This window comes from Zetaproteobacteria bacterium, from assembly GCA_003696765.1.
GTDB lineage: Bacteria > Pseudomonadota > Zetaproteobacteria > Mariprofundales > J009 > RFFX01.
The window spans coordinates 1-48,575 of the sequence record RFFX01000074.1 but is presented as its reverse complement, the minus strand read 5'-3'; the positions used below and the strand labels follow the sequence as shown (position 1 = coordinate 48,575).

The window sequence follows — 48,575 nt, the reverse complement described above, 5'->3', positions numbered from 1 at the left end:
GCTGGCCTTGCCGGCCGCCCGGTGGAGCATGGCCCGTCGGGCGCGCCGCATGGCCGCCGCATCGTCCAGATCGGCCCAGAATGCCTCGCCGATATCCAGGGCACGAGCCTTGCCCTCCCGCGCCAGCAGGCGCACCGCATCACTCACCGAACCGTCACTGGCTGACAGCGCCGCAAAGGCGCCCGGCGTGCAGGCAAAGGCTCCGGTATCCCAGCCATCGAAGCGTTCCAGTCCCTTGCCGATGGCCGTAATGCGCTCGCCATCCAACTGCACGCGCGTGACGTCATCCTTATCCACCAGCGGATTATTCAGGCGCCGATCCACGGCCAGCACGAGACCATCCTGTGGCATGGGCGCCTTGATCAGGCGTTGAAGCAGCGCCGGATCGAACAGATGATCGCACATCACCATCAGAAACGGCTCCTGCAGCAGCTCCCGCGCCGCCAGAGCCGAAGCGCCATTGCCCCGCTCCCACTCCGGTGCGCGCGCAATCGCCACCTCAAGATGGGCCTCGCGTCCATAGCGCCGCGCGGCCTCAGCGATGCGGTCGGCCTCGTGACCGACCGCCACCACCACGCGATCGATGCCGGCGCGCGCCAGCGTGCGCATGCTTCGCGCCAACAACGGCAAGCCCAGAAATGGAACCAGGGGCTTGGGCAGCCCCTGGTCTCGCATGCGCTCGCCGCGCCCGGCGGCCAGGATCAGTGCGCTATGCACCGACGGCGATCCCCTCGGTCCGAACCTGTTCGTCGTTCGCCGCATTCACCGCCGTCGGCCGCGCGGGCCGCCCCTCGATGAAGGCCTCGGTCATGCGCCAGGCCTCGTCGTCGGGGTGCTGCACCGGCGGATGCTTCATGAAGAAGGCGCTGGGCGCCTCGATGTATCCAGCCAGCCCCCGATCCATGGCCAGCTTGCAGCAGCGGATCGCGTCGACGGAGACACCGGCTGAGTTGGGCGAATCCTCGACTGAGAGCCGCATCTCCAGATGCATCGGCACATCGCCGAAGAGGCGACCCTCCATCCGGATGAAGGCGACCTTGTTGTCCTTCTGGAAGGGGACGTAGTCGCTGGGGCCGACGTGGATCTCCTCCCACTCGAGGCGGTCGGGCAACACCGCCTGCACGGCCTCGGTCTTGGATTCCTTCTTCGAGGCCAGTCGCGAGCGGTTGAGCATGTTGAGAAAATCGGTGTTGCCGCCCGTGTTGAGCTGGTAGGTGCGATCCACCGGCACGCCGCGCTTCTTGAACAGATCGGCGAGCGTCCGGTGCGTGATGGTGGCGCCCACCTGAGCCTTGATGTCGTCGCCCACGATCGGCAGGCCGGCCTGCTTGAAGCGGGCGGCCCACTCGGGGTCGGAGGCGATGAAGACCGGAATGCAGTTCACAAAGCCGCAGCCCGCCGCCAGCGCCGCCTCGGCGTACCAGCGTGTCGCCTCCTCGCTGCCCACCGGCAGGTAGTTGACCACGATCTCGGCGCCGGACTCCTTCAGCGCCCGCACGACCTCCTCCTGGGTCGGCTCGGGGTGATCGGCCTTCACGAAGGTGACGTTCTCCGGATAGTCCTTCATGTGCTCGGAGAAGCCGTCCAGCACCTTGCCCATGCGCACGGTCACGCCCGATTTCGGCAGGTTCGGGCAAAAGACCGTAGTGCAGTTCGGCTTGGCGAAGATGGCCTCGTTCACATCCTTGCCCACCTTGCGGGCGTCGATGTCGAAGGCGGCCACGACCTCCAGATCGTGCGGTGCATAACCGCCGATCTCCCAATGCATCAGGCCCAGGGCCCGATCCTTCTTCTCCGGGCCGTAGTAGTGGATCCCCTGGATCAGAGAGCTGGCGCAGTTGCCTGCGCCTACGATGGCAAGACGCAGCTTGTTACGCACGCAGATACCTCCTTTTGCACGGATTTCGGGTGACAACGGCCGGACGCCTGTTCCGCGGGTAGGGAGGCATGTGCTGCCTGGAGGAGGATGTGCCTGCGCGATGCGCGGCGTCTCCGGTTGGATTCGCCCATGCCATCGCAGCGGATCGTCGGCGCTGGGCCGAAGGGTTGCCCCGGCAACCGTCCATGATGCATAGGGTTGCCCTCCGGCCCGTTCAAGGGGGAGAGAGGGCCGGGCCCGCGCCGGCCCCACGGCGCCGCTAGTGGTACTCGATGGCGACGATTTCGTATTCGCGCGCGCCGCCTGGCGCACGCACCTGCACCACATCCCCCACCTCCCGGCCGATCAGGGCGCGGGCGATGGGCGATGTGATCGAGATCTTGTTCTCCTTGATATCCGCCTCGTCCACGCCGACGATCTGGTAGGTGTGTTCACACTCCTGCTCCGGATCGAAGAGGGTCACCGTGGCGCCGAAGACGACGCTCTCCGATTCGATGGTCGCAGGGTCGATGATCCGGGCGCGGGCCAGCTTGTCCTCCAACATGGCGATGCGCCCCTCGTTCAGGCTCTGCTCCTCCTTGGCGGCGTGGTACTCTGCGTTTTCCGACAGGTCGCCATGGGCGCGGGCCTCCTCGATGGCGGCGATGATGCGCCGCCGCTTCTCCCCCTTGCGATACTCCAGCTCTTTGCGCAGCGCCTCGGCCCCGCGGAGGGTCATCGGTTCCTGTTGCATCCTGACTCCTCTCCATATCTGATGGTTTCGCAAGAAACCATCATCGCGACCATGGAGGATCGCGCAAATCCGGAGGTTGCAGACGCAACCGACGGATTTGTAAAGGGATCGAAGACCGTACTCTTCGATCCCCGTCAAGCAAAAAGTCCACGGACGGACTTTTTGCGATGGAATCATATCTCGATCCTGCGAGTAATGTCGGTTTCCGCAAGAGCGCGGCCATGGATGGCCGCGCGCTTCGATCGCCGGGAAGCCAAAACGCCCATGGAGGGACGTTTTGCGATGTGATCGAGTACGATGCGCGAAGGCTACGGAGTAACCGATGGCTGCGCCACGGCGCTTCCTTGCTGCAGCAGCCGGCGCACCGGGGCGAAGCTCGTGCGATGGATGGGTGAGACGCCCAGCCGTTGCAGCGCCTCGAGGTGGGCGCGGGTGGGGTACCCTTTGTGGCCGGCCAGCCCATAGCCCGGATGGCGTCGATCGAGCCGTTGCATCAGCCGGTCGCGCACCTCCTTGGCGAGGATCGAGGCGGCGGCGATCTGCTGGATTCGGGCATCGCCGCCGACCACCGCCTCGGCGGGGATGGGCAAGGGTGGCAGGTGGTTGCCGTCGATCCATACCCGTTCCGGAGCGATCGGCAAGGCGGCGACGGCGCGCTGCATGGCCAGCAGCGACGCCTGCAGGATGTTGATCCGGTCGATCTCCTCGGGGGTGGCCATGGCCACCGCCCGGGCGAGGGCGTGACGGCGCAGGTGGTGGTAGAGCGCCCGCCGGCGCTTCGCCGACAGCTTCTTGGAGTCGCGGTAGCAGCCGAGCATCGGGTCATCCTGGCGCAGGATGACGGCGGCGGCGACCACCGGCCCGGCCAGCGGGCCGCGGCCGACCTCGTCCACGCCGGCGATCCCCTCGATCCCGTGCTCCCTCTTCACGTCGCAACGCCCCCGCGCATGGGCCGATGCTGTCGCCTGCGGAGGCTTTCGCCTAGTCTGCGCCGCCGCACGAGGGTCCATGGAGGGGCTTCTTGCGATGGAGTTCCGATGTCCGATGCCATCCATCTTCCTGAACGGATCTTCCGCGAGTACGACATCCGCGGCATCGCCGGGAAGGAGATCGACGCCCGCTTCGCCCGCCGTCTGGGCAACGCCTTTGCCCGCATGCTCCCGCCGGGAGGCGGGCCGGTGGTGGTCGGGCGGGATGTGCGCCATAGTGGTGTCGATTATCAGCGGGCGGTGATCGAGGGGCTCACCGCCGCCGGTCGCGACGTGTTGGATATCGGCATGGTTCCCACCCCTCTGGCCTACTTTACCGTCTTCACGCAAAAGAGCGCCGGTTGCATCATGGTTACCGCCAGCCACAACCCGGCGGAGTACAACGGCTTCAAGATGATGATCGGCAGGGAGAGCATGCACGGCGCCCGCATTCAGGAGTTGATGGAGTTGATGCGCCAGCCGCCGGAAGTGGCTGCCGACCCCGGTCGGGTCACAGAGCGGGAGATGGTTCGCGATTACCACGATTTCGTTACCGGCGACGTCCGTCTGGCGCGGCCGTTGACCGTGGTGGTCGATGCCGGCAACGGCCCGGCCGGGGTGGTGGCAGCCCCCATCTACCGCGCGCTGGGATGCCGGGTAATTGAGCTCTACTGCGAGCCGGACGGCGACTTCCCCAACCACCATCCCGATCCGACGGTGGCGGAGAACATGGTCGATCTGCAGGCGCGGGTGCGGCGGGAGCGGGCCGATCTGGGCATCGCCTTCGACGGCGACGGTGATCGTATCGGCGTGGTCGACGAACGGGGGGAGATCATCTACGGCGATATGTTGCTGCTGTTGCTGGCGCGCGGGGTGCTCAAGGCCCATCCCGGGGCGGCGATCATCTCCGAGGTCAAGTGTTCGCAACGGATGTACGACGACATCGCCGCCCACGGTGGTCGGGGGATCATGTGGCGCACCGGCCACTCTCCGATCAAGGCCAAGATGAAGGAGAGCGGCGCGAAGCTCGCCGGGGAGATGAGCGGCCACATCTTCTTCGCCGACCGCTATTTCGGCTTCGACGACGCCATCTACGCCGGTGCACGCGTGCTGGAGATGGTGGCGGCGCGACCGGGGCCGATCTCGGCGATGCTCGATGGCATCCCTCCGGCGGTGACCACTCCGGAGATCCGGGTGGAGTGCCCCGATGCACGCAAGTTCGCGCTGGTGGAGGAGGCCAAGGCCCATTTTGCCGCGCTCGGCTACGAGATCATCGATGTTGACGGGATGCGCATCAAGTTTGCCGACGGCTGGGGGCTGGTCCGCGCCTCCAACACCCAGCCGGCGCTGGTGCTGCGCTTCGAGGCGCCGGACGAGGCGCGGCTGGCCGAAATGCGCCGGTTGATCGAGGGGTGGCTGGAAGCACGGTTGTGACGGTAGCGGCAGGCGCAAGCGTGGACGGCCGGCGGGCTCCCCGGCGGTGAACCCCGCGCAGGTCGGGGTGGTGCTGGTCCACCTCGGCACACCCGAGGCGCCGACCGCCGCGGCGGTGCGGCGCTATCTGGCTGACTTTCTCAGCGATCGACGGGTGGTCGATCGGCCCCGCTGGTGGTGGCTGCCGCTGCTCTACGGCGTGATCCTGCCACTGCGCGCGCGCCGTTCCGCCGCTGCCTATCGGCGCATCTGGTGGAAGGAGGGCTCGCCGCTGATGGCCATCGCCGGGCGGCAGGCGGCGGCGTTGCAGCAGAGGCTCGGCGACGCCTTCCGCGTGGCGCTGGCCATGCGCTACGGGGCGCCGACCGTGGCCGGGGCGGTCGATGCGTTGTGGCGGGAGGGCTGTCGCAGCATGGTGGTGCTGCCGGCCTATCCGCAATACTCCGCCACCACCACCGCATCGGTGCACGATGCCTGGGCGGCGGCGCTGGCCGCGCGGCGCGACATTCCCGCCTACCGCTTTGTGCGCGACTACCACGACCATCCGCAATACATCGCCGCGCTGGCCGGCTCGGTGCGGCGGCACTGGCGGCGGCACGGGCGCGGCGAACGTCTGCTCTTCTCCTTCCACGGCATTCCCGAACGCTACGCCGATGCCGGCGACCCCTACCCGGAGGAGTGCCGCCGCACGGCGCGGCTGCTGGCCGCCGCGCTGGAGCTGGCTGAGGATGAGTGGCTGCTGACCTTCCAGTCGCGTTTCGGGCGGGAGCCCTGGATTGGCCCCTACACCGACGAGACGCTGCGCCGCCTGGGCGGGGAGGGATGCGGTACGGTCGATGTCATCTGCCCCGGCTTTGCCGCCGACTGCCTGGAGACGCTCGATGAGATCGCCTGCGAGAACGCGGCGCGCTTCGCCGGCGCCGGCGGTGGGGCGCTGCGCTATATCCCCGCGCTCAACGATGACCCGGAGCAGATCGAGCTCTGGGCCGATCTGGTCACCGGCGGGGAGGGTTTGCCTAGTCGCGAGTAGGGTGATAGGATTCCCCTTGGCGCGGTTGACGCCGCAATCTTCGAGAGAACGAGGTACGAGCAATGAATATCGACCAGCATCTGAAAGTCGCCCAGTGGCACATGGAGCAGGCGCGTCTGCATGCGCTCAACCCGGATCACAAGTGCGGCTGTCCGCCCAACGAGCATGATCAGAAGGCGATCGACGCCGTCGAGTCCGGACATATCGAGGAGGAGCACAGCTGCTCGGTGTAGCCCCCGGCGCGGCCGTTGCGTCCGTGGAGAGGGATCCGCCGGCAACGGGGGATCCCTTTTGTTTTCGGGAGGTGGCGTGAGGCGGCCGGAGGCGCTCCCCCTGCCGGCGGAGGCCGAGGGGCTGCTGCGGCGGCAGGCGATGCTCAAGGGGTGGTCGCATCGGACGCTGGCCGCCTACAGCCGTGATCTGGCGGCGTTCGCCGCATTCCTGCGGGAGTTCGACGGACGCCAGACGCTGTTCAACGCCGAGCGTGAGGTGGTGTTGCGCTATCTGATGCGGTTGACCACCGAGGGAAAGCGGCGCGCCACCATCGCCCGCCGGCGCAGCGCGCTGTCGGTCTGGTTTCGCCTGCTGCAGCAGGAGGGGGTGCGGACGGAGAATCCGGTACGCAACCTGCCGCGCATGCGCCCCGAACGAAGCCTTCCGGTGACGATCGGCGAGCGGGCGGTGGAGGCGCTGCTTGAGGCCCCCGATGGCGGAACCCCCATCGGGGTGCGCGATCGCTGCATGCTGGAGCTGGCCTACGCCTCGGGGCTTCGGGTGTCGGAACTGGTCGCGCTCAGGCTGGAGCAGGTCGATCGCCGGCGGATGCTGTTGCGCATCGTCGGCAAGGGGGACAAGGAGCGGCTGGTCCCCTTCGGCCGGCGCGCGGCCGGATGGCTGGATCGCTGGCTTGAGGTGCGCCCCTCCGGCGGCGATCTCCTCTTCCCCGGTCGCGGCGGCAGGGCGATGACGCGGCAGAACTTCTGGAAGCGGATCCGCCGCTATGCGCTGCAGGCGGGGATCGATCCCCCGCCGTCACCGCACGGGCTGCGCCACGCCTTCGCCACCCATCTGCTCGACCACGGCGCCGATCTGCGCGCGGTGCAGCAGATGCTCGGCCATGCCAACATCACCACCACCGAGATCTATACCCACGTCGCCCGGGAGCGGCTCGGCCGGCTGGTGGAGCAGGTCCATCCGCTGGGAGGGGAGTCCTCCGCGCGGTAGCACTCCCTCCGCCCTCCGTCGGTAGGGTCCGTCGGGGCTGGACGCGGCGATGCCGCATCGGCTAGGCTTGCTCTTGGAGAAGGGGGCGCCCCCTCCCGGCGGTCGATGGAGGCTGTCTCGCGCCGGGGCGGGGCGTTTGCTTCCATCTTTCCGCCACACAACCCCATCATCGCAGGTTCCAGGTGACACTCTTCAGCTACGAGGCGATCGACGCCGCCGGCAAGCGTCGGCGGGGCGAGGTCGACGCCGACTCCGAGCGGGCGGCGCGCAAGGTGTTGCGCGCCCGTGGGCTGGTGCCCCGCCTGATCACCCCCGCCGCCCCATCCCGCAGCAGGGAGCGGCGCGTCGGCGGGCGAAGCGCCGTGCTCGACGGCGACGAGCTCACCGCCTTTCTGCAGCAGTTGGCCACGCTGAGCGAAGCGGGGATGCCGTTGGCCGAAGCCCTGGGGTCGATCGCCGAGGGGATGGAGCGGCGCATGGCGCGCCGGACGGTCGCCGCCATCCGGCAGCATGTGGTCGAGGGGGGATCGCTGGCCGAGGCGATGGCCGCACAGCAGATGGACGATATCGTCTGCAACATGGTGGCCGCCGGCGAGGAGACTGGTCAGCTGGAGGCGGTCGCCTCCCGGCTGGCCGAGCTGCTCGAACGGCGGCAGCAGATGCGTCAGGAGCTGCTATCGGCCACCCTCTACCCGGCGATCATCCTGGGCTTCGGTCTCGTGGTGATGCTCTTCCTGCTCGCCGTCGTCGTGCCGCAGATCGTCGCGGTCTTCGCCCGCACCGGTGCGCACTTGCCGCTGATCACCCGGATGATGATCGCCGCCTCCTCCTTCCTGCGCGATCACGGCCTGCTGCTGCTCGCGATTGCGGCGGGGCTGCCCTTGCTCTACCACTGGTCGATGCGCCACCCCGCCCTCCGGCGGCGGCGCGACCGGCTGCTGTTGCGGTTGCCCGGGGTGCGTGCCCTGATCGGCAAGATCGAGACGGCGCGTTACTGCCGCACGTTGGGCATGCTGCTCGCCGGTGGCGTGCCGGCGCTGGCGGCGATGCAGATCGCCACCGAGAGCGTGACGCTCCTGCCGCTGCGCCGGGTGACCGAATCGGCGCGGGAGGCCTTGCGCGAGGGGAGCTCCCTGGCCGATGCGCTGGCCGACGGCGGCTACGTGCCCCATCTCGCATTGCGCATGATCGCCGTGGGCGAGCAGAGCGGGCGGCTCGATGCCATGCTGATCAAGGTGGCCGACACCTTCGAGCGGGAGAGCTCGCGCGTCATCAAGCGGCTGATCACCGTGCTCGAGCCGGCGCTGGTGTTGCTGATGGCGGTCGGGGTCGGATCACTGGCCATGGCCATTCTCCTGCCGATCGTCGAGATGAATCAGCTGGTGCGCTGAGCCCCTGCGCCGCGGCATCCGCATCGCAGGGCGTCGAAGGCGGCGCGGTCGGGTTGTTACCGCCGCTGTGGCGTCGTGCGAAAGGCGAACGGATCGATCCGGTAACGCCGCAACAGCTTGCGCAGGGTGTTGCGGTTGATCCCCAGCATGTTCGCCGCCTGTACCTGGTTGCCACTGGCGATGCCGAGCACGAGCCGGAGCAGCGCCGGCTCCACCTGGTCGAGCAACACCCGGTGCAGGTCGGTCGGGGTTTCGGTGCCCAGGAGGTCGATGTACTGCTGCATGCAGCGGGTGACCGCCTGATCGAGCCGCTCTGCGTCGTCCTGTTCGTGGCGTGCGCCGCCCAGGGCCAGCGCCACGTCGTTGGGGGTGATCGCCGGCCCCGGGGTGAGCACCGCCAGCCGGCGCATCACGTTCTTCAGCTCGCGGACGTTGCCCTCCCATCGGTAGCGGGTCAGCGCCTCGATCGCGCCGTCGGTCAGGATCGGCGCATCGAGCCGCAGTTCGGCCGATGCCTCCTGCAGGAAGTGTTCGGCGAGCAGCGGGATGTCGTCGCGCCGCTCGCGCAGCGGCGGGATGCGCACCGGAATCACGTTGAGTCGGTAGTAGAGATCCCGACGGAAGCGGCCCTGCTCGATCTTCGCCGGCAGATTGCAGTGGGTGGCGGCGAGCAGGCGCACATCCACCGGCCGCTCGCGTCCGCCGCCGACGCGCTGGATGGTGCCGCTCTCCAGCACGCGCAGCAGCTTGGCCTGCAGCGGTAGGGGCATGTCCCCGATCTCGTCGAGGAACAGCGTGCCGCCGTCGGCCTGTTCGAACAGCCCGGCACGGGCGCGGTCGGCGCCGGTGAAGGCCCCCTTCTCGTGGCCGAAGAGCTCCGATTCGAGCAGATCGGCCGGGATGGCGGCGGTGTTGATCGCCACGAAGGGGTGTCTGCTGCGGCCGCTCTCCTCGTGCAGGACGCGGGCGACGATCTCCTTGCCGGTACCCGACTCGCCGGTGATCAGCACGGTCAGGTCGGAGGCGGCGACCCGCCCCAGCGTGCGGAAGAGCTGCTGCATCGCCGGACTTCTGCCGACGATCATCTCGTTGCGGGCGGTGGAGCGGGGTGCGCCGGCCTCTCTGGGGCGGCCGGCGTCCGCATCGTCCCTCCCCCTGGAGACCACCCGGCGGGCCAGGGCGCGCACCTCGTCGAGATCGAACGGCTTGGGCAGATACTCCATCGCCCCCGAGCGGTAGGAGGCGACGGCGTGGTCGAAGGTGGTCTGGGCGGTGAGCAGCACCACCGGTACGGCGCCGAAGCGGCCGGCGGAGAGCGCCTCCATCCCGTTGCCGTCGGGCAGGTACATGTCGAGAAAGAGCAGTTGCGGCGTGCCGGATTCGACCAGCGCCACCCCCTCCTGCAGCGTCTCCGCCGAGGCGACGACGAAGCCTTCGTCGCGCAGGGTCCGCTCCAGCACCCAGCGGATGCCGGGATCGTCGTCGATCACCACGATCTCTACGCGCATCGCTCCGGGTTGTGCGTGCGTCGGATCGGAAGGTGGAGGATGAAGCGGGTGTGGTGGCGGTCGTCGGCCAGCCGGATGTGGCCGCCGTGCTCCTGCAGCACCCGCTGGACGATGGCCAGCCCCAGCCCGCTGCCGCCATCCTTGCCGGTGACGAAGGGATCGAAGAGTTGGGGGCGGATGGCCTCGGGGATGGGGTCGCCGTCGCTGCGGAAGCAGATCTGCAGGACCGGCCCCTTGTGGCCGGGCAGGGTGCCGCCCTGCGCCACCCGGGTCTCGATCTCGATGGTGCGGGCGTGCGCCTCCAGCGCGTTGCGCCACAGGTTCTCCAGCGCCTGACGCAGCCGCGCGCCGTGGGCGGATAGCTCCGGCAGGCTGGGGTCGAGCACCAGCCGGAGCTCGACCCCTTCGGGCACGGGGCGGCAGACGTCGTGGATCAGGGCGTGGATGTTGACCGACTCCATCGAGAGCGCGGCGCGTGGAGCCAGCTGGAGGAAGGCGTCGATCCGCTCCCGGATGCGGTCGAACTCCGCCAGCAGCCGGGCGCACCCCTCCTCGATCGCGGCATGGGTCTGCCGTTCGGCCATCCACTGGGCGGTGCCCCGCAGCGCGGCCAGCGGGTTCTTCACTTCGTGGGCCAACTCCAGCGCGATGCGGGCCACCGCCTCGGCCGTGGCGTAGCGTCGCTGCAGCAGTTGCGCCTCGCTGCGCCGTGCCTCCGGCACCATCACCAGCAGCGCGCCGCCTATGCCGTCGGGGCCGGCGTGCAGCGCCCAGGGGGCGCCGTCCCCGCGGTGCACGATGCCGGCGTGGGAGACCCGTTCCGTCGCCGCCGCCCGGGCCAACAGGGTGTGGAGCTCCCCGGCCGGACCGAAGAGGGCGTCGAGCCGCCGGCCGCGGAGCCTCTGGCGTGAGCAGCGAAGCTCCTCCTCCGCCCGTTCGTTGCAGTCACGGATGCGGCCGCATCCGTCGACCGAGAGGAGCGGCAGCGGGATCAGATCGGGGGCGAAGAGGCCCCCGTCCGTCGGCAGGGGGTGCGTCAGCCTTTCCCCGGAATCAGCGTGCGTTCCCTGCACAGGTAGGTGACGATCCGCTCCACCGATTCCTCCACGCTCATGGTTGCGGTGTCGATGACGAGCTCGGGCCGCTCCGGCGGCTCGTAGGGGGAGGAGATGCCGGTGAAGTCGCGGATCTCGCCGGCGCGGGCGCGGCGGTAGAGCCCTTTGATGTCGCGGGATTCGCACACCTCCAGCGGGCTGTCGCAGTAGATCTCGATGAAGTCGTCGCCGAGCAGCCGGCGCGCCTGCCGCCGGTCGCTGCGGAAAGGGGAGATGAAGGCGGAGAAGACCACCAGCCCGGCATCGACGAAGAGCCGTCCTACCTCGCTGATCCGGCGGATGTTCTCCCGCCGGGCCACCGCCGAGAAGCCGAGGTCGCCGCAGAGGCCGTGGCGGACGTTGTCGCCGTCGAGCACGTAGGTGTGCAGCCCCATCTCGTGCAACCGCCGTTCGGTGGCGTGGGCCAGCGTCGACTTGCCCGAGCCGGAGAGGCCGGTCAGCCAGAGCATCATCCCGCGATGGCCGTTGCGCGCCTCCCGGTCGGCGCGGGTCACCTCCGGCTGGTGCCAGACGACGTTGCTGCTGATCTTGTTCATGGTGTCAATCGCAAGAGGTCCATCCATGGACTTTTTGCCTGGTGGGGGCGATCGAGGAGCACGTCCGTCCATGACCGCGATGGGGCGTTGCGCCGGATGCTAGCGGCGGATGACCACCCGCTCCCCGAGCCGGCAACGGTCGAACAGCCGGATGATGTCGGCGTTGCGCATGCGGATGCAGCCGTGCGAGCAGGCGGTGCCGATCGCCGCCTCGTCGGCGGTGCCGTGAATGTAGATGAAGCGCGCCCGCGTATCGACCGCGCCGCGGCGGTTGACCCCGGTCTCTTCCCCCTCCAGCCAGAGGATGCGGCTGAGGATCCAGTCGGCGCGCGGGTCGTGGCGGGTCGGGTCGAAGATGCCGACCGGTCGCCGCCCCCGGAAGATGGTCCCCGCCGGCATGCCGGCGCCGATGCGGGCGTAGATGCGGTGGCGGCCGAGCGGGGTCTGCCCGCTGCCGCGCCGGTTGCCGGCACCGGCGGCGGCGGTGGAGACCGGATAGCGGTGGCGCACGCCGCACCAGTGGTGGATCAGCAGCTGACCGGAAAGGAGCACCTCGATCACAGCAGCGCCGCCCAGCCATCGACCAGCCGGCGGCAGAGGGCATGGGCGGCGGGGAGATACGTTGGGCTCTCGCGCCGGACGCGGGCGATCCCCTCCGCCCCCAGCCATGCGCGCTCGTTCTCCCCGTGGTCGATCCACGTCTCGATCAACGCCGCATCGATCTCGAGATGGAACTGCAGGCCGTACTGCCCCCGCCCCAGACGGAAGGCCTGCCGGGCCACCGCCTCGCCGCGGGCGAGCAGCACCGCCTGCTCCGGCAGGGTGAAGCTCTCGCCATGCCACTGGAACACCATCGTCTTCGGTTGCAGGTGCATGAAGAGGGGATCGTCGGCCGCCGCCTCGGCAGGGTTGAGCGGGTACCAGCCGAGCTCACGCTGCTCCGCCAGGATGATGGCGCCGCCGGCCGCCTTGGCGCTCAACTGCGCGCCGAGGCAGACGCCGAAGAGCGGCACACCCTGCGCGATGGCCTGCGTAAGCAGCGCCAGTTGCCCCCGGATGGCCGGGGTGTCGTCACGGGCCGATGCCGGACCGCCCATGATGACGATGCCGGCATAGTCGCCGCACGTCGCAGGCGGCGGCTGCCTGCTCAGCAGATGGGTGACACAGCGGAACCCCGCCGCCTGCAGCCGCTCATCGATCAGCGCCGCCGGCTCATGCGCAACCTGCTGCAGCAGCAGGATCGGGCGACGGCTCACCGGGCCAGAGGAATCAGCGGCAGGGCGCGGAAGATGTCGCCGTAGAGGCGGTAGAAGACGCGGCCGCAGTGGATCACCGCCGCCTGGTCCTGTCCATCATCGAGTCGGTTCATCAGCTTCTCGAAGAAGCCGACGTGGCCGACATCGAGCGCGCCGTGCGAGGTGAGGTAGGTGAAGGCGCCGTCCGGCAGGCCTGTGGCCGCCTGGATCGCCGCCGCCGCTTTGCTCGCCAGGGCGATGCTGGTCCCTTCGAGCACCAGCACCATGCCGAAGAAGCCGACCGGATTGCGTCGGGCGATGGTGTCGTAGGCGTAGGCGACCATCACCTCGGTCTCGATCAGCGGCGGGGCGGTGCGCGCCGCCTCGCGGTCGCCGCCGGCCGCCTCGATGTCGTTGAGGATCCACTCCTCGTGGCCTGTCTCCTCCTCGATGTACTCCCCGATCGCCCTCCGCAGCCACTCCAGCCGCTCCGGCAGGCGACCGCCGCAGCTCATCAGCAGCGGCACGGTGTGTTTGACATGGTGGTAGGCCTGACCGAGAAAGGCGCGGTAGCTCTCCAGCCCCAGTTCCCCGGCCGCTCCGCGAACGATGAAGGGGATGGCCAGCAGCTCGTTGCGTGCATCCTCGGTCTCGGCGAGCAGTCGTTGGTAGAACGTCATGAGTGATCGAATCGCAAAAAGTCCCTCCGTGGACGTTTTGCTCGACGGCGATCGAAGAGCGCGCTCGTCGATCGCCTTGCAAATCCGTCGGTTGCAAGAGCAACCTCCGGATTTGCGCGACCCTCCATGGTCGCGATGATGCTTTCTTGCGAAACCATCATGGGTGGTGTGCCCCCTGGCGAAAGCATGCGTCAAGTGCCTCGCGATAGCGGTGGCCGATCTGGTCGCGCAGCGGCGCCCCCGTCGGCGAGGCCAGTCCGTTGGCCGGGGTGAAGGGGGCATCGGCCAGCACAAAGGTATGCACCCGGGCGTAGTCGGGCAAGCGGCTGTTGGCCCGCGCCACCGCCGCCTCCACCCCGGCCGGATCGCGGGGGACGATCACCGCCACGTTGCACGGCTGCCCCTCGCCGAACAGCGCCGCCTGGGCGATGGCCGGCTCGATGGTCAGCTCCCGCTCGACCCACTCCGGGGCGATGTTGCGGCCGAAGGCGGTGATGTAGATCTGCTTCTTGCGCCCGTGCAGGTGGAGGAATCCTTCGTCGTCCAGGCTGGCCAGATCGCCGGTGGGCCAGAAGCCATCGGCATCGCACGAGGCGCCGTCCTGCTGCAGATAGCCCTCCATCAGCGCGCCGGCCACCCACAACTCGCCGTCGTCGGCGATACGCAGCCGCACATGGGCCAGCGGCCGGCCGACGCTGCCGATCCGGTTGGCGGCGGGGGTGTTGACCGCCACCACGCTGGCCGCCTCGGAGAGGCCGTAGCCCTCGTAGACCGGCAGGCCGAGGGCAGCGGCGCGTTCGAGCAGCGTTGGTGAGACCGGCGCGCCGCCGACGGCGGCGAAGCGCAGCCGGGTCGGCCGCATTCCTGCCTCGGTGCAGCCGACCAGCCCGAGCAGCATCTGCGGCACCATGATGCAGCTGGTCGCCGCAAAGCGGATCAGCGCCTCGCCCATCCGCCGCGCATCCAGCCCGGAGCTCCCCTCCATGCCGACGGCGGCGGCTCCCGGTTGGATCACGGTGGCACCGGCGAGAAGCGGCACATAGATGCCGCCGATGTTCTCCAGCAGGGTGGCATAGGGGAGCAGCGCCAGGTGGCGGTCGGCCGGTGAGGCGGCACTGGCCTGCACCAGCGATCGGGCGACGGTGAGGATGGCCCGGTTGCGCAGGCAGACACCCTTGGGGGTGCCGGTGGAGCCGGAGGTGAAGGTGATCTTGTCGAAGTGGCGGGCGCTGCGCCGCGCCGGGGCACTGAGCCGAAAGGCGACCAGGGGGGCGCACAGGCCATCACGATGCGCCGCCTCCTCATAGGGCAGCTGTGCAGCATCGAGCAGCGCGCGCAGCCCCTCGGGCCGGTCGGTGACCACACACTCCACCGCCGCGCTGGTCAGCAGGTGGTGCACCTGCCCGGCGCTGAAGAAGGGAGGGATGGGGACGACGGCCATCCCCTGCTCGATCAGCGCCAGGTCGAGCAGGGTGCAGTCGGGGGTGGTGTCGCACAGCAGCGCCACGCAGCGGGCCGCCCCCCACAGCGGACGCAGCGCGCGGGCGCGGGCCATCAGCTCGCCGTAGCGGACCACGCAGCGCCCGCCGGTGCGATCGATTCCCTCCAGCGCCGGATGGTCGGGCCGGCTGCGGCGCCACGCCTCGATCCGTTGCAGCAGCGGATCGGCCATGGGCGTCACACCAGCGCCATATCGCGCCGACGCCACCAGCGGCCGATGTGGTAGCCGACCAGCAGCGAGCTGCGCAGCTCGCCACTCAACGGCGTCTGGAGCGAATCGAGCGTGCGGAAGCCGTCGCGGATCCGGCCGCAGAGCACCTTGGGGCTGTTCTCGTAGTAGCGGCCCCACGCCCGCCGCTCCTCCGGCGGCAGGCGCTCCGGATCGGCCGTGGCCAGCGTGATCGGCTCCATCCCCAGCCGGGAGAAGGCGTTGGCCAGCCGGCTGACGGCGGTGAAGACCACCCAGTGGAAGCCGTAGCCGGTAAGAAAGCCGGTCAGGGCGACGATAGCGTGGCGACCGCCGCCGGGATCGTTCTCGGCCAGGTTGCCGATCTCGACGATCGTGCGGCGCTCCACCTGCTCGCCGTAGGCGGCGCCGATCGCCTCCTCCACCGGTCGATCGAGGTAGTACTCGACGAAGAGTCGCTGCCGCCCCTGGTCGGTCTGTGCCGGCCGCAGCCCGGCCACCGCGTGGAGCGCGCCGCTGCCATCCTCACGGATACGCAGCAGGCAGGGCATGAAGCTGTGGACGTCGGCCTGGTAGCACTCGGCGAAGCGCCGGTGGATGAACGCCTCGACCGCGCCTCGGGCGTGGTGGTCGCGCGGGATGATGTCGATCACGTCCGTATGGTGTCGGGCGGTCCGGGAAACAGGCGCGGACGGCTGCCGGCGTCAGAACTTCTGACGCAGCATCTCCTCGTAGTCGGAGAGCGACTGATCGAAGGCCGGTCGATCGAAGAGGCGGTCCATGTAGCGGCAGAGGTGGGGCCACTGGCTCATGTCCAGGGTGTGGGCGGTGGTGCGCAGCCGGTAGAGCGCCGGCGCCAGGGTGATGTCGGCCAGGGTGTACTGGTCGGCGACGAACCAGGTGGCGCGGGCGAAGTGCTGGTCGAGCGTCTTGAGGTAGGCGCGGATCTTCTTCATCGGCTCCGACTTCTTCTTCACCCGCTCCCAGTTGAAGTAGAGCGGGTAGATCTCCTGCTCGATATGGAGCACCGCCAGCCGCATCTTGGCCCGCGCGGCGGGCGACCCCGGCTTGAGCGGCGGATGGGGATAACGCTCGTCGAGGTATTCGTTGATGATCGTCGGCTCGAAGAAGACGTCGTCGCGATCGACCACCGTCGGCAGCTTGCCGTAGGGGTTCAGCTTGAGGAACTCCTCCGGCAGGTTGTCCGGATCGTCCAGCTCGATGGTGGTGACCGGCAGCTCCTTCTCCGCCAGCACCAGACGGGTTTTGTGCGAATCCGCGCAGCGGGGGTTGGAGTAGAGGGTGATCAAGGCGTCGCTGCCTCCGGAAGGATCGATGGATCGGACGGGGCCGGTCCGCAAAAGGGGGCGCATTGTAGCGTTTATGGCGGAAAAATCAACGGCGGGGCCGGATGGTTGGATGCGGCGCGGAGATGGCCTATGGTGCGCCCCCCGGTTTGTGGTGCCGCTTGCGCAGGAAGTCGGCGTTGCGGCCGCAACGGAGGAACCCGATCCTGACCCGCGGTGGACGGGGCGCGCGTGAGCGATCGCCCTATCGGGGTGGCGGGCCGGCGCGCCGCCGACGACGGGTGGGGCGGCAGGGGGAAGCATGCCGTGACGCAACAGCGCATACGCAAGGTGGTCCTCGCCTACTCCGGCGGGCTGGATACCTCGATCATCCTCAAGTGGCTGCAGGAGCACTACCGGTGCGAGGTGGTCACCTTCACCGCCGACATCGGACAGGGGGAGGAGGTGGAGGAGGCGCGGGCCAAGGCGGTGGCCTGCAACGCCAGTGCCGTCTACATCGAGGATCTGACCGAGGAGTTCGCCCGCGACTACATCTTCCCCATGTTTCGCGCCAACGCCGTCTACGAGGGCGAATACCTGCTCGGTACCTCGATCGCCCGGCCGTTGATCGCCCGGCGGATGGTCGAGATCGCCCGGATCGAGGGGGCCGACGCCGTGGCCCACGGTGCGACCGGCAAGGGGAACGATCAGGTCCGCTTCGAACTCGGCTTCTACGCTTGCCAGCCCGACATCCGGGTGATCGCCCCCTGGCGCGAGTGGGATCTGCGCTCACGCGAGCAGATGATCGAGTTCGCCGCCAGGCACGACATCCCCATCGAGCGCAAGCGGGAGGGGAGTAGATCCCCCTATTCGATGGATGCCAACCTGCTGCACATCTCCTACGAGGGCTACGATCTGGAAGATCCGTGGAATCCGCCGCCGGAGTCGATGTGGCGCTGGACCTGTGCGCCGGAGGATGCGCCCGACGAGCCGGAGTTCGTCGAGCTTGAGTACCGGCGCGGAGATATCGTGGCGGTCAACGGCGAGGCCATGGCCCCGGCGGAGGTGGTGCGTACGCTCAATCGCCTGGGGAGCAGGCACGGCATCGGCCGCATCGACATCGTCGAGAACCGCTTCGTCGGCATGAAGTCACGCGGCTGTTACGAAACCCCGGGGGGAACCATCATGCTCAAGGCCCACCGGGCGATCGAGTCGATCACCCTCGATCGGGAGGCGGCGCATCTCAAGGACGAGCTGATGCCGCGCTACGCCAAGCTGATCTACAACGGCTACTGGTTCTCCCCCGAGCGGCAGATGCTGCAGCGGTTGATTGATGCATCGCAGGAGGGGGTGCAGGGTTGCGTCCGGCTCAAGCTCTACAAGGGCAACGTGATGGTGGTCGGCCGCCGCTCCGACCGCTCGCTGTTTGATGAGCGGCTCTGCACCTTCGGGGACGACCGCGGCGCCTACGACCAACGCGATGCCGGGGGGTTCATCAAGCTCAACGCCTTGCGGCTGCGACTGGCCGGGATTTCCGGTCGGGGAGATGGCGGGGCGCGGCTGCGGGGGGATGGATGTTGAAGGCACTCGGATACAACACCTTCACCAAGGTGCTGCACCTGGCGCTGGTGCTGGTGGTGATCCTCCAGCTGGCCCTGGCGGCGAACATGGAGCATCCGGAGCCGGGCACCCATCCTTCGGCGTGGAGGCTGGAGCTGTTCGAGTGGCATGAGGCGGTCGGGCTGCTGCTGTTGCTGTTGGTGGTGGTCCACCTGGTCCACACCCTGCGCGACGCCGGGGACGAGAGTGCGTGGCACATCCTCTTCCCCTGGCTGCGGCAGGAGGGGCGTGACCAGCTGATCGAGGAGCTGAAGATGGTGCCGGGTTGGCTGCGCCACGGGCCGCCGCCGCAGGATGTGGGGATCGCGCTGCCCGGAACGGTCCATGGCGCGGGGCTGTTGCTGCTGCTGGCCATGGGGCTGAGCGGGCTGATCATCTTCTTCGGCATGGGCGAGGATGGATCGCACCCGGAGTGGGTCCATGCGGTGATGGAGATCCACGCCGATGCGCTCGGCACGCTGCTGTGGATCTTCCTCATCGGCCATGCGGGTATGGCCTTCTGGCACGAATGGTTGGGCCACAAGTCGAAGAACCGGATCTTCTGGTAGCATGATCCCGACGCGAGCCGATCGCGTCGAAGGGGGCGCGTCCGGACGCGCCCGACGAAGGCCTTCTGAGGAGGTGTCTGTCCATGTCCCATCGTGTTCTGGTGCCCTTCACCGAGGGGTTTGAAGAGATCGAATGCCTGAGCGTGGTCGACGTGTTGCGCCGCGCCGGGGTGTCGGTGACGCTGGCCAGCCTCGACGGACGGTCGGTGACCGGCCGCTCGCAGGTGACGGTCGAAGCCGACGCCGCGCTCGACGACCTGCTGGAGGAGGAGTGGTCGATGGTGGTGCTGCCCGGCGGGCTGCCCAACGCCTTCATTCTGCGTGACGATGCACGGGTGCGCGACCTGGTTCGGCGGACCAGCGCGGCCGGGCGTGAAGTCGCGGCGATCTGTGCCGCGCCGCTGGCCCTGGCCGCCTACGGCGTGGTCGGCGACAGGCGGGTCACCTCCTACCCCGGCACCGGCGATGCTTTGCGCGAAGCGGCGCCCGATGCGGTCTACTGCGACGATGCGGTGGTCGAGGATCGCCATCTGATCACCAGCCGCGGGCCGGGTACGGCGCTGGCCTTCGCCTTGCGGCTGGTGGCGCGGTTGTGCGGCGAGGAGAAGGCGCGGGAGGTGCGCGAGGAGCTGGTCGCCGGCTGAGCATCCGGCGGGGCGGCTTTAGCGCTGCTCCCTTCCCCCGAGCAGGCAGAGCGACGCGATCAGGGCGTAGCCGGCGGCGAATGAGGCGCCGGCGGGCGTGACGCCCCAGGCCTGCACCACGGCGTCGCCGACGAGGCGGAAGCCGTGGATCAGGCCGGTCAGACTCATCGCCGCGCCCACCCCCATCCAGAGCGCCGCCTGCCGCCGGCGCCCCTCGATCAACGCGACGGTGAAGGCGGCCCAGATCATCGAGGTGAAGATGAAGCCCCGCTCCAGCGCCAGCATGCCGGCCACCGGCAGCTGCCGCTGCAACGCCTCCAGCCCGACGGCGCCGATGGTGGCCCCCGCCGCGTGGAGGCCTGCCGTGACCATCATCCAGCCCCAGGCGGCGAAGGCGGGGATCAGCCCCACCACCACCGCCGGAGCGTGGTGGGGCGGGGTCTGGCGGAAGGCCTGCGCGGCGATGATCACCCCGATCCACAGCAGCAGCGCCGCGCCCGCCTCCACCGGCACCAGCGCCGCCACCGCGCCGATGGTGCCGCTGAGCACCAGCAGCGACACCACCACGCCGTTGGCCACCGAGTAGCCGCAGCCTGCGCCCATCTCCTTCCACGCCGGGTGGCCGATGTAGATGGTGGTGGGAAAGCAGCTGCCGAAACAGGCGGCGGTGATGGTGCCCAGGCCGTTGGCCAGCAGCGAGGGACGCACCGGGTAGCGGTCACCCGCCGCCTCGGCGCTCTCCAGATTCTGCAGCGAGCCGGCGAGGTTGAACAGCCCCATCGGCACGATCACCGCCAGGAAGCCGGCGATGCGCGGGTCGACCACGCCGTCGATCAACGCGGAGATGGCCGGCAGCGGTGGATGCCAGCCGGCGGCGAGCGCCACGGCGTGGGCATCCATCCGTCCCATCAGCCAGGCGAGCAGCGTGCCGCAGACCACGGCGGCCAGCCCACCGGGGATGCCCAGCCAGAGCCGCCTGCGGCCGATGTAGGCCATGAACAGCAGACCGAGCGGCGCCAGCCCGACCAGCGGATCGGCGAAGATGCGGAAGGCGAAGTCCATCGAGATGAAGGAGAGGGCGATGCCGGCCAGGGTGGCGAGCAGCGCCGCACGCGGCGTGTGCGCCTTGATCCATCCGGCGACGAAGGCGCCGGCGCACTCGATCAGGCCGGAGCCGAGGCAGGCGGCCAGCCCCATCCGCCAGGCCAGCTCCGCATCGCCGGTGGCCCGCTCCACCGGCAGCATGACGAAGAGGACGAAGGCGAAGAGTGAGGGGGTGTTGATGCCGTAGGGAAGCGCGGTCGCCGGCTGGCCGCGGGAGCGGCGCAACCGGTCGGCCTGCCAGGCGTAGAAGGCGTTGCCGATCAGCAGACTGAGCGCCACCCCCGGCAGAATGCGGTCGAAGAGCAGCTCGTCGGGGATCTTGAGTAGCCCGCCGCAGAGGCTGGTGATGAGCAGCAGCTGGATCAGGTTGTCGACGAACAGCCCGAAGAAGCCGTCGAGGTCGCCCCGCCGCCACCAGCGCCCGCCCTGCGTGCCCATGGCGCGGTTACTCTCCGTCGACCCGCTCCACCAGCAGCCGGATGTGCAGCGCGCCGTTTCCACTGGTGTCGGATGCCCCGAGCAGGGTGCGGCCGAAGCGCTGCGACTCGCCCCGGGCTGCGACCAGCTCCACCGGCCGGCCCGGTGTCACCCGCAGATGGGTGGCGGCATGGAGGATGCGCACCGGCTTGGGCATCTCCATCTGCGGGGCGGCGTTGAGCCGCAACGGCGCGCTGCCGACCGAGGGGGAGGCGGCGGGTGCGGTGGCGGTGCCCAGCCCGATGAGCAGCTCTGGTTTTGCGTCGGCAGGCAGCGAGGGTTGGCTGCGCGCCAGCCACGGCTGCAGCGCCACCTCCACCTGGTTGTCGCCGCCCGGCTGCAGCCGGACGAAGAAGCCGGAGGTGAGCGCCACCAGATCCACGCTCTCCCGCCGCAGCAGGCCGTAGCCGGCCAGCCACCGGCGGATGCGACGGCGGAAGGGTTGCACTTCACCGGTGGTCACCATGCCCTCCCGGCCGGCGAGCAGCAGCAGCGACCATTGCCGTGTGCCGCTGTAGTCGATCGCTTCCGACTGGCCTTCCAGCCGCAGCCAGCCGCCTGGCAGACGGGCGGCGGCCTGCAGTGCTTCGTCGTCCGACTCCATCGCCTCGATGATCTCGACGGTGACCCGATACTGATTCGGCGGGCGGTCGTACTGCGCAAGCAGCGCCCGCGCCCGTTTGCGGTGGTCGGCGTCGTCCCGCACCACCAGCAGATGGAGTGATTCGAGCGCTACCACGCTGCCGGTGGGGGAGAGCGCGCTCTTGACCAGGGCGCGTGCCTCGCCCATCGGCAGGTAGCGCACCGGCCAGCGCTCCGCCTCGGCGGCGTGCACCACCGCCGGCAGCAGCAACAGCCACAACCACCATGCGATCCATCGTGCTCCCTGGAAAGAGTCACTCATCGCCCGCGCCCCCGGTTCGTGGGTGGATCTGCCGCTGCAGCAGGGTCGGCTGCTCCATCAGGCTGGCCGGATCCTCGTGGATCAGGATCTCCGCCTGCGGGAACAGCGCGCGCAGCCGCGCCTCCACATCGTCGGAGATGGCATGCGCCTCGAACAGAGTTAGATGATCGTCCAGCTCGAGATGGAGTTGAATGAAGGTAATGAGCCCGGCGGTGCGGGTGCGCAGGTCGTGCATGCCGCGCACCTCGGGATGTTCGCGCACCACCTTCTTGATCATCGCCCGCTCCTGCTCGGAGAGCTCGTGGTCCATCAGCTCGCGCAGCGCGCGGCCGATGATCTCGCGCACGCTGTTGAGCAGGAAGCCGACGATGATCAGCGCGGCCAGTGCGTCCGCCCCCGGCCAGAGCCAGGCACTGCACAAAAGCGAGACGAGCACGCTGGCGTTGATCAGCAGATCGGTGCGGTAGTGGAGCGAGTCGGCGCGAATGGCGGTGGAGCCGGTCTTGCGCACCACCATCGACTGGTAGGCGACCAGTGCCAGCGTGATGACGATGGAGAAGAGCATCACCGCGATGCCCACCTCGGCCATCGCCACCGGCTGCGGCGCCCAGAGCCGGCGCAGTGCCTCCAGTGCGAGGAAGAGGGCGGAGCCGGCGATGAACATCGCCTGCCCCAGGCCGGAAAGCGCCTCCGCCTTGCCATGGCCGAAGCGGTGTTCGCGATCGGCCGGGGAGAGGGCGTGGCGCACGGCCAGCAGGTTGAGCAGCGAGGCGAGCGCATCGAGGCAGGAGTCGATCAGCGTGGCCAGCATGCTGACCGAGTCGGTGTAGAGCCAGGCAACCGCCTTGCACAGGATGAGCAGGCCGGCCACCGTCGCCGAGGCGTAGGTGGCCCGTTTCATCAGCTGCGCCTTGCCGGTCACGGCGTGATCGCCACGCGGTACTTCTGCACCGCCGCCGGCACGAACCAGTGCTCGCTGTTGTAGCCGATCCCCGCCGGCGCGGGGGCGATGCCGCGGATGCGGCGGTGGATGGCGGGGGTCGACTCCGGCGCGTAGAGGAAGACCACCGGCACATCGCGGTAGAGCTCCTGCTGCACCCGGTCGTAGTACGCCTTGCGCGTCGCCCGGTCGAAGGTGCGGGTGGCCGCGACCAGCGCCGCATCGACCGCCTCGTTGTGGTAGGAGAGGAAGTTGAACTGCCTCGGCCCGGTCTGCGAGGAGTGCCACAGGCTGTACTGGTCGGGCTCGGGCGAGAGCGACCAGCCGAGGATCAGCGCATCGAAGCGGCGGGTGTTGACGAAGTGCTCGATGAAGGCCGACCACTCGACCAGCCGAACCTGGACCGCGATCCCCACCGCGCGCAGCCGCTGCTGGATGATGGTGGCGGCGGCGGCGCGCTGGCGGTTGCCGTTGTTGGTCAGGATGGTGAAGCGCAGCGGCCGGCCGTCGCGTTCGACGATGCCGTCGCCGTCGCGGTCACGCCAGCCGGCCTCGGCCAGCAGCCGCCGCGCCCGCGCCGGATCGAACGGGCGCGGCTTCAGCCGCCGGTCGACCCAGTAGGTGTCCGGCTTGTACGGGGTGGCGATCACCCGCCCAAGCCCCATCAGCACGCCGTCGACCAGCTCCTGGCGGTCGATGGCGTAGGCGATCGCCCGCCGCACGCGCACATCGGCGAAGAGCGGCCGTTTGAGGTTGAAGCCGAGGTAGGTGTAGCCGAAGCCGAGGTAGCGGTAGCGGACGTAGTTGGCCACCAGCCGCGGATCGGCGGGGAAGAGGCGGCGGTACTGGATCGGGGTCAGCCCCATCTCGTCGATGTGGCCGGCGCTCAGCTCGAGGAACTGGGTCGCCGGGTCGGGGATCACCCGCAGCACTCGCTCGGCGATCCAGACCGTGCCGTCGAAGTAGTCGGGGTTGCGCGTCAGGGTGATCGACTGCTGCGCCTGCCACGACTTCAGCCGGTATGGGCCGAGCGTCGCCTTGGGATGGCGGGCCAGATCGGTGTGCATGATGTCCACACCCCGGAAGATGTGGGCCGGCAGGATGGCCAGCTGCGCCCAGGAGCTGAGCGCCGGCGCGTAGGGCTGCCGGTAGTGGACGACGAAGGTGTAGGGGTCGGGGGCCTCGGCATCGGTCGCCCGGGCGTAGTCCGACTTGTAGGGGCTCTGGGTGTGCGGATCCTGGATCAGGTGGAGGGTGAAGAGGCAGTCGGCGCTGGTGAAGGCTTGCCGTCGCTCCAGCGGATCCCCCGCCGCAGGCGGAAGGTGATGGTGCGGTTGTCCGCCGACACCCGCCAGGAGGCGGCGAGCTGCCCGGTCAGGTTGAGCTCCTTGTCGTACTTGAGCAGGGAGAGGTAGAGCTGGTCGGCCACCTCGTGGCTGGAGGCGTCGCCGGCGATCATCGGGATCAGGTTGGTGGCGTCACCGATGGTGGCGGAGACCAGCCGGTCGCCGATCGCCGGCGGCCCGTCGATGAGAGGAGGCGCCGCCTGCTGCGGCTGGGGCGCCGATGTGCCGCCGGAGCAGCCGGAGAGCAGCCACAACACCGCCACCATCCGGCACAGCCGCCCCCCCCGCCCCCCCCGCCCGAGGGAGGGGGCCGCCGTATCAGGTGCGGCCGACACGGTGGCGCGCCTTGATCCAGAGCCAGTCGCCGGGGCGGATGGTCCAGTCGCGCGACAGCCGGTTGATACGCCGGATGGCGCGCACCGAGGTGCCGTAGCGCCGGGCGATGCGCCACAGCGTATCCCCCTTGCGCACCCGGTAGTGGATCCGGTGGCGTCCGTTGAGCAGCGGGTTGTGCCGCGCCACCGCGTTGCGGTAGTCGTGCGCCGGCACCACCAGGGTCCGGCCGGCGTGGAGCCAGCGGCCGAGGCGGGGGTTGAGCCGGCGCAGTCGGGCGACGGTGGTGCCGTAGCGGCGGGCGATGCTCCAGAGGGTGTCGCCGGGCTGGATGCGCACCGCCACCATCTTCGGACGGAAGCGGCGGCTTGCCGCCATCGCCCGCCGGGCGCAGGTCAGCGGCAGGCAGAGCCGCACCGGCCGGGCGTAGTAGTTGCAGTAGTCGAGCCCGGGGTTCATCTCGAAGATGTAGCGCTGCTCCACCCCGATCCAGCGGGCCAGCTGGCCGATGTCGACCGGCGGAGCCAGCTCCACCTCGGAGGTCACCTCGGGGTCGGGAAAGCGCAGCTGGCCGTCGCGCCACAGGCTGACCAGCCCCAGGACCAGGCGCACGTAGTTGCGGGTCGCCCGCGGTACCGGCAGAGTGTCGATCCCCTGATCCGGCCGCCACGCCCGATGCTTGAGCCGCCGGGCCAGGCCGTAGGGGCCCATGTGGTAGCCGGCGATGGCCAGCGGCCAGGAGCCGAAGGTGTCGTGCATCGTCAGCAGATAGCGCACCGCCGTCTCGCTGCTGGTCACCACCGAACGGCGGCCGTTGACGCCGCCTCGGGAATCGGCACCCCACTCGCGTGCCGTCGCCGGCATCAACTGCCACAGCCCGGTGGCGCCGGCGTGCGACAGGGCGTAGGGGTTGTAGCCCGACTCGACCACCGGGATCAACTGCAGCGCCTCCGGCGCCCAGTGGCGCCGCAGGATGCGGAGGATGCGGTAGCGGTAGAGGCGCGAGCGCTCGGCGATGCGGCGCCACCGCTTCGGCCCGTAGAGCCGTCGGGCCTCGGCGCGCATGGCGCGGACCTCCTCCTCCGGCAGTCCGGCGAGCAGGTCGGTCTCGTTGACCGCGCCGTAGTCGTACGGCGCCCCCCGGGCGGCGGCCGCGCCCGGGCAATACAACGCCAGACAGATGAGACAGAGCAACCCGACGGCGCCAACGCCTCGCGCAGTCGCCATGCCGGTTGTGCGACCGTCCTGGTCGCGAATGATGGTTTCTTGCGCAACCATCATTTCGACTGCATCACCCAGACGCCGTCCCAATCCTCCGGCGGCGGTTGTTCCTTCATCCTGCAGCAGCGGTCGATGTAGATCTGCGACAACCGGTCCGACGGATTGAGCGAGAGCGCCTTGCGGAAGTGCGCCGTCGCCTTGTCCCAGTTGCGCGCCAGGTAGTGTTTGCGCCCCTCGCGGAAGTAGTTGACCACCTCCATCAGGTTGGGGAAGCTCTCGTCGGTGTGGTAATCGAGCACCTCGTAGATGGTCACCGGCTCGCTCTTGCCCTTGACGATCACCGAGTCGACGTCGCGCATGCGGTAGGTCCCGTGCAGCTTCGCGTAGGTGTGGCTGCTGATCAGGATGCGTGCGGCGTACTGCTTGCAGGCGCTCTCCAGCCGCGCGGCGAGGTTGACGCCGTCGCCGATCAGGGTGTAGTCCATCCGCTTGGGCGATCCGATGTTGCCGCAGACCACCGCATCGGTGTTCAGCCCGATGCCGATGTGGATTGGAATCTTCCCTTGCTTTTCGCGCTCGGTGTTCCACTGCTCCAGTTGCCGGATCATCTTGATCGCCGTGCGCACGGCCCGGTCCTCGTCGTCGTCGTGGGCCACCGGCAGGCCGAAGGCGGCCATCAGTGCGTCGCCGATGAACTTGTCGAGCATCCCCTCCTCCGACTGCAGGATGTCGACCATGATGGTGAAGTACTCGTTGAGCAGCGCCACCGTCCCCTGCGGGCCGAGCTGTTCGGAGATGGTGGTGAAGCTGCGGATGTCGGAGAAGAGCACCGTCGCCACCCGGCTGGCGCCGCCCATGATGTCCTCGCCGCCGGCCAGCATCTGATCGGCGATGCCGGGATCCATGTAGCGGGCCATCGTGGCCCGCACCCGCTTCTCGCCGCTGATGTCCTCGATCACCACCATGGTGCCGAGGTCGTGTTCGTCGTTGTCGGGCGAGATCATGTTGAGGATGGTCATGTTGACCGAGATCTCCTCGCCGCCGAAGTGGATCTCGTGATCCATGGCCAGCTCCTGCTCGCGCGTCTGCATCACCCGTTCGATCCGTTCGGCCACCCAGCGGTTGCCGCCACAGAAGAACTCCCGGAACGGGCGCCCGATCAGCTCCGCCTCCTCCGTTCTGAGGATGCGCAGCGCCGCGCGGTTGGCGGTGACCACCGTACCCTCGGCGTCGATGGTCAGCACCCCGTTGGACATCGAGGCGAGGATGCTCTCGTTGTAGTTCTTGATCCGCTGGATGTTGCTGAACATGCTGGCGTTTTCCAGCCCGATGGCGATCTGCGCGGTGAAGGCGCGCAGCCGTGACTCGTCCTCGTCGGTGAAGGGGCCGCCCCGCTTGTTGAGCACCTGGGTGACGCCGATGATCTTCCCCTGCTTGTTGGTCACCGGCACGCAGAGGATCGATCGGGTGAAGAAGCCGGTCTGGCGGTCGAAGGCGGGGTTGAAGCGCAGGTCGGCGTAGGCGTAGGGGATGTTGACGCTCTCGCCGGTGGTGAAGACCGCACCGGCGATGCCCAGATGGTTGGGGAAGCGGATCTCGGTCTTGTGCTCGCCCTCGCCCACCTCGCTCCAGAGCTCACCGGTCTGCTCGTCGTTCATGAAGAGGGTGGAGCGCTCGGCGTTGAGCATGCGCCGCGCCTCGCTCATCACCTTCTGCAGCAGCACGCCGATGTCGATCTCGCTGGTCAGCTTGCTCACCAGGTCGAGGAACTCCATCTCCTGACGGCGGGTCTCCTCCATCCGCTCGACGAACTGGGAGTTCTTCAGCGCCAGCGCCGCCTGCGCGGTCATCAGCTCGAGATACTCCTTGTCCTCTTCGGTGAACTTGCCGTCGATCTTGTTGAGCGCCTGGGCCACGCCGAGCACCTCGCCACTGCCGTCGCGCACCGGCACGCAGAGGATCGAGCGGGTCTCGAAGTTGGTCTGCTGGTCGACCTCGGGGTTGAAGTACTCGTTGTCGTAGGCGTCGTCGACGATCATCGCCTCGTTGGTCTGGAAGACGTGGCCGGCCACTCCGCTGGTGTCGAGGATGCGGATCTCCCGCCGGTAGTTGCCCTGCGCCACGCGCGAGTAGAGCTCGCCGGTGCGGTCGTCGTGGACGAAGAGCGAGGAGCGCTCGGCACCGATCTCTTCGTTGGTGATCTGCAGCAGCGTCTCCAGGATGTCGTCGAGCGACTCCTTGGCCGAGAGCAGCGAGGAGATCTTCAGCAGCACCTCGAGCTGGCGCAGCCGCTCCTTCTGGCTCCGCCGCCGTTTCCTCCGCTTCGTCGATGGCGCCGTCATGGTCGATTCGCCCTCGATTCGCCCGCTCGTGGAGGCCGTCTGCCTCCCGCGCTTCCTTCCGAGCGCATCGCACCACCCCCTTCCGCGGCCGCGGCGCCTCGCTCTTGGGCGGCCATCCCCAGCCCTCCCGACGACAACGCCTCCTCCTCAGTCGAACGAAGCATGGTCCTCGAGGCGGGCGCGCAGCGCCCGGATCGTCTCCTGCAGCTGGGTGATCTCGTCTCGCTTGTCGCGGGCGCAACGCTCGCGCTCCATCTCGTGTTCCAGTTGCATCCGCTCCATCTCCCGCCGCTGGCGGGTGATCGTCTCCTTCAGTTGTACCGCCTCCTGCGCCGCCTCCCTGCGCACCTGCTCCACCGCCTCGGTCTGCTCCACCGCCTGGGCCTCGAGCCGCTCCCGCAGCGCGGTGACGGTCGTCTTGAGCTGGGCGTTCTCCCGGCGCGCATCGCGCAGCGCCGCCTCCACCGCCTCCTTTCGCGCCGCCTCCGACTCCTCCAGCCGGTCGCGCAGCGCGGCGATGGTCGCCTTGAGCTGTTTGTGCTCCTGCTCCGCCTCCCTGCGCGCCCGCTCCACCGCCGCCCTCCCCTCCTCATGGGCCTGCTCCAGCGCGCTGCGCATGGCGTCGATGGTGCGCCGCAGTTGACGGATCTCCAGCTCCGCCGCGTGGGGGTGCTCCATCGTCGGGGTCACAGGAGGGGGTGCGCCTTGCGCTGATGCGGGTCGCAGTAGCGGTCGAAGGGGACCAGGCGATCGACGGTCATCCTACGCGCCCGGTCGATGCCGGTCGTCCCGGCGAGCAGGTCGCATTGGCGCTGCAGAAGCCGGCGGCTGTTCTCGTAGAGAGCGAGGGCGAAGTCGATGTTGCCCATGCGGAAGGTGTGGAGGGTCTCGTTGCTGATACAGAAGGTGGTCAGCGGGGTGTGGGCGGTCACCGTCATGATCCGCTCCGGTACGTCGAGTACCGCGATCTCCCCCACCTGATCCCCCGGGCCGAAACGGGCCACCTCCACCACCCGTCCCGGCGGGTCGGAGAGGGTGATGCTTCCCACTGCCTCCCCTTCGAGCAGCAGGTAGGAGCGGCGGATGTCCCGGTCGTGCTGACGCTGCAGCTCCGCCCCCGCGGGAAAGCGTACCATGGTTCCTGTGTGGTACATCGACTGCCGCACCTCCGCCGGCAGGACGGAGAAGAGCGAATTGAGCGCCAGTGCCGTGTGGACCATCCGCCGTTCCATCACCAGGTCGACCGCCCGGCGGAAGCGGCCGTTGCCGTCGTATTGCCGCCGGACCAGCCGACCCGGCACCCGCCACACCTCGCCCGCCGATTCGGCGTGGATGGAGGCGGTGGTCCGCCGGTCCTGCAGCAGCGATTGCTCGCCGAAGATATCGCCCGGGCCGATGAACCCGATCGGGATCTGCCGTCCCCGGTGGGTTCGTTGGGCCACCATCCGGCCGGAGGCGACGAGGTGGAGGTCGTCGTTGCGCTTCTCCTCCTCCAGCAGCCGTTCGCCGGCGCACACCGCAATCCGGCGCGCCGCACGGCGGAACCCGGCCAGCTCCGCGTCGTCCAAGGTGGCCAGGAGCGGGAAGCGCTCACCAGTCAGGATCCGATCAGCACCGTCCATGATCAGGGTGCATCAACTCCCTCCGAGGATCTCTTGCACGACGGCGATCGAAGTACGCTTTTCGATCACGCGGCCTAGAAACGGGGGCGCTTGCCTGGGCAAGCTCCGGTTATGTGCGACCGTCCTGGTCGCGAATGGTGGTTTCGCAAGAACACCATCATCCATCCGGCAACCATAATCGCTCTGCCGCATCGTTGGCAACCGTGCTTGCATCCGCGCTCCCGTGCGGGCTACCTTCGCGCCATGCCGGAGCTGCCCGAAGTCGAGACGGTGCGCCGTGGGCTTCAGCGCCATCTGCCCGGCCGGAGGATCGTGGCGGTGCATTGCAGCGGGATGCGGCTCCGCCGGCCGTGGCCGGAGCGGATGGAGGAGCGGCTGGTCGGCCGCCGTTTCACCGCCGTCCGCCGCCGCGCCAAGTACCTGCTGCTGGAGACCGACGGCGCAGGCCTGCTCTGCCATCTGGGGATGAGCGGCTGCCTGCGCATCCTGCCGCCGGGGGGGGGCGCTCCCGCCCATCAGCACTGGCGTGTCGATCTCGATGACGGCGCCGCTTTGAGCTTTGCCGATCCCCGCCGCTTCGGGCTGGTCGATCTGGTCGTCGGGAAGGAGGGGTGGCGTGACCACCCGCTGCTGTGCCGGCTCGGGCCGGAGCCGCTGGAGCGCTCCTTCACCGGGACGTGGCTGCAGGAGGTGTTGCGGGGGCGCAGGCGCAGCATCAAGGCGCTGCTGCTCGACGGCCGCATCGTCGCCGGCATCGGCAACATCTACGCCAACGAGGCGCTCTTTGCCGCGGGGATCGATCCGCGCCGCCCGGGGGGTGCGCTCGATGCCGGGGAGTGCGCGCGGCTGGCGGGGGCGATCCGCTCGGTGTTGACGCAGGCCGTCGCCGTCGGCGGCAGCACCATCCGGGACTTCGTCGGCAGCGACGGCCAGCCGGGCTATTTCGCCCACCGGTTCCGCTGTTACGGCAGGGAGGGGGGCGCTTGCCCCCGCTGCGGTGGGGGAAGGATCGTCCGGATCCGGCAGGAGGGGCGCAGCAGTTTCCTCTGCCCGCTCTGTCAGCCGCCGGGGCGGGGCGCGCCGGCGTGAGCCGCGGCCTGCGCGCCCTCCTGTTGGCGGCGGGGGTGGGCAGCCGGCTGCGCCCGATCACCGAGCGGATTCCGAAGTGTCTGGTGCCGATCCACGGTGTCCCGCTGCTCGACTACTGGTTCGGGCTGCTCTTCGACCAGGGGGTCGATCGGGTGCGGGTCAACACCCACTACCTCGCCGATCAGGTGGTCCACCACGTCGCCTCCTGCCGTTGGCGCGACCGGGTGGAGCTGGTCCACGAGCCGCGGCTGCTGGGGACGGCGGGCACCCTCCTGGCCAACGCCGACTTCTGCCGGGGTGGGAGTTTTCTCGTCGCCCACGCCGACAACCTCACCCGCTTCGATCTGGCGGCGTTCGTCCGGGCGCACCGCGCCCGTCCGCCCGGAGTGGTCGCCACCATGATGACCTTCCATACCGACACCCCCCAGAGCTGCGGCATCGTCGAGCTGGACCGGCGCGGCATCGTCACCGCCCTCCACGAGAAGGTGGCCGATCCGCCGGGGAACCTGGCCAACGGTGCCGTCTATCTGTTCGAGCCCGACATCCTCGACCGGATCCGCGCCGTGGGCGTCCCCTGCCCCGATCTGAGCCGCCACCTCCTGCCGCAGCTCCTCGGGAGAATGCAGGCCTTCCACAACGACGACTACCTGCGGGACATCGGCACGATCGATGCCCTGCGCAAGGCGGAACGGGAGTTTCCGGGCGGATGAGCGGGGTCCGGCGTGTCGATTTCCTCGTCGTCGGGGGAGGGGTGATCGGGCTGGCGCTCGCTCTGGCGCTGAAGCGGAGCTTCGGCGACTGCAGCGTGGCGGTGATCGAGAAGGAGCCCGCATGCGGCCTGCACGCCAGCGGCCGCAACAGCGGTGTGCTGCACGCCGGCTTCTACTACGGCGCCGATACCGCCAAGGCGCGCTTCTGCCGGGAGGGGAACCGCTGGTGGAGCGACTACGCCCTGGAGCGCGGTCTGGAGATCAACCGCTGCGGCAAGCTGGTCGTCGCCGCCGGGGCGGGCGAGCTGCCGGTGATGGAGGAGCTGCTGCGGCGGGCGGGGGCCAACGGGGTCCGGCTGGAGCGGTTGACCCCACAGGAGGCGCGGGAGGTCGAGCCGCGGGTACGCACCGCGGGGTGTGCGCTCTATGCCCCGCAGACCGCCACCATCGATCCGTCGGCGGCGATGGCGGCACTCGCCGCGGATGCGGATGCGGCGGGGGTGGCCATCCATCTGGAGACGGCATTTCTTTCCCGTCGGGGAAAAAGGATCCACACCTCGCGCGGCCCCTTCGATGCGGGATATGTGGTCAACGCCGCCGGCCTCCATGCCGACCGGATCGCGCGGGAGTACGGCTTCTGCCAAGGCCACTGCATCCTCCCCTTCAAGGGGCTCTACCTCTACGCCCGAGAGGGGTTCGCGCCGGTGCGGACCAATATCTACCCGGTTCCCGACCTCGATTACCCCTTCCTCGGCGTCCACTTCACCGTCGATGTGCGCGGCCGCTGCAAGATCGGCCCGACCGCACTGCCCGCCCTCTGGCGCGAGCACTACCGCGGGCTGGAGAACTTCCGTCCGGGGGAGGCGCTCACCATCGTGGGGCGGGAGATCGCCCTTCTCTGCAGCAACCGGTTCGGTTTCCGCAGGCTGGCGTGCGCGGAGCTGCGCAAATGTTCGCGCCGCCGCCTGACCGCCTTGGCCTCACGCATGCTTGCGGGGGTGGGCGAGGGCGACTTCCGCCGCTGGGGGCGTCCCGGCATCCGGGCGCAACTGGTCGATCTCCGCCGCAACCGGTTGGAGATGGACTTCCGCTTCGAGGGCGATGAGGGTTCGTTCCACGTGCTCAACGCGGTCTCCCCCGCCTTCACCTGCGCGGTCCCGTTCGCCCGATACCTCGTCTCGCGGATCAAGGAGCTTCTGGCCTGATGCGGATACTCGTCACCGGAGGATGCGGCTACAAGGGCAGCGTCCTCGTCCCCAAACTGCTCGCCGCAGGCCATCGGGTGACGGTGGTCGATGCCCTCTGGTTCGGCAACCATCTGCCGGAGCACCCCCGTCTCACGGTGGTGCCGTGCGACCTGCGGCAAAGCGGTGATGTACCGCTCGACGGGGTGGATGCGGTCATCCACTTGGCGTCGGTGGCCAACGACCCCTGCGGTGATCTGGATCCCAAGCTGACCTGGGAGGTGGGGGCGCTGGCCACCATGCAGCTGGCCGACCGGGCGGTCCGCTGCGGGGTGGAGCGCTTCATCTACGCCTCCTCCGGCAGTGTCTACGGCGTGCGACAGGAGGCGGAGGTGACCGAGACGGTTCCGCTGACGCCGATCTCGGAGTACAACAAGACCAAGATGGTCGCCGAACGGGTACTGTTGAGCTACGCCGATCGCATGGTGGTCCAGATCGTCCGGCCGGCGACGGTATGCGGCCTCTCCCCCCGCATGCGGCTCGACGTCTCGGTCAACATGCTGACCGTGCAGGCGCTGGCCCGCGGGCGGATCACCGTCTTCGGCGGCGGGCAGACCCGCCCCAACATCCATATCGACGACATCACCGACCTCTATCTCTTCCTGCTCGACCACCCGGAGTTGCGCGGCATCTACAATGCCGGCTTCGAGAACCTCTCGATCCTCTCGATCGCGGAGATGGTGGCCGAGCGGATCCCGGCGGAGATCGTGGTGACCGGTTCCAACGATCCCCGCTCCTACCGGGTCAACTCCGACAAGCTGCTGGCGACCGGGTTCCGACCGCGCAAGTGTGTGGCCGACGCCATCGACGAGATCGCCGGGGCCTGGCGTGCGGGGCGGCTGCGTGACGACGAGGGGTGCTACAACCTGAAGGTGATGAAGCGCCTCGCTATCCGGTAGTCCGATGCCCACCTTCTACCGGAGCTACGCCGATCGGCTGAGCGCGCTGCTCGCCGGCTTCGACTGGGGGTGCCTGATGGCGCTGACCCGTGCGGTGGAGGAGACGCGCCTGCGGGCGGGGCGGATCTTTCTCTGCGGCAACGGCGGCAGTGCGGCCAACGCCGTCCATATCGCCAACGATCTGCTCTACGCCCCCGTCGTGCCTGCGGTGCGGGCGGATGCGCTCAGCGCCAACATCGCGCTGGTCACCTGCATCGCCAACGATGTCGCCTACGAGGAGATCTTCGCCCGGCAGCTGGCGGCGCAGGCCGGGCGGGGGGATCTCCTGATCGCCCTCTCCGGCAGCGGCGATTCGGAGAACATCGTCCGGGCCATCGATCGGGCGCGGGCGCTGGGGGCGAAGAGCGCCGCCATCGTCGGCTTCGACGGCGGTCGTGCGCGGGAGCTGGCCGACGTCGTCGTCCACTTCCCGGTGGACGACATGCAGCTGGCCGAGGATCTCCAGCTGGTCGTCGGCCACATGCTGGCGCGGCGGCTGGCCCGCGGCGGCGGGGAGGGGGGGTAGGCGGTGTCCCGGCCGAAGAGCGTCTTCGTCTCGGGCAACTTCAATGTGCTCCATCCCGGCCACCTTCGGCTGCTTCGTTTCGCCCGGGAGTGCGGGGATCGGTTGATCGTTGGTGTGGCCAGCGACCGCATCGCCGGTGAGGGGGCCCACGTGCCGCAGCAGTTGCGGCTGGAGGGGGTGGAGAGCATCAGTTGGGTCGACGAGGCATTCATCTTCGACGAGGCCGTCGAGGCGGTGATCGGGCGGCTCCGCCCCGATGTGGTGGTCAAGGGGCGGGAGTACGAGGGGCGGTACAACGTCGAGCAGGCCGCCGTCGACCGCTACGGCGGGGTGCTGCTCTTCAGCTCCGGCGAGGTGGTCTTCTCCTCCATCGATCTGATCCGGCAGGAGTTCACCCTGGCCGAGCGCCCGGCCATCCGGCTGCCGCGGGATTTCATGGAGCGGCACGGCATCACGGTCGAGGGGTTGGCGGAGCTGATCCGCTCCTTCGCCGGCTTGCGTGTCTGCGTCTTCGGCGACCTGATCGTCGACGAGTACATCACCTGCCAGCCGCTGGGGATGTCGCAGGAGGATCCCACCGTGGTGGTCACCCCGATCGACTCCGTCCGTTTCGTCGGCGGGGCGGGGATCGTCGCCGGCCACGCCGCCGGGTTGGGGGCGCATACCGACTTCGTGTCGGTGACCGGCAACGACGCCGTGCGCCGTTTTGCCCGGCGCCGGCTGGAGGGGATGCAGGTCCGTTGCCATTTGCTCCGGGACAACAGCCGTCCCACCACCCTCAAGCAGCGCTACCGCAGCCGGGGGAAGTGTCTGCTGCGCGTCAGCCACCTTCACCAGAGCCCGATCTCCTCCCGTCTGCAGCAGCGGATGAAGCAGCGGCTCCGGCGCGCCCTGGCCGATTGCGATCTTCTGGTCTTCTCCGACTTCAACTACGGTTGCCTGCCGCAGGCGCTGGTCGACTGGACGATCGACCGTGCCGCCGCATCTGGCGTCATGATGGCCGCTGACAGCCAGTCCTCCTCCCAGATCGGGGATATCGGGCGCTTTCGCCGGATGGAGCTGATCACCCCTACGGAGGCGGAGGCGCGGATCAGTACGCGCAACCATGAGGATGGACTGGTGGTGCTGGCCGAACAGCTGCGCCGTCGGGCGCAGGCGCGCAACGTGTTGCTCAAGCTCGGCGAGGAGGGGGTGCTGGTCCATGCCTGCATCCAGAGCAGCAGCGAGTGGCAGACCGACCGTATCCCGGCGTTGAACCGCGCACCGCGCGACGTCGCCGGTGCCGGGGACAGCCTGCTCATCGCCGCCGCCATGACCCTGGCCGTGGGCGGCGATATCTGGGAGGCCGCCTGCATCGGATCCCTCGCCGCCGCCATCCAGGTGGGGCGGCTGGGCAATGCGCCGCTCTCCACCGACGAGCTGCACACCACCTTGATGCGGCATGCGGTGGTGGATGGCGATGGGGGCTGAGGCACGGCGCCGCTTTGTTGCGGCACCGGCATTCGCGGCCACGGACGGCCGCGCAAATCAAGGGTCTGCGTAAGCAAGCGATTGATTTGTAAGGCGATCTAAGACCGCGTTCTTCGATCGCCGCCCAAGCAAAAAGTCCATGGAGGGAATTTTTGCGATTTCATCATGAATGTCGTTTGGGTGGCAAGCTACCCCCGTTCCGGGAACTCGTGGATGCGGCGGTTCATCAGCTACTATCTGACCGGAATATTCGGGGACGAGATGGTCCGCCAGGTCTGCCCCGATCTGCATGAGCTCTTGCCGATGGGTCGGGGGCTGAACGAGAACTACGACGGTTCGATTCTGTGCAAGAGTCATTTCGTCCTCTCCCCGCAACATCCATACTTCTCCCGTACCGCGGGGATCATCTATTTCTGCCGGTATCCGAAGGATGTGTTGTTGAGCTGTCTGCAGTACCACAAGGACGAGAAGACGATGGAGATCGAGAGTGACGCGGCCTATGCCAGGGCGTTCATTCAGAACATGGGTGATCCGAGGTGGAAGGCGATGGGGATGGGCAACTGGGTCGAGAACGTCGCCTCATGGTTGGCCCGCTCGGCCGACCATGCCCATTGCCTGTTTCGTTATGAGTCGCTGATTCGCGATACCGAACGGGAGCTGGTGCGCCTCGCCCGGTTTCTCACCCCCGACGAGGAGATCCGCATGGACCGGATCCGGGTCTTCATCGAGAGCCAATCAGGCCATACCCCGAAGAGCATGCAATCGCTCGACCGGATCGAGCAGGGGCTGGACGAGCTCTTCGACGAGCGGTTCCACGACGTCCTCTCCCTGCTGGGTTATGCCTGATGGAATCGCAACAAGTCCATCCGTGGGCTTTTTGCTTGACGGGGATCGAGGGGCGCGCTCTTCGATCCCCGTACAAATCCATCGCTTGCCCACGCGAGCTCTTGATCTGCGCGGCCGTCCGTGCCCGCGATGATGGTTGCTTGCGAAACCATCATGTCTGACGGACGACGGGAGGGGGCGGCGTGATCGGGCGCATCCTCGTACTCGGCAGCAACTCCTTCTCCGGCGCCAGCTTCGTCGATGCGGCGCTGGCCGAGGGGTATGCGGTGGTCGGCGTCAGCCGCTCGCCCCAGCCGCACGAGGCCTTCCTGCCCTACCGATGGCGGCGGCACGATGCGCCGTTCTCCTTCCACCGCTACGATCTCAACCATCATCTCGATGAGATCGCGGCGCTGATCCACGAATTCCGCCCCGACTACGTGGTCAACTTCGCCGCGCAGAGCATGGTGGCCCAGAGCTGGGAGCATCCCGACCACTGGTACACGACCAACGTGCTCGCCATCGCCCGGCTGCACGAGGTGTTGCGCCGCTGCGACTTTCTGAAGCGGTACATCCATATCTCGACGCCCGAGGTCTACGGCGACTGCAAGGGGGAGGTGCGGGAGGGAACCGTGTATCGCCCCAGCACCCCCTATGCCGTATCCCGGGCCGCCGCGGACATGCACCTCAAAGCCTGCTTCGACCTCTGGCGCGTTCCCGTCCTCTTCACGCGCGCGGCCAACGTCTACGGACCGGGGCAGCAGCTCTACCGGATCATCCCCAAGACCATCCTCTCCATCCGGAAGGGGAAGCGTCTGCGGCTGGACGGAGGCGGCCGTTCCCGCCGCTCCTTCATCCATATCGATGACGTCTGCCGCGCCACGCTGCGGATCATGCGCGATGCCCAGCCTGGGGAGATCTATCACATCGCCACCCGGCAGGTGGTGACCATCCGGGAGCTGGTGGAGCGTATCTGCCGGATGATGGGTGCGGCGTTCGACGAGGTGGTCGAGCCCGCCCCCGAGCGGCCGGGCAAGGATGGCGCCTACCTGCTCGACAGCACGAAGCTGCGGGCACTCGGCTGGGAGGATCGGATTCCGCTGGAGCGGGGCGTCGCGCAGGTGATCGGCTGGGTCGACCGCTGGGAGTCGGTGCTCCTGGAGATGCCGGACGAGTACATCCACAAGCCGTGAGCCCCGCCGGATTGGAAGAGATCGCGCGGGAGATTCGCCGCCGCATCGTGATCAACGCCCACCGCAGCTCCACCCCTCATCTGGGCTCCTGCCTCTCCTGCGTCGACATCCTGGTTTCCGCCTACTTCCATGGATTGCGCATCCCTCCCGAGGCACCCGACGACCCCGGGCGCGACCGGTTCGTGCTCAGCAAGGGGCACGGCGCGCCGGCGCTCTTCCAGGTGCTGGCCCTGCGCGGTTTCTTTCCCGAGGCACGACTGGGGGAGTACGGCGGAGAGGGCGCCATCTTCGCCGAGCATCCCCCCCTTCCCGGGCAGGTGCCCGGCGTCGAGGCGGCGACCGGCTCGCTCGGGCACGGTCTGCCCATCGCGCTGGGCATGGCGCTCGCCGCCCGTATCCGGCGGCTCCCCTATCGGGTGGTGGCGTTGCTGGGCGACGGCGAGTGCAACGAGGGGAGCGTCTGGGAGGCGGCGATGACCGCGGCGGCACAGCGGCTGGGTCATCTCATGGTCATCGTCGACTACAACCGCTGGCAGGCCACCGGCCGCAGCGATGAGGTGCTGGCGCTCGCTCCATTGGCGGAGAAGTGGCGGGCCTTCGGCTGGAGGGTGGTCGAGATCGACGGCCACGACATGGCGGCGTTGGCCGGGATCTGGCGGCTTCTGCCCGATGCGGCAGGCGCGCGCCGGCCGGTGGCGGTGATCGCCCGCACCGTCAAGGGGAAAGGGGTCACTTTCATGGAGGACGACAACAACTGGCACTACCGCATCCCCACCGGGGAGGAGCTGGAGGCGGCGCTGGCCGAGCTCGATGGAGGGGCGGGCGGGTGAGGAACGCCTTCGCCGACGAGCTCACCCGGCTGGCCGGGGAGGATCCCTCCATCGTCTTGCTGTCGGGGGATATCGGCAACCGGATGTTCGACCGGTTCAAGCAGCACTGCCCCGGCCGTTTCTTCAACTGCGGCATCGCCGAGGGCAACATGATGGGGATGGCCGCCGGAATGGCGCTCTCCGCGCTGCGGCCGGTGGTCTACACCATCGCTCCGTTCACCACCTACCGCTGCTATGAACAGATCCGGGTGGATCTCTGCTACCACCACCTGCCGGTGGTCATCGTCGGCGCCGGCGCCGGCCTCACCTACGCCCGGCTCGGTCCGACCCACCACTCCTGCGAGGATCTCGCCGTCATGCGGGTGCTTCCCGGGATGACCGTCTTCGCACCGGCCGATGCGCCCGAGCTGCGGCAAGGGTTGCGGGCGCTGCTCGCCCGGCGCGGGCCGGCCTACATCCGGATCGGCAAGAAGGGGGAGCCGGTGGTCACCGACGACGCACCGGAGTTCCGGCTCGGCCGGGCCCGCCCGCTACGTCGGGGGCGCGACCTCTCTCTGATCGGCACCGGTACGCTGCTTTCCGTGCTGATCGAGGCGGCCGGGCTGCTGGAGCGGCGCGGGATCTCCGCTGCCGTCGAGGGCTTTCATACCGTCAAGCCGCTCGATGGGGAGCGGCTGGAGTCGATCTTCTCCCGGTACGACGCCGTGGTGGTGGCCGAGGAGCACAGCCGGCTGGGAGGGCTCGGCGGGGCCGTCGCCGAGTGGCTGGCCGGGCGCGGCCCGATGCGGGGGCGGTTGCGCCTCCTCGGCACCGACGACGCCTTCCTCCACACCACCGGCGGCCACCGCTACGCGCGCTCTTGTTTCGGCTTGTCGGCCGAAGGGATCGCCGATCAGGCGGAGGAGCACCTCCGCCACATCCGGGGGGCGGAGTCGATGCGGCGGGGGTGACGGTTCGCCGTCGTGCCCGGTGGGGGCACGGGGCACCGGGGCGGAATCCGATCGCACCGCCTCGCTCCATGGCCGCGCCCGTCGTTGTTCCCCTGAGGCGAACACGTTCTCGGACGGACTTTTTGCGATCCGATCATCGATCGAGACGGTACCAGCGCGCCTGTTCCCTCCGCCAGAAGGCGGCGCGCTCCTCCGGGTCGACTACGCCGTCGTGGTTGGTGTCCATCGCCCGGAAGCGCTCCTCGGCGCGTTGGGCGACCATGGCCATGTATTCGTCGAGGGAGACGGCACCGGAGTGGTCGGTGTCGAGCTCCATGAAGCGGGCGACGATTCGGTCGCGCACCCCGGGGGCGGCCCCGGCCGGGGCGGGGGGGAGTGCGATCCCGATGCAAACGAGCAGGGAGATGGATAGCATGGCGCGCATGGGTGGCCTCCTTGTGATCTTCAGGGCGACGCGCGCAGGCTAGGATCGGGGCGGGCGCGGGGGAAGCGGGCGTGCAGGCCTATCTCGAGCTGATGCGCCGGGTGCTCGACGAGGGGGTGGAGAAGCCGGATCGCACCGGCACCGGCACCCGATCGCTCTTCGGCTACCAGATGCGCTTCGATCTTCAGCAGGGCTTTCCGCTGGTCACCACCAAGAAGATCCATCTCAAGTCGGTGATCCATGAGCTGCTCTGGTTCCTGAGCGGCTCATCCAACATCGCCTACCTCAAGCGGCATGGGGTTTCCATCTGGGACGAGTGGGCCGACGAGGAGGGCGAGCTGGGGCCGGTCTACGGCGTGCAGTGGCGCTCCTGGCCTGCGCCGGATGGTCGCACCATCGATCAGATCGCCGGGGTGGTGGAGCAGATCCGTCGCAACCCCGACTCGCGGCGGCTGATCGTCTCGGCGTGGAACGTGGCCGAGATCCCGCGCATGGCGCTGCCCCCCTGCCACACCCTGTTCCAGTTCTACGTCGCCGGGGGGCGGCTCTCCTGCCAGCTCTACCAGCGCAGCGCCGACATCTTTCTCGGGCTGCCGTTCAACATCGCCTCCTATGCGTTGCTGACCATGATGGTGGCGCAGGTGACCGGTCTGGCCCCGGGCGAGTTCATCCATACCCTGGGCGATGCCCACCTCTACCGCAACCACCTCGATCAGGCGCGGTTGCAGTTGACGCGCACCCCCCGTCCGTTGCCGCGCATGGTGCTCAACCCGGGGGTGACCGATCTCTTCTCATTCGGTTACGACGACTTCCGACTGGAGGGGTATCGCTTCCACCCTCACATCAAGGCGCCGGTGGCGGTCTGAATGGCGGGGGGAGGTGTTGACAAGTCGGATGGCGCGGTCCTAGTGTTCGCCGGCTTGATTAAAATCCATTCATCGTGGATTCATTGGATGGCATACCAAGGGAAAAGGAGGGCTGAATGAAGGGTTCGATATGGCTGATCATCGTCCTGGGGATGACGACCGGCATGGGCAACGGCTCGGTGTTCACCTGTGCGTTCCTGTTGGCCGTGGGGCGTGCACCGTGGGACACCGCGGGTCTGTGGGGGACGGATCCATACAGCATCCTCAACTATCAGGGGGTTGCAGACTGGATCATGATCATCTTCGGGGTGGCGTTCTGCATCATCATGCAGTACACCTTCAAGCTGCATGCGGTCATCGAAGGGTTCCAGAAGGAGTAGGAGGAGAGAATGGGAACGATTGCATCGATTCTCGGGGTGTTGCTGGCCTTCTCCAGCATGTGGTTCGCCTGGTATCTGCTGATGCCGGGCCAGCATGACGAGGAGCTGCACGACGACTGAGGTTCGTCGTGCTGTCCGCCGGTTCCGTGTGAGATCCTGAAAGAAACGACAAAAGGAGTGATGCATGCTTAAGTATCTGTTTGCCAAAGAGGAGGAGATCCCGCAGGGGACGAGCGCGATCTTCTTCGCCTTCTCGTCCATCGCGTGGTTCATCATCGGGACGGGGCTCGGGTCGTTCAACGCGGCCAAGCTGGCCTTCCCCGATTTCTACCACAACGTCTACTGGCTGCAGTTCGGCCATATGCGTCAGGTGCATGTCCACGCCGTGATCTTCGGCTGGATCGCCATGGCCTTCGCCGCCTCGATGATGTACATCACCCCGGCGTTGGGCAACACCAAGCTGTGGAGCGAGAAGCTCGGCGTCTGGAACTGCCTGCTCTACAACGTCGGGCTCTGTCTGGCGCTGGCGCTGCTCTGGTCGGGGATGACCTCCGGCCGGGAGTACTCCGACCACATCTGGCCGATCGATCTCTACATCGCCTTCGTCATGGTGGTGCCGTGGGCGCTCAACGTCTGGATGACGATCCTCAACCGCCGCACGCAGGGCATCTACACCACCAACTGGTTCTTCGGCGCCTGCATGTTCATGACCATCATCGTCTTCCTCATCGGCAACCTGCCGGAGTGGTTCCATCTGACCGGTCTGAACGAGGCCTACATGACCTGGTGGTTCGCCCACAACGTCCTCGGGCTGTTGATCACCCCGGTGGCGGCGGCGATCACCTACTACATCATCCCCAAGATCACCGGCAATCCGCTCTACTCGCACCGGGTGGGTCACCTCCACTTCTGGTCGATCGTGGTCTTCTACTCCACTCCGGCGGCCCACCACCTGATGGGTTCGCCGCTGCCGGAGTGGCTGAAGTCCTTCGCGTCGGTGGAGGGGGTGCTGATCCTGGTGCCGGCCATCGCCTATGTGTGCAACATCATGCTGACCATGCAGGGCAAGTGGACCATGTTCGTCACCAATATCGAGGTGAAGTTCGCCATGACCGGTGTCTTCCTGGCCATCCCGCTCAACATGCAGGGCGGCTTCCAGCAGACCCGGGCGATCAACTGGTACATCCACGGCACCGGCTGGATCGTGGCCCACGCCCATCTGGCGCTGCTCGGCTTCTCCACCTTCGCCGAGGCGTCGGCGATCTACTACGCGGTCCAGGTGTTGCTGCGGCGCAAGCTCTACTCCAAGAGCCTGGCCAACTTCCACTTCTGGATGGTGTTGATCGGCTTCTCGCTCTACTGGACCTCGATGACCATCGCCGGGCTCATCCAGGGGGCGGCCAAGATCTACGAGGTGCCCTACATCGACGTGGTGATCGCCGAGCACCCCTACATGATCGTCCGCTGGCTGGGCGGCAGCATGGTCTTCTTCGGCAATATCGTCTGGATGTACAACATGTACATGACGGCGATCGCCGGTCGTGAGGTGCCCGTCGGCCGCCAGCCGGCCGAGGTGGCCTACGAGCGCTGATCGCGCCTGCCGCCTCCGGGCCGCACCGGGGATGGGCGGTCCGGAGGCCGAGGCCATGCGGATGGATTATTGCATTGGTAACGTGAAAACATTATCTGAAGGGAGGAAGTTCCGTGGCATTTCGTGAATACAAGATCGGATGCGTGATGTTCGGGGTGGCGCTCAGCTCCTCGATGTTCATCACCATCTTTCTGCCGGGGCTGGACATCTCCAGCATCGGCTCGACCGAAGAGGCGCTCAAGAAGCAGCTCACCTACGGCTGGGAGTCGGGCTTCAACTACTACGACCCCTTCCTGCGGGGCAAGGACAAGCCGATCAAGGTGGTGCTGACCAAGGATCCGGCGACCGGCAAGCCGATCGACAAGACCGAGGCATATGTCTTCAAGCCGGGCACCCACTTCCCCAACGGGTTGACCCACGACAACATCATGGGGGACAAGCAGCTCGCCCTGAGCAACAGCAAGGGGCGGCTCGGCGAGGCGAAGGAGGAGCGTGGCGGCGTCTTCCTGGTCAGGGTGGATAGCGCCTCCGGCGTGCCCTATGTGGAGTACGCCACTGCGACCAAGGGGTGGACGGTCGATGCGACGCTCAAGGCGGCCGATCAGCAGTTCATGGCCGGCTCCGGCAAGACCATGTTCATCCGCGAGGGGTGCTGGTGGTGCCACACCTTGCTGCCCGAGGAGACCCAGGACTGGCAGACCTTCGGCCGTCCGCCGGTGGTCGGCGACTTCAACGGCGAGTCCCCCACCACCTTCGGTTCCGACCGCAAGGCGCCCGACCTGCTCCATGTCGGGGCGCGCAACTCTTCGCGTGAGTGGATGACGCTCCACTTCTTCAACCCGCGCCTGGTGCAGCCGCACTCGATCATGCCGCGCTACAACTACCTGTGGGGCAAGACCGACGCGCACGGCAACGTGATCGACCGCGAGGCGTGGGATCGGGAGTACCTGGCCTACGAGCGGGGCGAGCGGGCCTATCCGCCCGAGGTACCCGATCCGGCACCGGACAGCGAAGCGCGCTACCTGATCGATTTCGTGCTCAATCTCAAATAAGGGGAGGTATCGACAATCATGGGATGGACCTTTGCACACCCGCTCTATTCCCTGGCCACCGAGGACCAGAACAAGGAGGCCAAGTACCTCTGGGAGCATGAGAACCTCGGTGGGATCAAGGAGAACAACAACCCGCTGCCCCGTCCGATCATCGGGCTGCTGGTGCTGACGATCCTGACCGCCTTCTCCATCACCTTCCCGCTCTACGGCCAGCGGCCGACGGCGGCGATCTTCGCCGACTATGTCACGCTGATGAACTCGGCCGAGGTGCAGAAAGTGCTGCACGACAAGAGCCTCACTCCCGAGCAGGCCGATGAGAAGGCGATGGCGCTGATCACCAAGACGCTGGAGCGGTTCGACTCGCCCTACACCTTCCAGCGCCAGCAGCACCACATCACGATGAACCAGCTGCGGGCGATCGCACCGAAGATCATCGAGCTGCAGCGCAGCGGCGCGGACCTGGAGGAGTACACCATCGTCGGCCCGACGCTGGGCAAGGCCAACTTCTTCAACATCCAGCCCGACGGCACGGTGATCGCCAAGCAGCCGTGGTGGGACAAGGGGTATGCGATCGACGTCTTCTGGATCCTGGCCTTCTGCCTCTCCGTGGCGATCGCTGTCAAGCGGCTGCCCCACTTCACCTGGCAGCCCGACCATTCGAAAGCGCACTGAGGAGGATCGCAACGATGATCGATCTGGACAATCCGCAAATCGTTGGCCTGCTGGTGATCACCATCGCGCTGGTGGCACCGGTCGTCTACGGCATGTTCGTCGACAACCACAAGAAGGGGACCGAGGATCCGAGAACGGTGAAGTTCTAGGATCGGGAGGAGCCTTTCCGGGGGAGTAAGCGCCGCCTGCATGGGCGGCGCTTTTTTTTTCGCCAGAAGTGGAGTAGCGTTGCGTCATGCACCGCCTGCTCTCGATCGCGATCGCGCTGCTGGTTCCGGTCGGGGCGCGGGCCGGTGAGGGCGCCCGCTACGACCTCGGCGTGGAGAGCATGCGCTCCCACGGCTACAGCGTCGGGATTTTCGTCTTCATGATGGTCTCGATCGCCCTCTTCGTCGGGATCATGGTCGGCTTCTACCGCATGGATCGCGATTCCGGGGTCAAGCGTGGCGAGTGGGTTCTCTTCGCCATGATCGCCTTCGGTGTGGTGGCGGCGGCGATCTTCGCCGGGGTGCAGCTGCTCGGCGGTTTTCTCTTTTGACGGCTCTGCAAGGAGCCGGCATCCGTGGCCATGGAGGGCCGCGCAAGACGGAAGCTTGCGCATGCAAGCGACGGTTTTGCGATTCGATCACAACATGAGTTTCGATTTTCAAGATGGTTGGACGATCTACATCTGGCTGATCAGCGGCGCGCTGATCCTGGTCGCCGTGGTCTTCGGCATTCGTTGGGCGGCGAAGAACGAACAGTTCGACGAGGATATCAAGTATCTGGTCTTCGACGAAGGGGACGAGAAGAAGATGGACCCGGCCGAGTTCGCCAAGATGCGCGAGGTGACCGAGTATCAGGAGAAGCGCCGCGCCGAGATCCTGCGCCAGCGGGAGGAGGAGGCCCGGCTCGGTTGATCCGCATGGCAGCCAACGGTGGCGTGCCAATCGTCGGGAGGGAGGCGACGCGACAGCGGCCGATCGGCCGATGAAGCGGGGGGAGCGGTTTATCGCCGGCGCCGTGGCGCTGGTGGTCGTGGTGGCACTTGGCAAGGCGCTCCTCTTCCCGCCGGAATCGCCGAAGGAGCGTGATTCCATCCCCTTCTACTCCACCGCCGACCATGATCTGCAGGTGCGTGCGGCCGATCTCTACCGGAGGCTCGGCTGTCGCGACTGCCATTCGCTGTGGGGTGTGCGCAACATCACCCGTTTCGTGCCGGCGCCGGCGCTCGACGGCATCGGCTCCTGGCGCAGCGAGGAGTGGCTCTACCGCTACTTCTCCTCGAGGAATCCGCAGCGGATGCTCCCCTCACGGCTCAAGCCGAAATACCGCATGCCCTCCTACGCCCATCTGCCCAAGGAGCAGCGGCGGCTATTGGCGCGCTACTTCGCCAGCCTCAAGGTGAAGGATTGGTATCTGAAGCAGGCGCGGGCGGCGGAGTACGAGAAGCTCACCGGCCGCAAGCCGCCCGAAGAAGGGAAGGCGGCCGAACCGGAGCACTAGATGGGACGGCCGCAGCAATCCGACGACCACCTGTCGCACGATCCGCTGGCCGGGCTCAAGGCGATGCCGCAGTGGGGGCCGAAGTGGATGCGCTTCGCCTTCGCCTTTCCGGTCGGCTGCCTGATCATCCAGAGCGGCATGCAGTGGCTCCATGTGCGGCTGGAGTGGTTCTATGGGCTTGAGACATTCTCGCCTGCCTGGGTGGCGATGATGCTCGTCGTCCCCTTCGTCGCGGGGATCGCGGTGGGGGTGATCTACGGCTTCGGCGGCAAGTATCTGGCCCACTTCCCCCCCCTGGCGGTGCTGGGCTACGCCTACTACGAAAGCATGACCCATCCCCTGCCGCAGGGGGTTGAGCTCCTGCCGTGGCAGCTCTTCGGCTTCGTCACCATCCTGCAGATGGAGCTCTCCGCCTTCGGCGGGGTGGTGGGCGAGCTGATCATCCGCCGCCGGATCGGGTGGGATCCCGAACGGAAGCCGCGTTGGGCCGACAGCGAGCCGCTGCCGGAGGACGACGAGGAGGAGCGGCCGGCGGAATGAGACGACCGCGGATTCCCGCCTCAGGCGCCGAGCGCGCCCGGCGCAAACGGGTGGCGGTGGCCACGCTGCTCACCTGCATCGCCGCGGCGATGATCGGCGGCTCGCTCCATGTGATGGTGCTGGGGTCGAAGCGGATGGACGAGATGCGGGCCAAGGCCGGCTACGACCCCAGACAGATGGCCAGCCACATCCGTGCCGCCGGCGAGGAGATCCAGATCCAGCTCGAGCACGAGGCGGCCGGGGGCAGGCGGCGGACCTACACCGTGGAGGAGGCCGATTCCCTGCTCACTCAAGCCTGGTGGAAGGAGCTGGCCAAGATGGTGGTCATCCCCGCCGGCCCGTTCCTCATGGGTACAGACGACCCGCGCAGCAACATCGGCAACCGGCCGCAGCACCGTGTGGTGCTCAAGCGTTATGCCATCGACAAGTATCCGGTGACCCAGGCGCAGTACGCCCGCTTCGTCGCCGCCATGCACTACCGTCCGCCACTCAACTGGGTCGACGGGCGTATCCCGCGCGGGTTGGAGCTCCATCCGGTGACCATGGTCTCGTGGTACAACGCCCGCGACTACTGCAAGTGGGCGGGCAAACGGCTGCCGACCGAGGCGGAGTGGGAGAAGGCGGCGCGCGGCACCGACGGCCGCCGCTGGCCCTGGGGCAACGATCTGCGTACCGACGCCATGAACACCTACTACTCGGTGCGCCACACCACCCCGGTGAACCGCTATCCGCAGGGGGCCTCGCCCTACGGCGTGATGGACATGGCCGGCAACGTCAGCGAGTGGACCGCCTCGGTCTACGCCCCCTATCCGGGGAGCAAGGCGGATGCGAAGCTCTTCCGGCCGCAGGATCTCGATCCCGACTACCAGGCGGGGCCGGACGAGAAGGCGGGTCGGGCGATCTACCGCGTGCGCCGCGGCGGATCGTGGAAGAGTGATCCCTTTGCCACCTCGACCTACCACCGCAACTATTCACGCCCCAACTACGCCTCCGATTTCTTTGGATTCCGCTGTGCCAGGGAGTTGCCATGACCGATGCCACACGCCTGATGTTGCTGCTCGGCGCCCTGCTGGCCGCCCGGCCGGCATCGGCGCTGGACAGCTACCGCTTCCTCCACGTGACCATCAACACGCCATGGGTCATCTTCATCCTGCTCTTCTTCCTCGTCTTCGCGCCGATGATCCTGATGGTGATCCTCTACTGGCGCCACGCGCTGTGGAACCGGGATGAGGATGAGGACGACGATGTGCTCTAGAGCGGCCGCCCTCCTGGCGCTCCTTTTGGCGATGCTGCCGCCGCAGGGCGCGTCGGCCGCCGCCGCGGCCCCCTCCTCGGGTGAGGGGAGCGTGGTGCGGATGATGCATCGCTTCACCGCCGGTCAGGAGGAGGAGAGTCCGCAGCGCCGGATCACCTTGCAGAGCAAGCGCGAGGTGCTCTTCTGGATGGGCGCGGGGCTGCTGGTCGGCCTGCTGGCCACCGCCGCCCTCGGCCTGGGCATGGCGCTCTTCGGCAGGGAGTGGTTCGTCGCCCACATGATCAGCGCCGGGCTGACCGTCACGCTGGGGATCGCCCATGCGGTGACGGCGGTGGTCTGGTTCTGGCCCTACTGACCCCTACGGTTTCCTGATTTGCCCGATCACGGCGTCGAACATGCTCATGTGCGGGCGGAGCACACGGCTGGTGTTCTCCTTGTGCTCGGGCAAATCAGGGGCGGCGTCCCGAGGCTGTTTTCCGATCACGGCGTCGCGGTGCCCCCGGTTCCCGGCTAAACCGGCAACGGGCGCGGCGACGCCGGCCGGATCGCTCCCCCTATGACAATAGCATGATGCAAGCGCTGCTTCCCCTGCTCTATTTCGCCTCCGGCATCACCGCGCTGGCCTACGAGGTGCTGTGGATGCGGCCGCTCGCCCTGCTCTTCGGCGTCGGCAACCTCGGCGTGGTGGTGACGGTGGCCTCCTTCATGGCAGGCCTGGGCCTCGGCGG

General features: G+C 68.1%; 50 protein-coding genes and 2 pseudogenes. 29 read left to right on the top strand and 23 right to left on the bottom strand.

Annotation, left to right across the window (positions count from 1 at the left end; genetic code table 11):
- The 4 genes from D6682_07180 to D6682_07165 form a co-directional block, all read right to left on the bottom strand.
- On the bottom strand, positions 1-717 hold a 717-nt coding region (locus D6682_07180), incomplete at its 3' end, for a nucleotidyltransferase (protein RMH50382.1).
- A complete protein-coding gene (locus D6682_07175) occupies positions 710-2,206 on the bottom strand; it encodes an inositol-3-phosphate synthase (protein RMH50381.1) in 1,497 nt (498 codons plus the stop codon). The genes D6682_07175 and D6682_07180, both read right to left, overlap by 8 nt.
- On the bottom strand, positions 2,139-2,612 hold the full coding sequence (gene greA, locus D6682_07170) for a transcription elongation factor GreA (protein ID RMH50380.1): 474 nt from the start codon (positions 2,610-2,612) through the stop codon (positions 2,139-2,141). The genes D6682_07175 and greA overlap by 68 nt, the downstream gene beginning before the upstream one ends.
- 308 nt (positions 2,613-2,920) lie before the next feature.
- Positions 2,921-3,622, bottom strand: coding sequence for a ribonuclease HII (locus tag D6682_07165; protein RMH50379.1), 702 nt, complete (start codon positions 3,620-3,622; stop codon positions 2,921-2,923).
- Positions 3,623-3,649: 27 nt separating this feature from the next.
- On the opposite strand from D6682_07165, the gene D6682_07160 reads away from it, so the two are divergent.
- From D6682_07160 to D6682_07145, 4 genes are all read left to right on the top strand, one after another.
- Positions 3,650-5,014, top strand: a complete 1,365-nt coding sequence (locus D6682_07160) for a phosphomannomutase/phosphoglucomutase (protein RMH50378.1) — start codon at positions 3,650-3,652, stop codon at positions 5,012-5,014.
- A 46-nt stretch (positions 5,015-5,060) separates the two neighbouring features.
- The gene (locus D6682_07155) at positions 5,061-6,044 is read left to right on the top strand and encodes a ferrochelatase (protein ID RMH50377.1); all 984 of its coding nucleotides are present in this window, start codon (positions 5,061-5,063) and stop codon (positions 6,042-6,044) included.
- Positions 6,045-6,416: 372 nt separating this feature from the next.
- On the top strand, positions 6,417-7,268 hold the full coding sequence (locus tag D6682_07150; protein RMH50390.1) for a tyrosine recombinase: 852 nt from the start codon (positions 6,417-6,419) through the stop codon (positions 7,266-7,268).
- 182 nt (positions 7,269-7,450) lie between these two features.
- Positions 7,451-8,659, top strand: a complete 1,209-nt coding sequence (locus D6682_07145; GenBank protein RMH50376.1) for a hypothetical protein — start codon at positions 7,451-7,453, stop codon at positions 8,657-8,659.
- Between the two features lie 56 nt (positions 8,660-8,715).
- Here D6682_07145 and D6682_07140 read toward each other — a convergent pair whose 3' ends face one another.
- From D6682_07140 to D6682_07095, 10 genes and pseudogenes are all read right to left on the bottom strand, one after another.
- Positions 8,716-10,167: a sigma-54-dependent Fis family transcriptional regulator gene (locus tag D6682_07140; GenBank protein RMH50375.1), complete on the bottom strand. Its 1,452-nt coding sequence runs from the start codon at positions 10,165-10,167 to the stop codon at positions 8,716-8,718.
- Positions 10,158-10,892 carry a two-component sensor histidine kinase gene (locus D6682_07135; GenBank protein ID RMH50389.1) on the bottom strand — a complete coding sequence of 245 codons (735 nt, stop codon included), beginning with the start codon at positions 10,890-10,892 and terminating at the stop codon, positions 10,158-10,160. The genes D6682_07140 and D6682_07135 overlap by 10 nt, the downstream gene beginning before the upstream one ends.
- A gap of 27 nt (positions 10,893-10,919) precedes the next feature.
- Positions 10,920-11,267: pseudogene (locus tag D6682_07130) on the bottom strand (hypothetical protein).
- Entirely contained in the window at positions 11,204-11,818 is a 615-nt protein-coding gene (cysC, locus tag D6682_07125; protein RMH50374.1) for an adenylyl-sulfate kinase, read from the bottom strand. Before cysC ends, D6682_07130 begins: the two are co-directional and overlap by 64 nt.
- Positions 11,819-11,917: 99 nt before the next feature.
- A complete protein-coding gene (locus tag D6682_07120; protein RMH50373.1) occupies positions 11,918-12,379 on the bottom strand; it encodes a L,D-transpeptidase in 462 nt (153 codons plus the stop codon).
- Positions 12,376-13,074, bottom strand: a complete 699-nt coding sequence (locus tag D6682_07115) for a type 1 glutamine amidotransferase (protein RMH50372.1) — start codon at positions 13,072-13,074, stop codon at positions 12,376-12,378. Before D6682_07115 ends, D6682_07120 begins: the two co-directional genes overlap by 4 nt.
- Positions 13,071-13,733 carry an iron-containing redox enzyme family protein gene (locus D6682_07110; GenBank protein RMH50371.1) on the bottom strand — a complete coding sequence of 221 codons (663 nt, stop codon included), beginning with the start codon at positions 13,731-13,733 and terminating at the stop codon, positions 13,071-13,073. Before D6682_07110 ends, D6682_07115 begins: the two co-directional genes overlap by 4 nt.
- Positions 13,734-13,890: 157 nt before the next feature.
- Positions 13,891-15,405 (bottom strand): long-chain acyl-CoA synthetase, encoded by a 1,515-nt coding sequence (locus D6682_07105; protein RMH50370.1) that lies wholly within the window; start codon positions 15,403-15,405, stop codon positions 13,891-13,893.
- 5 nt (positions 15,406-15,410) lie between these two features.
- The gene (locus D6682_07100; protein ID RMH50369.1) at positions 15,411-16,073 is read right to left on the bottom strand and encodes a hypothetical protein; all 663 of its coding nucleotides are present in this window, start codon (positions 16,071-16,073) and stop codon (positions 15,411-15,413) included.
- Positions 16,074-16,124: 51 nt separating this feature from the next.
- Positions 16,125-16,730 carry a stringent starvation protein A gene (locus tag D6682_07095; GenBank protein RMH50368.1) on the bottom strand — a complete coding sequence of 202 codons (606 nt, stop codon included), beginning with the start codon at positions 16,728-16,730 and terminating at the stop codon, positions 16,125-16,127.
- Between the two features lie 303 nt (positions 16,731-17,033).
- Between D6682_07095 and D6682_07090 the strand changes: the two genes are divergently transcribed.
- The 3 genes from D6682_07090 (at position 17,034) to D6682_07080 (ending at position 19,518) form a co-directional block, all read left to right on the top strand.
- On the top strand, positions 17,034-18,287 hold the full coding sequence (locus D6682_07090) for an argininosuccinate synthase (GenBank protein RMH50388.1): 1,254 nt from the start codon (positions 17,034-17,036) through the stop codon (positions 18,285-18,287).
- The gene (locus D6682_07085) at positions 18,281-18,874 is read left to right on the top strand and encodes a hypothetical protein (GenBank protein RMH50367.1); all 594 of its coding nucleotides are present in this window, start codon (positions 18,281-18,283) and stop codon (positions 18,872-18,874) included. Before D6682_07090 ends, D6682_07085 begins: the two co-directional genes overlap by 7 nt.
- A gap of 83 nt (positions 18,875-18,957) precedes the next feature.
- On the top strand, positions 18,958-19,518 hold the full coding sequence (locus tag D6682_07080; GenBank protein RMH50366.1) for a DJ-1/PfpI family protein: 561 nt from the start codon (positions 18,958-18,960) through the stop codon (positions 19,516-19,518).
- 18 nt (positions 19,519-19,536) lie between these two features.
- Here D6682_07080 and D6682_07075 read toward each other — a convergent pair whose 3' ends face one another.
- The 8 genes and pseudogenes from D6682_07075 to D6682_07040 all read right to left on the bottom strand — a co-directional run bounded on the left by D6682_07075 (position 19,537) and on the right by D6682_07040 (position 29,807).
- Positions 19,537-21,060 carry an NCS2 family permease gene (locus D6682_07075; GenBank protein ID RMH50365.1) on the bottom strand — a complete coding sequence of 508 codons (1,524 nt, stop codon included), beginning with the start codon at positions 21,058-21,060 and terminating at the stop codon, positions 19,537-19,539.
- Between the two features lie 7 nt (positions 21,061-21,067).
- Positions 21,068-21,961 (bottom strand): hypothetical protein, encoded by an 894-nt coding sequence (locus D6682_07070; GenBank protein RMH50364.1) that lies wholly within the window; start codon positions 21,959-21,961, stop codon positions 21,068-21,070.
- Between the two features lie 34 nt (positions 21,962-21,995).
- Complete coding sequence (locus D6682_07065; protein ID RMH50387.1) at positions 21,996-22,904, bottom strand: cation diffusion facilitator family transporter; 909 nt, start codon at positions 22,902-22,904, stop codon at positions 21,996-21,998.
- Between the two features lie 17 nt (positions 22,905-22,921).
- Positions 22,922-24,555: pseudogene (locus D6682_07060) on the bottom strand (peptide-binding protein).
- Between the two features lie 52 nt (positions 24,556-24,607).
- Positions 24,608-25,903 (bottom strand): LysM peptidoglycan-binding domain-containing protein, encoded by a 1,296-nt coding sequence (locus D6682_07055; protein ID RMH50363.1) that lies wholly within the window; start codon positions 25,901-25,903, stop codon positions 24,608-24,610.
- A complete protein-coding gene (locus tag D6682_07050; GenBank protein ID RMH50362.1) occupies positions 25,900-28,185 on the bottom strand; it encodes a GAF domain-containing protein in 2,286 nt (761 codons plus the stop codon). Before D6682_07050 ends, D6682_07055 begins: the two co-directional genes overlap by 4 nt.
- Positions 28,186-28,332: 147 nt before the next feature.
- A complete protein-coding gene (locus D6682_07045; GenBank protein ID RMH50361.1) occupies positions 28,333-28,875 on the bottom strand; it encodes a hypothetical protein in 543 nt (180 codons plus the stop codon).
- Positions 28,872-29,807 (bottom strand): cyclic nucleotide-binding domain-containing protein, encoded by a 936-nt coding sequence (locus D6682_07040; protein RMH50360.1) that lies wholly within the window; start codon positions 29,805-29,807, stop codon positions 28,872-28,874. Before D6682_07040 ends, D6682_07045 begins: the two co-directional genes overlap by 4 nt.
- A gap of 243 nt (positions 29,808-30,050) precedes the next feature.
- Here D6682_07040 and D6682_07035 point away from each other — a divergent pair, with 243 nt between their 5' ends.
- The 10 genes from D6682_07035 (at position 30,051) to D6682_06990 (ending at position 39,582) form a co-directional block, all read left to right on the top strand.
- Positions 30,051-30,896: a bifunctional DNA-formamidopyrimidine glycosylase/DNA-(apurinic or apyrimidinic site) lyase gene (locus tag D6682_07035; protein ID RMH50359.1), complete on the top strand. Its 846-nt coding sequence runs from the start codon at positions 30,051-30,053 to the stop codon at positions 30,894-30,896.
- 8 nt (positions 30,897-30,904) lie between these two features.
- Positions 30,905-31,606 (top strand): nucleotidyltransferase family protein, encoded by a 702-nt coding sequence (locus tag D6682_07030; protein ID RMH50386.1) that lies wholly within the window; start codon positions 30,905-30,907, stop codon positions 31,604-31,606.
- Positions 31,603-32,811, top strand: coding sequence for an FAD-dependent oxidoreductase (locus tag D6682_07025; protein ID RMH50358.1), 1,209 nt, complete (start codon positions 31,603-31,605; stop codon positions 32,809-32,811). The genes D6682_07030 and D6682_07025 overlap by 4 nt, the downstream gene beginning before the upstream one ends.
- Positions 32,811-33,749 (top strand): NAD-dependent epimerase/dehydratase family protein, encoded by a 939-nt coding sequence (locus D6682_07020; GenBank protein RMH50357.1) that lies wholly within the window; start codon positions 32,811-32,813, stop codon positions 33,747-33,749. The genes D6682_07025 and D6682_07020 overlap by 1 nt, the downstream gene beginning before the upstream one ends.
- A 4-nt stretch (positions 33,750-33,753) precedes the next feature.
- Positions 33,754-34,314 (top strand): SIS domain-containing protein, encoded by a 561-nt coding sequence (locus D6682_07015; protein ID RMH50356.1) that lies wholly within the window; start codon positions 33,754-33,756, stop codon positions 34,312-34,314.
- 3 nt (positions 34,315-34,317) lie between these two features.
- A complete protein-coding gene (locus D6682_07010) occupies positions 34,318-35,784 on the top strand; it encodes an ADP-heptose synthase (GenBank protein ID RMH50355.1) in 1,467 nt (488 codons plus the stop codon).
- A 165-nt stretch (positions 35,785-35,949) separates the two neighbouring features.
- Positions 35,950-36,630: a hypothetical protein gene (locus D6682_07005; GenBank protein RMH50354.1), complete on the top strand. Its 681-nt coding sequence runs from the start codon at positions 35,950-35,952 to the stop codon at positions 36,628-36,630.
- A 182-nt stretch (positions 36,631-36,812) separates the two neighbouring features.
- On the top strand, positions 36,813-37,802 hold the full coding sequence (locus D6682_07000; protein ID RMH50353.1) for an NAD-dependent epimerase/dehydratase family protein: 990 nt from the start codon (positions 36,813-36,815) through the stop codon (positions 37,800-37,802).
- Complete coding sequence (locus tag D6682_06995) at positions 37,799-38,632, top strand: transketolase (protein ID RMH50352.1); 834 nt, start codon at positions 37,799-37,801, stop codon at positions 38,630-38,632. The genes D6682_07000 and D6682_06995 overlap by 4 nt, the downstream gene beginning before the upstream one ends.
- Positions 38,629-39,582 carry a transketolase gene (locus tag D6682_06990; protein ID RMH50351.1) on the top strand — a complete coding sequence of 318 codons (954 nt, stop codon included), beginning with the start codon at positions 38,629-38,631 and terminating at the stop codon, positions 39,580-39,582. The genes D6682_06995 and D6682_06990 overlap by 4 nt, the downstream gene beginning before the upstream one ends.
- A gap of 133 nt (positions 39,583-39,715) precedes the next feature.
- Here D6682_06990 and D6682_06985 read toward each other — a convergent pair whose 3' ends face one another.
- Positions 39,716-40,006, bottom strand: coding sequence for a thymidylate synthase (locus D6682_06985; protein RMH50350.1), 291 nt, complete (start codon positions 40,004-40,006; stop codon positions 39,716-39,718).
- Positions 40,007-40,077: 71 nt separating this feature from the next.
- On the opposite strand from D6682_06985, the gene D6682_06980 reads away from it, so the two are divergent.
- The 12 genes from D6682_06980 to D6682_06925 all read left to right on the top strand — a co-directional run bounded on the left by D6682_06980 (position 40,078) and on the right by D6682_06925 (position 48,202).
- Complete coding sequence (locus D6682_06980; GenBank protein RMH50349.1) at positions 40,078-40,872, top strand: thymidylate synthase; 795 nt, start codon at positions 40,078-40,080, stop codon at positions 40,870-40,872.
- A gap of 116 nt (positions 40,873-40,988) precedes the next feature.
- Positions 40,989-41,252: a hypothetical protein gene (locus D6682_06975; protein RMH50348.1), complete on the top strand. Its 264-nt coding sequence runs from the start codon at positions 40,989-40,991 to the stop codon at positions 41,250-41,252.
- 184 nt (positions 41,253-41,436) lie between these two features.
- Positions 41,437-42,843 carry a cytochrome-c oxidase gene (locus D6682_06970; protein ID RMH50347.1) on the top strand — a complete coding sequence of 469 codons (1,407 nt, stop codon included), beginning with the start codon at positions 41,437-41,439 and terminating at the stop codon, positions 42,841-42,843.
- 173 nt (positions 42,844-43,016) lie between these two features.
- Positions 43,017-43,895: a cytochrome oxidase gene (locus D6682_06965; protein ID RMH50385.1), complete on the top strand. Its 879-nt coding sequence runs from the start codon at positions 43,017-43,019 to the stop codon at positions 43,893-43,895.
- Positions 43,896-43,913: 18 nt separating this feature from the next.
- Positions 43,914-44,567, top strand: a complete 654-nt coding sequence (locus D6682_06960; GenBank protein RMH50346.1) for a hypothetical protein — start codon at positions 43,914-43,916, stop codon at positions 44,565-44,567.
- A 328-nt stretch (positions 44,568-44,895) separates the two neighbouring features.
- Positions 44,896-45,105, top strand: a complete 210-nt coding sequence (locus tag D6682_06955) for a hypothetical protein (GenBank protein ID RMH50384.1) — start codon at positions 44,896-44,898, stop codon at positions 45,103-45,105.
- Positions 45,106-45,199: 94 nt separating this feature from the next.
- Positions 45,200-45,466 (top strand): hypothetical protein, encoded by a 267-nt coding sequence (locus D6682_06950; protein RMH50345.1) that lies wholly within the window; start codon positions 45,200-45,202, stop codon positions 45,464-45,466.
- 70 nt (positions 45,467-45,536) lie between these two features.
- Positions 45,537-46,052: a cytochrome c gene (locus tag D6682_06945; GenBank protein ID RMH50344.1), complete on the top strand. Its 516-nt coding sequence runs from the start codon at positions 45,537-45,539 to the stop codon at positions 46,050-46,052.
- Positions 46,053-46,115: 63 nt separating this feature from the next.
- Positions 46,116-46,592, top strand: a complete 477-nt coding sequence (locus D6682_06940; protein ID RMH50383.1) for a hypothetical protein — start codon at positions 46,116-46,118, stop codon at positions 46,590-46,592.
- A complete protein-coding gene (locus D6682_06935) occupies positions 46,589-47,623 on the top strand; it encodes a formylglycine-generating enzyme family protein (GenBank protein ID RMH50343.1) in 1,035 nt (344 codons plus the stop codon). Before D6682_06940 ends, D6682_06935 begins: the two co-directional genes overlap by 4 nt.
- Entirely contained in the window at positions 47,620-47,847 is a 228-nt protein-coding gene (locus tag D6682_06930) for a hypothetical protein (protein RMH50342.1), read from the top strand. Before D6682_06935 ends, D6682_06930 begins: the two co-directional genes overlap by 4 nt.
- A 25-nt stretch (positions 47,848-47,872) precedes the next feature.
- Positions 47,873-48,202 (top strand): hypothetical protein, encoded by a 330-nt coding sequence (locus tag D6682_06925; protein ID RMH50341.1) that lies wholly within the window; start codon positions 47,873-47,875, stop codon positions 48,200-48,202.
- Positions 48,203-48,575 lie beyond the last annotated feature (373 nt).

Excerpts from the sequence above, each read along its gene's own strand:
- D6682_06970 (RMH50347.1), top strand. The coding sequence starts at position 41,437 with ATGCTTAAGTATCTGTTTGCCAAAGAGGAGGAGATCCCGCAGGGGACG.
- D6682_06975 (RMH50348.1), top strand. The coding sequence starts at position 40,989 with ATGAAGGGTTCGATATGGCTGATCATCGTCCTGGGGATGACGACCGGC.
- D6682_06965 (RMH50385.1), top strand. The coding sequence starts at position 43,017 with ATGTTCATCACCATCTTTCTGCCGGGGCTGGACATCTCCAGCATCGGC.
- D6682_07055 (RMH50363.1), bottom strand. The coding sequence starts at position 25,903 with ATGATGGTTGCGCAAGAAACCATCATTCGCGACCAGGACGGTCGCACA.
- D6682_06945 (RMH50344.1), top strand. The coding sequence starts at position 45,537 with ATGAAGCGGGGGGAGCGGTTTATCGCCGGCGCCGTGGCGCTGGTGGTC.
- D6682_07015 (RMH50356.1), top strand. The coding sequence starts at position 33,754 with ATGCCCACCTTCTACCGGAGCTACGCCGATCGGCTGAGCGCGCTGCTC.
- D6682_06930 (RMH50342.1), top strand. The coding sequence starts at position 47,620 with ATGACCGATGCCACACGCCTGATGTTGCTGCTCGGCGCCCTGCTGGCC.
- D6682_07005 (RMH50354.1), top strand. The coding sequence starts at position 35,950 with ATGAATGTCGTTTGGGTGGCAAGCTACCCCCGTTCCGGGAACTCGTGG.
- D6682_07135 (RMH50389.1), bottom strand. The coding sequence starts at position 10,892 with ATGGTGCCGGAGGCACGGCGCAGCGAGGCGCAACTGCTGCAGCGACGC.
- D6682_07020 (RMH50357.1), top strand. The coding sequence starts at position 32,811 with ATGCGGATACTCGTCACCGGAGGATGCGGCTACAAGGGCAGCGTCCTC.
- D6682_07165 (RMH50379.1), bottom strand. The coding sequence starts at position 3,622 with ATGGACCCTCGTGCGGCGGCGCAGACTAGGCGAAAGCCTCCGCAGGCG.
- D6682_07160 (RMH50378.1), top strand. The coding sequence starts at position 3,650 with ATGTCCGATGCCATCCATCTTCCTGAACGGATCTTCCGCGAGTACGAC.
- D6682_06955 (RMH50384.1), top strand. The coding sequence starts at position 44,896 with ATGCGCTCCCACGGCTACAGCGTCGGGATTTTCGTCTTCATGATGGTC.
- D6682_07075 (RMH50365.1), bottom strand. The coding sequence starts at position 21,060 with ATGGGCACGCAGGGCGGGCGCTGGTGGCGGCGGGGCGACCTCGACGGC.
- D6682_06985 (RMH50350.1), bottom strand. The coding sequence starts at position 40,006 with ATGCGCGCCATGCTATCCATCTCCCTGCTCGTTTGCATCGGGATCGCA.
- D6682_07110 (RMH50371.1), bottom strand. The coding sequence starts at position 13,733 with ATGACGTTCTACCAACGACTGCTCGCCGAGACCGAGGATGCACGCAAC.
- D6682_07050 (RMH50362.1), bottom strand. The coding sequence starts at position 28,185 with ATGACGGCGCCATCGACGAAGCGGAGGAAACGGCGGCGGAGCCAGAAG.
- D6682_07085 (RMH50367.1), top strand. The coding sequence starts at position 18,281 with ATGTTGAAGGCACTCGGATACAACACCTTCACCAAGGTGCTGCACCTG.
- D6682_07025 (RMH50358.1), top strand. The coding sequence starts at position 31,603 with ATGAGCGGGGTCCGGCGTGTCGATTTCCTCGTCGTCGGGGGAGGGGTG.
- D6682_07040 (RMH50360.1), bottom strand. The coding sequence starts at position 29,807 with ATGGACGGTGCTGATCGGATCCTGACTGGTGAGCGCTTCCCGCTCCTG.
- D6682_06950 (RMH50345.1), top strand. The coding sequence starts at position 45,200 with ATGAGTTTCGATTTTCAAGATGGTTGGACGATCTACATCTGGCTGATC.
- cysC (RMH50374.1), bottom strand. The coding sequence starts at position 11,818 with ATGAACAAGATCAGCAGCAACGTCGTCTGGCACCAGCCGGAGGTGACC.
- D6682_06935 (RMH50343.1), top strand. The coding sequence starts at position 46,589 with ATGAGACGACCGCGGATTCCCGCCTCAGGCGCCGAGCGCGCCCGGCGC.
- D6682_07105 (RMH50370.1), bottom strand. The coding sequence starts at position 15,405 with ATGGCCGATCCGCTGCTGCAACGGATCGAGGCGTGGCGCCGCAGCCGG.
- D6682_07065 (RMH50387.1), bottom strand. The coding sequence starts at position 22,904 with ATGAAACGGGCCACCTACGCCTCGGCGACGGTGGCCGGCCTGCTCATC.
- D6682_06960 (RMH50346.1), top strand. The coding sequence starts at position 43,914 with ATGGGATGGACCTTTGCACACCCGCTCTATTCCCTGGCCACCGAGGAC.
- D6682_07175 (RMH50381.1), bottom strand. The coding sequence starts at position 2,206 with ATGTGGTGCAGGTGCGTGCGCCAGGCGGCGCGCGCGAATACGAAATCG.
- D6682_07080 (RMH50366.1), top strand. The coding sequence starts at position 18,958 with ATGTCCCATCGTGTTCTGGTGCCCTTCACCGAGGGGTTTGAAGAGATC.
- greA (RMH50380.1), bottom strand. The coding sequence starts at position 2,612 with ATGCAACAGGAACCGATGACCCTCCGCGGGGCCGAGGCGCTGCGCAAA.
- D6682_06940 (RMH50383.1), top strand. The coding sequence starts at position 46,116 with ATGCCGCAGTGGGGGCCGAAGTGGATGCGCTTCGCCTTCGCCTTTCCG.
- D6682_07150 (RMH50390.1), top strand. The coding sequence starts at position 6,417 with ATGCTCAAGGGGTGGTCGCATCGGACGCTGGCCGCCTACAGCCGTGAT.
- D6682_07035 (RMH50359.1), top strand. The coding sequence starts at position 30,051 with ATGCCGGAGCTGCCCGAAGTCGAGACGGTGCGCCGTGGGCTTCAGCGC.
- D6682_07140 (RMH50375.1), bottom strand. The coding sequence starts at position 10,167 with ATGCGCGTAGAGATCGTGGTGATCGACGACGATCCCGGCATCCGCTGG.